The sequence below is a fragment of the Streptomyces sp. NPDC021622 genome, assembly GCF_040640795.1.
In the GTDB taxonomy this organism is placed as follows: Bacteria; Actinomycetota; Actinomycetes; order Streptomycetales; family Streptomycetaceae; genus Streptomyces.
Genome location: NZ_JBFACK010000032.1, coordinates 1 through 56,625, shown reverse-complemented (window position 1 = coordinate 56,625; position 56,625 = coordinate 1). Strand labels below are relative to the sequence as shown.

The window sequence follows — 56,625 nt, the reverse complement described above, 5'->3', positions numbered from 1 at the left end:
CTGGCGTTGACTTTTGGCACGCTGTTGAGTTCTCAAGGAACGGACGCTTCCTTTGTACTCACCCTCTCGGGCTTTCCTCCGGGCGCTTCCCTTCGTTGTGTTCCAAACTCTATCAGGTCTTTTTCGACTCCCTGACCACTCATCTGCGAGCACGCAGAAGCTGACCCAGGGATTAGGATCTGACTTGATAGGTGCTGCCGAGTCCGGGCGCTTGACCGCGTCGCTTGCCTCAGGCAGGAGTCCGACTGTACATGGGGGCGCTGGGTAGCCGCAAATCGTTTGTGCAGTGCCCCTACTCAGTCAACCGGGACCTCTCGCGCGGAACCGGGACTTTTTATGACTTACGCTTCTGAACAGTGCGCCGTCCGGGACAGGCAGTGACGGCGGCTACGAATCTCCGCCCCCTGGGAGGCATGCCATGACCAGCGTGACGTCACCGCTTGCAGGACGCGCCATCGGGCTCGCCGCGGTACCGGACCCCGTGTTCTCCGGTGCGATGGTCGGCCCCGGTACGGCCATCGACCCCGCGCGGGAGCCCTCGGCGGCTGTCGCCCCCGTCGACGGCATCGTCGTCTCGCTTCACCCCCATGCCTTTGTCGTCGTGGACGACCAGGGGCACGGCGTGCTGACGCACCTGGGCATCGACACCGTACAGCTCAATGGTGAGGGCTTCGAGCTGCTCGTCAACAAGGGTGACACCGTGCAGCGCGGCCAGGAGATCGTGCGCTGGGACCCGGCGAGCGTCGAGGCGGCCGGCAAGTCTCCTATCTGCCCGATCGTGGCACTCGAGGCCACCGCCGAGTCCCTCGGCGGGCTCGTCGAGGAGGGTGACGTCAAGGCCGGGGACGCTCTCTTCAGCTGGAAGTGACGTCACAGCCGTCCCTGACGGTAAGTAGGACATCCACCGCGGCGGCTGGGCCCGTCGCTCTATTGGAGACGGGTGAAATGGAGACAACGCTGCGAGGCGTCGGCGTGAGCCACGGTGTGGCGATCGGCGAAGTTCGGCACATGGGGACGGCGGTGCTCGAGCCGCCGGCCAAGCAGATTCCCGCGGAAGAGGCCGAGCGCGAACAGGGGCGTGCCCGGCAGGCCGTGGAGGCTGTGGCGGCCGATCTGATCGCGCGCGGCAATCTGGCCGGTGGGGAGGCGCAGCACGTACTCGAGGCGCAGGCGATGATCGCCCAGGACCCCGAGCTCATGTCCGACGTCGACCGCCGCATCACGGTCGGCAGCACGGCGGAGCGCGGCATCTACGACGCGTTCTCCCACTACCGCGAACTGCTTGCCGGTGCCGGCGAGTACATGGCTGGTCGTGTCGCTGACCTCGATGACGTACGGAATCGCATCGTCGCGCGGTTGCTCGGCGTTCCGATGCCGGGTGTGCCGGACAGCGATGAGCCCTACGTCCTGATCGCGCGCGATCTTGCGCCCGCGGACACGGCGCTCCTTGACCCCGCGCTGGTGCTCGGCTTCGTCACCGAGGAGGGCGGGCCGACCAGTCACAGCGCGATTCTCGCGCGGGCGCTCGGGGTGCCCGCCGTTGTCGCTCTGCCGGGTGCGGGTGAGCTCGCCGAGGGCACCGTTGTGGCCGTGGACGGCAGCACCGGAGAGATCTTCGTCGACCCGAGTGCGGAGAAGCGGAGCCAGATGGAGGCCGCGGCCGCCGAGCGGAAGGCCGCGCTCGCCGCGTCGACCGGTCCGGGTGCGACGTCCGACGGTCACAAGGTGCCGCTGCTCGCCAACGTCGGCGGTCCCGCCGACGTGCCGGCGGCGGTGGAGGCCGGTGCCGAGGGTGTCGGTCTCTTCCGTACCGAGTTCCTGTTCCTCGACGACAGCACCAAGGCGCCGTCGGAGGAGAAGCAGGTCGAGGCATACCGCAAGGTGCTCGAGGCGTTCCCCGAGGGCCGGGTCGTGGTGCGTGTGCTCGACGCGGGCGCCGACAAGCCGCTCGACTTCCTGACGCCCGCCGATGAGCCGAACCCGGCGCTCGGTGTGCGGGGGCTTCGGTCGCTGCTCGAGCACCCCGATGTGCTGCGTACGCAGCTGACCGCGCTGGCCAAGGCCTCTGAGGGGCTGCCTGTCTACCTCGAGGTCATGGCTCCGATGGTCGCGGACCGTGCCGACGCCAAGGCGTTCGCGGACGCGTGCCGCGAGGCGGGGCTGCAGGCCAAGTTCGGCGCCATGGTGGAGATTCCGTCGGCGGCGCTGCGGGCGCGCTCGATCCTGCAGGAGGTCGAGTTCCTCTCGCTGGGCACCAACGACCTGGCCCAGTACGCCTTCGCCGCCGACCGCCAGGTGGGCGCGGTGTCGCGGCTGCAGGACCCGTGGCAGCCCGCGCTGCTCGACCTGGTCGCGCTGTCCGCCGAGTCGGCCAAGGCTGAGGGCAAGAGCTGTGGTGTCTGTGGCGAGGCGGCGTCCGACCCGCTGCTCGCGTGTGTGCTGACCGGTCTCGGCGTCACCTCCCTTTCCATGGGTGCGGCGTCGATTCCTTATGTGCGGGCGACGCTCGGCAAGTACACGCTGGCCCAGTGCGAGCGCGCGGCGGCCGCCGCGCGTGCCGCGGACAGCGCCGAGGACGCGCGGAAGGCCGCTCAGGCGGTTCTGTCCGGCGAGTAGACAGGTGCCGTGCGGGCCGCTCGGTCCGCTGAATGACGTGCGAGGGGCGTTCCATCCGATGTGGGTGGGGCGCCCCTCGGGCGTTCAGTGGCGGTGTCCCCCTTCGGATGCGTCGTCTCCGATGGGCGGGGCCGCGCAGTAGTCGACGCCGGATTCCGGGGCGACGAGGTCGCCCGAGATGGCGTCCGTGCAGTACGCGTCGAAGACTTCGGCCGCGGTGAGGGGCAGCAGGCGCTCGCCGTGCAGGCGCCAGCCTTGGACGCGGTCCGGCCTGCCGTCGGCGGTCGTGCGCATCACCAGGCCAGCGGCGCCGTGGGTGGCGATGCCGACGGCGAGGACCGTGGTGAACTCCAGGGCTTCGGATTCGTCGAGCCGTGTGATGGCCTCGGTGTCCTGTTCGACGTGCAGCGCGGCGAGGAGCGTCTCCTGGGCGGCGGGCAGGCTGCAGACCAGGTGCCGGGTGCCGGGCCCTGTGGTTTCGAGGAGCCGGACGAGCAGGTCCGATGCCCGGTCGAAGGCGGCCCTCCCGATGTCCTCGCCACAGACCGCGCACGCGCCGAGCCCGGCCAGGAGCATCGTGGCGTACTCCCAGGTGGCCTGGCGGACCGCCTCGTCGACGAGGTCGGGCAGGAGGTCCGAGAGCGGCTGGCCGTCGTAGGGGACGGTGGGCCCGGTGGAGGCCAGCTCGGCGGTGAAGCGGGTGCGGCTGGCCGGTGCGTCCGGTTCCAGGCCGCTGTCTGCGCAGTACTCCTCGTACTCCTCTGGGTCGAAGAGCGCGATGGTGGTGTGCCGGCCGTCGGAGGCGAGGGAGCGGAGCAGGCCTTCGGCCTGGCTCAGGTAGGTGGTGTGGTCGTCGAACGTGAAGGTGCGGTAGCGGCGCATCGCCGCGAAGTCCTCCTCGTCGGCCAACAGGCCGATGGTTCCGGCGACTTCGCGGCGCAGTGCGCGTCGCATGGTGCTGTGTTGCGTGCGGCCCATGATTCCCCCTGCGATCTGCTGATCAATGCTCACTCACAGTAACGGGAGGCACTGACAACGACCGCGGGACGGGAGTTGATCATGAGCGTCGGCGGCCCAGTTCCTCGTAGAAGCGGAGCAGTTCGAGGTTGTCCACCGATCCCGCGTTGACCGCCTTGTCCAGTGCGGCGCCTTGGAGCAGGCGCTTGACCGGGACCTCGATGCGCTTGCCGGTGAGGGTGTGCGGGATGCCGGGGACCTCGATGATCTCGTCGGGCACGTGGCGCGGGGAGAGCTGTGTGCGGATCGACTGCTTGATGCGGTCACGCAGAGCGTCGTCGAGGGTGGCGCCTGCGGCTAGGTGGATGAAGAGGGGCATCCAGTAGCCGCCTTCGGGTTCTTCGACGCCGATGACGAGGGATTCGCGGATCTCCGGGAGGCGTTCGACGACCTCGTAGATGTCGGCCGAACCCATGCGTACGCCTTGGCGGTTGAGCGTGGAGTCGGAGCGGCCGTGGATCACGACCGAGCCGCGCGAGGTCAGGGTGATCCAGTCGCCGTGGCGCCAGACTCCGGGATAGGTGTCGAAGTAGCTGTCGTGGTAGCGGCTGCCGTCGGGGTCGTTCCAGAAGTGGATCGGCATGGACGGCATCGGGTTGGTGACCACGAGTTCGCCGACCTCGTCGACGAGGGGCTTGCCCTGGGGGTCCCAGGACTGGAGGTCGGTGCCGAGGCCGGGGGCCTGGAGTTCGCCGATGTGGACGGGCAGGGTCGGCACGGCGCCGGCGAAGCAGGAGCACACGTCGGTGCCGCCGCTGACGGAGGCCATCCACAGGCCGCCCGGCCTGTCCGCGAACTCGTCGTGCAGCCAGCGGAATCCGTCGGGCGGCAGCGGGGAGCCGGTGGTGGCGACGCACTGGACGCGCGAGAGATCGAAGTCGCGGGCCGGGTGCACGCCCGCTTTGCGGCAGGCCATGACGTACGCGGCGGAGGTACCGAAGAGGGTGGCTCCCGTGCGTTCGGCGATGCGCCACTGGGCGCCGGTGTCGGGATAGCCGGGGCTGCCGTCGTAGAGGACGATCGTGGTGCCCGTGAGGAGGCCGGAGACGAGGAAGTTCCACATCATCCAGCCGGTGGACGTGTACCAGAAGAAGCGGTCGTCTGGGCCCAGGTCGCAGTGCAGGCCGAGCTGCTTGAGGTGTTCGACGAGGATGCCGCCCTGGGACTGGACGATGGCCTTGGGCAGGCCCGTCGTGCCGGACGAGTAGAGCACCCACAGGGGGTGGTCGAAGGGGACCGGTTCGAAGACGGGGGCGGTGTCCGACGCGGTGAGTGCGGACCACTCCAGGGCGCCTTCGGGGGCCTCGGTGCCAAGGAGCGGGATGTGGACGACGGCGCGCAGGGTGGGCAGTTCGCGGCGCAGCTCGGCGACGGCGTCGCGGCGGTCGTGTTCCTTGCCGCCGTAGCGGTAGCCGTCGACGGTGAACAGGACGACCGGCTCGACCTGCTGGAAGCGGTCAAGGACGCTGCGGGCGCCGAAGTCCGGGGCGCAGGAGGTCCAGACGGCGCCGACGGCGGCGGTGGCCAGGAAGGCGACGACGGCCTGCGGGATGTTCGGGACGTAGCCGCTGACGCGGTCTCCGGGGCGTACGCCGAGTGCGCGTAGCTCCGCCGCCAGGGAGCCGACCTGGCGGCGCAGCTCTGCCCAGGTCACCGGGACCGGCTCGTGGGTCTCGTCAACGTGGAGGAGGGCGGGGTCGCTCGCGCGCGTGGGATCCTCCGCCGCGCGCAGGGCGTGTTCGGCGTAATTGAGGGTGGCCCCGGGGAACCATTCGGCGCCCGGCATGGAGCGGTCGCCGAGCACGCGCGCGTAGGGCGTCGAGAACCGTACGTCGAACCAGTCGGTCACGGCCTTCCAGAACGTGTCCAGTTCCGTCACCGACCAGCGGTGCAATGCCGCGTAGCCTCCGTCGGCGGGCGCTCCGTAGTGCTCGGCGGCCCACGCCTGGAAGCGTGTGATCCGCGCGCCGGCGATCCGATCCTGGTCGGGCTGCCAGAGCGCTGAAGGGTTCGCTGAGGACATGGGGCGGCTCCCGGGCTTTACGCGTCGTATGCGTGTGTGGTGCGCGCGTGCTGGTGTGCGCGCGACACGGCTGAAAAGGACGATGCCATGTGATCGATTTCGGCACCAGGGTGAGCCTCACACAGTCGGCGCGGCGACTGTGTGCCGTCACTCCAGGTGAACGGCAGTTGAACGATCCACACACGCGGCTTCTTCGGTGGCAGGGTGAGCAGCATGAACGGTCGTGACCTGGTGCGTTCGATGAAGGCGGTCGGTTTGGTCGGTACGGCGCAGGGGTTGCGTACGGTGCGGTCCTCTTGGCGGATGAAACGGGCGGACGCGGCCGGGCTCACCCCCCGGGGTGTCGAGCGCGCGCGGGTGCCCGGTCCGGTGACGGGCGTCGAGCCGGGGCCCGGGGGCGGGGTCGTGCGGTTCGCCCGTTCCGAACTGCGGGTGCGGGTCACGACGGGCGGGGCCGTCTTCTGGGGGTGGGACGGGGCGGAGCCCGATCCTTCGTACGCGTTGGTGAACGGGAGTCCCGAGGCGGATCCGCGGGCCGTCCTCGAGCCCGACAAGGAGGGCGGCTGGCGGGTGGTGTCGGAGCGGGCGACGGTTGTCATCTCGCGGCACGGTGCCGTCGAGCTGCGCACACCCGGCGGTCTGATGCTGCGCCGTGATCTGCCGCCGCGCTGGTGGGAGCCGGTCGGCGGGGGCGCGGCGCGCTGGTTCCAGCGGTCGCAAGTGGCGGCGGACGCGCGGTTCTTCGGGCTCGGGGGGCGTGCGCAGGGGCCGCGGCTGCGGGACGGGACGTACCGGCTGTGGAACTCCGACCCCGGGGGTGCGTTCGGGCCCGGTGACGGACCGCTGTACATCACCATGCCCGTGCAGCTGGTGGTGGCCGACGTCGGCTGCCATCTGGTCTTCCACGACAACACGTGGGACGGGACCGTGGCGGTGCGCGAGGGCCGGGAGGGTGCGGGATCGGGGCACGACCGGGCGGGTTCGTGCGAGGTGCGCATGGCGGGCGGGCCGCTGCGGTGCTGGGTCATGGTGGGCACTCCCGCGCGCGTGCTGCACACCTGGGCCTCCCTGACGGGGCCGCCGGCGCTGCCGCCCGCCTGGGCGCTCGGGCACCACCACGCCCGCTGGGGCTTCGGCGGTGAGCAGGAGGTGCGGCGGATCGTGGCGGGCTACCGGGACCGGGAGCTGCCGCTGGACGCCGTCCATCTGGACATCGACCACTACGAAGCGCATCAGGTGTTCACCGTCGACAAGGAGACCTATCCCCATCTGCCGCAGCTGGCCGACGAGTTGCTCGAAGGCGGTGTGCGGCTGGTGTCGATCGTCGACCCGGCGGTGAAGGCCGAACGGGGCAACGAGGTGTACGACAGCGGCACCACGTCCGACGCGTTTGTGCGGGACGCCGCGGGGCGGACGGTGCGGGGGGTCGTCTGGCCGGGTGAGGCGGTGTATCCGGACTTCACCGACGCGCGGGTGCGCGAGTGGTGGGGCGGGCTCTACAAGGAGCGTCTTGCGCAGGGTTTCGCGGGCTTCTGGCACGACATGAACGAGCCGGTGTCGTTCGCCGCCTTCGGGGAGCCGACGTTGCCGCGTTCGGCCCGGCACGCGTTGGAGGGGCGCGGCGGCGACCATCGGGAGGCGCACAACGTGTACGGCCTCGGCATGGCCCGTGCCGGGTACGAGGGGCTGCGTGAACTGCATCCCCAGGAGAGGCCGTTCGTGTTCTCGCGCTCCGGGTGGGCGGGGATGCAGCGCTACGGAGGGACCTGGTCCGGGGATGTGGCCACGGGCTGGCCGGGCTTGCGGGCCTCGCTGGCGCTGGTCCTCGGTCTGGGGCTGTGCGGTGTTCCGTATTCGGGACCTGATGTGGGCGGGTTCGACGGCAGTCCGTCGCCCGAGCTGTATCTGCGGTGGTTCCAACTGGGGGCGTATCTGCCGCTGTTCCGTACGCACGCGGCGCTGCGAGCCGGGCGCAGGGAGCCCTGGGAGTTCGGCCCCGCTGTGCTGGAGCACGCGCGCGTGGCGCTCGTCGAGCGCCGGCGGCTGCTGCCGTACTTCGTGACGCTGTCGCACCTGGCGCGGCGTACGGGGACGCCGTACGTGCGGCCCTTGTGGTGGGGCAGTCCGGAGGACCGGGGGCTGCGTGACTGCGAGGACGCGTTCCTGCTCGGGGACTGTCTCCTGGTGGCGCCGGTGCTCGAACCGGGAGCCGTCCGCCGCACGGTGCGGCTGCCTCGGGGGCGTTGGTACGACACGGCCACCGGGAAGGCGTACGAAGGACCTGCCCGGGTGCTCCTGGAGGCGCCGCTCTCCCGGGTGCCGGTGCTCGCGCGGGCCGGTGCGGTGCTGCCGGTGCGGGGCGCCGACGGAGGGCTCGAACTGGAGGTGTGGGCGCCCGCTCCGGGGCGTACCGGTGGCGGCCTGGTGATCAGGGACGCCGGTGACGGGTGGCATGAGCCGGAGATCGAGCGGTTCGCCGCGCGGTGGACCGACGGGCGTGTGGTGGTCGAACGGGACGGCAGGGACGGCGATGAGGACGCGGGCGATGTGGGGCTGCCGGTGACGGTCCGAGGTGTGGCGCAGGCTTCCCCGTAGCCATCGGCGACGGCTGGTGGCGCTCCCCCCAGGGCGTCAGTAGCGCCCGTCGAACCAGGCGCGCGCCGCCAGCGTGTGCAGAGGGAAGGCGAGTTCGGCCGGGCGGTGGAGGAGACTCCAGCCGTCCGTCTCGTCCGTCGGGGCGGAGCGGGGCAGCTCCGCCGCCGGGCGCTCCGGGAGCAGGCCGAAGAGCAGCAGGTATCCGTCGGGTGCGCTCAGCGCATCGGCGAGGCGGACGTCGTGGCTCGCCGCGCTGATGCCCGTCTCCTCCTTGAGCTCGCGGACGACGGCGTGCCGCCAGTCCTCCCGGTCGTCGATGAAGCCTCCGGGGAGGGCGACTCCCCCACGCGCGGGGGCGATGGTGCGGGTCACGACGACCAGGGCGGTGCCCTTGGTGTCGTACACGGGCTGAAGGGCCACCGCTACGGGCAGCGGATTGCGGTAGGCCACGGCGCCGCAGTCCTGGCACGTGCGGGGCCAGCCGGTCAGGTGCTCTCCGTAGGGCGCCCCGCAGCTCGAACAGTGGGAGTCCGGAACGGGGTTGGCGCGGTGCTGGGATGCGGACACGCCGCGGACTGTATCCGATCGCCCTGGTGCCGGTCTTTCGCTCCGGGACCTGGTCCTGATAGATGCAGGGTTCATGACAGGAATCGCCTCCGCCCTGCGGAATCTCGCCGTCACCGCCACCGCTCTCCTTGCCGTGGCCGCCACCTCCGCGCCCGCCCACGCGAAGCCCGAACCCAAGGCCCCTGACGGGTTCGTGGCGTTGCGCGACGTCGACCCGACGATCATCCAGGAGATGCGCTACGTCACGCCGCACAATTTCGTGGGCGAGCCCATCGACGGCTACAAGAAGCCGATGTGCATCCTCACGGAGCCGGCGGCCAAGGCACTGCACAAGGCCCAGCGCAAGCTGCTGCGCGAGGGCTACTCCCTGAAGGTGTACGACTGTTACCGGCCGCAGCGGGCCGTCGACCAGTTCGTGCACTGGGCCGAGGACCTCGACGACGAGCGCATGAAGGCGGAGTTCTATCCCCATGTCGACAAGTCGCGGCTGTTCGAGGACGGTTACATCGCCGCGAAGTCCGGGCACAGCCGCGGCTCGACGCTCGATCTGACGGTCGTGAAGCTACCCGCCCTGCCCACGCGCCCCTACGTCCCCGGAGAGGCGCTCACACCCTGCTACGGGCCCCAGGGCGAGCGCTTCCCCGACAACTCCGTGGACATGGGCACAGGGTTCGACTGCTTCGACACCCTCTCCCACACGGACGACCCGCGTATCACCGGTGAGCAGCGGGCCAACCGGGATCTGCTGGGGGGCGCGCTGACCGGGGTCGGGTTCGTGAACCTGCCCGAGGAGTGGTGGCACTTCACCTACAAGCCCGAACTCTTCCCGGACACCTATTTCGACTTCCCCGTGGCACGCCGGTCGTTGCCCGTGGCACACTTCTGACGTTCCGTCAGATCCAGTGTCGTGGAGGAGCCTTGTCGCGTACGCGTACTCCCGTGGTGGCCGACTGGTTCGCCGGGGAGGGAGACAACTTCCGTCTTCTGGGCACGCGCTGCTCGGCATGCGCCTGTGTCTTCTTCCCCCGCGAGGACGGCTTCTGCCGCAATCCCGGCTGCTCGGGCGGTGACCTCGACGAGGTGCCGCTCTCGCGGCGCGGCCGCGTCTGGTCGTACACCGACAGCCACTACCGGCCTCCCGCGCCCTATGTGTCGGATCCGGAACTCACCTGGCGCCCCTACACGTTGATCGCTGTGGAGCTGGAGGCCGAGCGCATGGTGGTGCTCGGACAGTCGGTTCCGGAGGTCACCGTCGCCGATCTGGAGGTCGGCATGGAGGTGGAGGTCGTCCCCGGCGTGCTCAACGAGGACGCGGAGACGACCTGGACGACGTGGTACTGGCGGCCGGTGGGGGTGAGCGCATGACCAGCGAGGTGGCGGTGCTCGGCGCGGGCATGCACCCGTGGGGCAAGTGGGGCCGGAGCTTCATCGAGTACGGCACGGCGGCGGCCCGCGCGGCCCTCGCCGACGCCGGGGTCGACTGGCGCGAGGTGGGTTCGATCGTCGGCGCGGACACCGTGCGCGGCGGGTATCCGGGGTACGTGGCGGGGGCCACGTTCGCGAAGGCGCTCGGCTGGCAGGGCGCGCGGGTGTCGAGCGTGTACGCGGCGTGCGCCTCCGGAGCCCAGGCGATCAACACGGCGCGTACGCAGATCCTTTCGGGCCTGGCCGATGTCGTCCTGGTGGTCGGGGCCGATGCCGCGCCCAAGGGATTCTTCCGGCCCGCGGGCGGGGACCGTCACGACGACCCCGACTGGCTCCGGTTCCGTGTCCTCGGGGCAACGAACCCCGCCTACTTCGGCCTTTACGCGCGCCGCCGGATGGCCGTGCACGGCGACACGCTGGAGGACTTCGCCCAGGTCAAGGTGAAGAACGCGGCCGCCGGATCGCTCAATCCGAACGCGCGCTACCGCAAGACCGTCACGGCGCAGGAAGTGGCCGAGTCCGCCACGGTCGCCGATCCGCTGCGGCTACTCGACATCTGCGCGACCTCCGACGGAGCGGCGGCGCTCGTGCTCTCCAGCATGGAGTTCGCACGGCGGCACGGCGCGGCGGACCCGGTGCGGCTCCGCGCGGTGTCCACGGTCACGCCGACGTACCCGAACACCGTCCTGGACCTGCCGGACATCGCGACGGACTCGGCGGCCGCCGTGCCGCCGGGCGACCTGACCTTCCGTGCCTCCATCGCGCATGCCGCGTACGAGGAAGCGGGCATCGGGCCGGACGACCTCTCCTTGGCGGAGGTGTACGACCTCTCCACCGCTCTTGAACTGCAGTGGTACGAGGACCTGGGGCTGTGCGGTGAGGGCGAGGGGGCCAAGCTGCTGCGAGAGGGGGCGACCGCTCCGGGCGGTCGCATACCGGTCAACGCCAGCGGCGGACTCGCGTCCTTCGGAGAGGCCGTCCCCGCTCAGGCCATCGCCCAAGTGTGCGAGCTGACCTGGCAGTTGCGCGGTGCGGCGGGGGCGCGGCAGGTGCCGGGGGCGCGCGTGGGGATCACCGCGAACCAAGGACTGTTCGGCCACGGATCCTCGGTCGTGGCGGTGCGCTGAGTCCTGCCACCGGTCATCGGCAGGTCTGTACGGAGGAAGGCCTCGCGCCGGTTAACCGTTGCCGTCGGCGACCTTGACGCTCCATCACCACCGGTGAACACTTCCGGTGTCAGTCGGCATCGCCGCACTTCGGCTCCGCGCCATTCAGGGCCGCTGTACGCGCGAAGGGTCTGCACGAAGGGCCTGTTCAGCGGGTCATCCCCCATGGGCGATTCGACTGCGACGGCACGCTCGCCATCGATGCCGGGCGGGGCGCGGGACACTCCTGCCCTCGGCTGAAGTCGCTGGGCGTAGCCAGGCAGTAGTCGTGGGAACGCACCCTGCACGGAGGACCGGGGACCAGCGCCCCGGGCGAGGGCCTAGGAGCCGCCATGTACTCGAATGGGGACATCTTCGTCGGTGAGATCATCGGCACCGCGATTCTGATTCTCTTCGGCGCCGGCGTATGCGCCGCCGTCACCCTGAACTATTCCAAGGCGAAAGCCTCCGGATGGATCGTCATCGCCTTCGGCTGGGGCTTCGGCGTGCTCGCGGGCGCGTACACCGCCGCGCCGCTCTCCGGCGGCCACCTCAACCCGGCCGTCACGATAGGCATCGCCGTCGACACCGAGAAGTGGGACAAGGTCTGGATCTATCTGCTCGGGCAGATGATCGGCGCCATGATCGGTGCCGTACTCGCGTACCTCGTCTACTTCGCGCAGTTCAACGCCAATGTGCCGCGCGGCGGCAAGAGCGACGGGGAGAGCGTGGACGAGCCGTTGCCGACCCTGGGCATCTTCTCCACCATCCCGGAGATCCGTAACCCGGTCGCCAACCTGCTCACCGAGATCATCGCGACCATCGGCCTGGTGCTTCCGCTGCTCGCCTTCGGCCTGACCAAGGGCCTCGGCGAGTCCGGCACGCTCGTCCTCATCGTCGCCTTCCTGGTCGTCGGCATCGGCCTCTCCCTGGGCGGGCCCACGGGCTACGCCATCAACCCGGCCCGCGACCTGGGCCCGCGCATCGTGCACACCTTCCTGCCGATCCCGAACAAGGGCACATCCGACTGGAGTTATGCCTGGATCCCCGTGGCCGGGCCCCTGATCGGCGGAGCCATCGCAGGTCTCATCTACAACGCAGCCTTCTGACTCAAGCTGACGCAAGGGGTAGCCATGCCGGACAACTCCGAGAAGTTCGTCGCCGCCATCGATCAGGGCACCACCTCAAGCCGCTGCATCATCTTCAATCACGCGGGCGAGATCGTCGCCGTCGACCAGCGGGAGCACCGCCAGATCTTCCCCAAGCCGGGCTGGGTGGAGCACGACGCCACCGAGATCTGGTCCAAGGTGCAGGCGGTGGTCGCCGGGGCGATCGCCAAGGCCGGGCTGCGTGCCGACCAGCTCAGCGCCCTCGGCATCACCAACCAGCGCGAGACGACGGTCCTGTGGGACCGCGCCACGGGCAAGCCCGTGCACAACGCGATCGTCTGGCAGGACACCCGGACGTCGGCGCTCTGCAACGAACTGGGCGGCGCGGACGGCCAGGACCGGTTCCGTGAGCAGACCGGTCTGCCGCTCGCGAGCTACTTCTCCGGGCCCAAAGCCGCCTGGCTGCTCGACAACGTGCCGGGCTTGCGGGCCCGCGCCGAGCGCGGGGAGATCGCCTTCGGCACCATCGACTCCTGGCTGATCTGGAACCTCACCGGCGGCACGGACGGCGGCGTCCACGTCACCGACGTCACCAACGCCGGGCGCACCATGCTGATGAACCTGGCCACGCTCCAGTGGGACCAGTCGATCCTGTCCGCGATGAACGTCCCCGAGGCGATCCTGCCGGAGATCAGGTCGTCGGCCGAGGTGTACGGCACGGCGGTCGGGCAGCTCTCCGGAGTGCCGGTCGCCTCCGCGCTCGGCGACCAGCAGGCGGCGATCTTCGGCCAGGCCTGCTACGACACGGGGACGGCCAAGAACACGTACGGAACGGGCAGTTTCCTGCTGCTCAACACCGGGAACAGGCCCGTCCCCTCCAAGAGCGGGCTGCTCACCACGATGGGCTACAAGATCGGCTCCGAGGCGCCCGTCTACTGCCTCGAAGGGGCCATCGCGATCACCGGCGCCCTGGTGCAGTGGTTCCGCGACCAGCTCGGCATCATCCGCAGCGCCGACGAGATCGAGCCCCTCGCCGCGAGCGTGGAGGACAACGGCGGCGCGTACATCGTGCCCGCGTTCTCCGGTCTCTTCGCCCCCTACTGGCGCTCGGACGCCCGCGGCGTCGTCACCGGCCTCACCCGGTACGTGACCAAGGCGCACCTCGCACGCGCCGTCCTGGAGGCGACCAGCTGGCAGACCCGCGAGGTCGTCGACGCCATGTACCAGGACTCCGGGGTGCAGCTGCGGAGCCTGAAGGTGGACGGCGGGATGACCAAGAACAATCTGCTGATGCAGCATCAGGCGGATGTGCTCGGCGTTCCGGTGATCCGGCCGCGGGTCTCCGAGACGACGTGTCTGGGTGCCGCGTACGCCGCCGGGCTCGCGACCGGCGTATGGAACGACCTGGACGAGCTGAAGGCCCACTGGCAGCGGGACGTGGAGTGGACGCCGGTGATGGACGCGGAGTCGCGTGAGCGCGAGTACCACAACTGGCACAAGGCGGTGGAGCGGAGCTTCGGCTGGCACGAGGACGGCGCAGGCTGAGCCGAGAATGACCGCGGCCCGTACCCCGGTCGGCGGGGGTACGGGCCGTGACGCTTCCTGCGGAGTCAGGTGGTCGCGGGCTCCCTGGCCGCGGCGGCCACCGACATCGCGTGCTCCACGACGCCGATCAGGACCTCCTTGACGGACTGCCGCTCGCGGGCGTCGCACAGCAGCACGGGCACTTCGGGGTCGAGGTCGAGCGCCTGGCGCACGGCTTCGGCGGGGTAACGGGACGCTCCGTCGAAGCAGTTGACGCCGACGACGAAGGGTATGGAGCGCCGTTCGAAGTAGTCGACGGCGGCGAAGCAGTCCTCCAGGCGGCGGGTGTCGGCGAGGACCACGGCGCCGAGCGCCCCGGTGGCCAGCTCGTCCCAGAGGAACCAGAAGCGGTCCTGTCCCGGGGTGCCGAAGACGTAGAGCACCAGGTCCTCGCGGAGCGTGATGCGGCCGAAGTCCATGGCGACCGTGGTGGTGTGCTTGCCCGAGACGCCGCTGGTGTCGTCGACGGGGCGGCCCGCCTCGCTGAGCGGCTCCTCGGTGCGCAGCGGTTTGATCTCGCTGACCGCGCCGACGAGGGTCGTCTTGCCGACGCCGAACCCGCCTGCCACCAGGATCTTCAGCGTGACCGGCTCGACGGGGGCCTTGCCGCGCTCAGAACGCTTGAAGATCATCGCTCGCTTCTCCTGCATCAGTGGTGGCACGTGCGTCGGGGGTGTCACGTGCGTCTGTGGTGTCGCGCGGGGCCGGTCCGTATCCGCCACCGCCAGGGGTTTCGATCACGAGTACGTCGTCGGCGCCCAGGTCGGCCGAGTCGCTTCCGTCGAGCGCGAGCACGCCGCCGTCGGCGCGCTCCACGCGGCCCGTGCCGAGGGCTCCCGGGCTGCCGCCTGCCATGCCGTACGGCGCCACCCTGCGGTGCTGCGACAGCGTGGAGACGGTCATCGGCTCGCGGAAGCGGATGCGCCGTACGGCCCCGTCCCCGCCGCGCCACCGCCCTTCGCCGCCGCTGCCGTGCCGCACCGCGAACTCCTCCAGGAGCACGGGCAGCCGCCACTCGAGGACTTCGGGGTCGGTGAGCCGGGAGTTGGTCATATGGGTCTGGACGACGGACGCCCCGTCGAACCCGTCGCCGGCTCCGGATCCCGACGCCACGGTCTCGTAGTACTGGTGGCGGTCGTTGCCGAAGGTGACGTTGTTCATCGTGCCGGAGCCCTCGGCCTGGACGCCCAGGGCGCCGTACAGCGCCCCGGTGATCGCCTGTGAGGTCTCGACGTTTCCGGCGACGACGGCCGCCGGCGGTTCGGGGGCGAGCAGCGAGCCCGGCGGCACGACGATGCGCAGGGGGCGCAGACAGCCGTCGTTGAGCGGGATGTCCTCGGCCACCAGGGTGCGGAAGACGTACAGGACGGCTGCGTTGACCACCGCGAAGGGCGCGTTGAAGTTCGTGGCGAGCTGGGGCGACGTACCGGTGAAGTCGACGGTCGCCGAGCGGTTCTCGCGGTCGACCGTGACGCGGACCCGGATCACGGCTCCGGAGTCGGTTGGATAAGCGAACTCGCCCTCTTCGAGGGTGTCGATGACGCGGCGTACGGCCTCTTCGGCGTTGTCCTGGACGTGCCGCATGTACGCCTGGACCACGTCGAGCCCGAAGTTCTCGATCATGCGGGCGACTTCGTCGACGCCCTTCTGGTTGGCGGCGATCTGGGCGCGCAGGTCGGCGAGGTTGGTGGCCGGGTTGCGGGAGGGGTAGGGGGCGTCGGTGAGCAGGGCCAGGGTCTCGGCCTCGCGGAAGCGGCCGCCTTCCGCCAGCAGCCAGTTGTCGAAGAGGATGCCCTCCTCCTCGATGGTGCGGCTGTCGGCGGGCATGGAGCCGGGGGCGATGCCGCCGATCTCCGCGTGGTGCCCCCGGGAGGCCACGTAGAAGAGGATCCGCTCCCCCGGGGTGCCGTGTTCCCCCGGGGCGTCGAAGACCGGGGTGATGACGGTGACGTCGGGGAGGTGGGTGCCTCCGTGGTACGGGTCGTTGACGGCGTACGTGTCTCCGGGGCGCATGGTCGTGCCGCGGCGCCGGATGACCTCCTTCACGCTCGTCCCCATGGAGCCCAGGTGCACGGGGATGTGCGGGGCGTTGGCGACGAGATTGCCGTCCGGGTCGAAGAGCGCGCAGGAGAAGTCGAGCCGCTCCTTGATGTTGACCGACTGGGCCGTGGACTCCAGGCGGGCGCCCATCTGTTCGGCGATGGACATGAAGAGGTTGTTGAAGACTTCGAGGAGGACGGGGTCGGCCTCCGTGCTCACGGTGGAACCCTCGGGCTCCGCCACGCGTTCCATGACCAGGTGTCCTTCGTCGGTCATGGCCGCCTGCCAGCCGTCGTCCACGACCGTCGTGGCACTGGCCTCGGTGATGATCGCGGGTCCGGTGACGGTCTCCCCCGGCGGCAACTGCTCGCGGCGGTGCAGGAGTACGTCGCGCCAGGCGCCTCCCGTGTGCAGGCGGACGGTCTCCGGTGTGCCACGCCGGGCCTCGCCGGCGAGCACCGAGAGATCCGGCTGCTCGGTGACTCCGGTGGCCTCCACGGAGAGGGCCTCGACGACGACGGGCCGGTCCAGGGTGAAGGAGTAGGTGGTGCGGTGGCGGTCCTCGAAGGCACGGATCATGGCGTCCGGTTCGGCGAGCTGCACGGTGAGCGTGGTGTCGGTGCCGTCGTAGCGCAGTTGGGCACGGCGCGTGACGTGCACACGGTCCACGGGCACGTCCTCGGCGAGGAGTTCGGCGCGGGCCGCCTCCTCCAGGTCGTCGGCGGTCTTCAGGACGCGCGGCATCGCGGACGGCTCGAGGCGGACCTCCACGGACTGCTCGCGCATCGCCGTGGTGTCGGCGAGGCCGATGCCGAGCGCGGAGAGCACACCCGCCATCGGCGGTACGAGGACGGTGCGGATGCCCAGCGAGTCGGCGACCATGCATGCATGCTGGCCGCCCGCTCCGCCGAACGTCGTCAGGGCGTAGCGCGTGACGTCGTGGCCCTTCTGGACCGAGATGCGCTTGACGGCGCCCGCGATGTTGGCCACCGCGATCTGCAGATAGCCCTCGGCGACCTGCTCCGGGGTGCGGTCGTCGCCGGTGCGCTCCCGGATGTCGCGGGCCAGGGCGGCGAAGCGTTCGCGGACGAGCGATTCGTCGAGCGGCTGGTCGCCGTCCGGTCCGAACACGCTTGGGAAATGGGCGGGTTGGACACGGCCGAGCGCGACGTTCGCGTCGGTGACCGTGAGCGGTCCGCCGCCCCGGTAGCTCGCCGGGCCCGGCGTCGCGCCCGCCGAGTCGGGGCCCACGCGGTAGCGGCTGCCGTCGAAGTGCAGCACGGAGCCGCCGCCCGCGGCGACGGTGTGGATGTCCAGCATCGGCGCGCGAAGCCGCACCCCCGCGATCTGTGTGGTGAAGACCCGTTCGTACTCGCCCGCGTAGTGCGACACGTCCGTGGAGGTGCCGCCCATGTCGAAGCCGATGACCCGGTCGAAGCCCGCGCGCCGCGACATGCGGGCCATCCCGACGATGCCGCCGGCGGGACCGGACAGAATGGCGTCCTTGCCGCGGAACTGGCCTGCCTCCGTGAGGCCGCCGTTGGACTGCATGAACATCAGCCGCACGCCCCGCAGTTCGTCGGCGACCTGCTGGACGTAGCGGTGCAGTACGGGCGACAGATAGGCGTCGACGACGGCGGTGTCACCGCGCGGCACGAGCTTCATCAGCGGGCTCACCTCGCTGGAGAGCGAGACCTGGGGGAAGCCGGTCCGCGCGGCGAGTTCGCCGATCGCCCGCTCGTGCGCGGGATACAGATGGCTGTGCAGGCAGACGACGGCCACGGAGCGGATCCCGTCGTCGTACGCCTTCTGGAGCGGTCCCGCGAGGGCCTCCAGGTCGGGCGCGCGCAGCACGTCGCCGTCTGCGGTGACGCGTTCGTCGACCTCGATCACCCGCTCGTGCAGCGAGGCGGGCAGGACGATCTCGCGCGCGAAGATGTGCGGACGGTTCTGGTACGCGATGCGCAGGGCGTCGCCGAAGCCGCGGGTGATGATCAGGGCGGTGGGCTCGCCCTTGCGCTCCAGGAGGGCGTTGGTGGCGACGGTGGTCCCCATGCGGACGGCCTCCACAGGCGCGCCGGGGGTGTCGGCGAGGAGTTCACGGATCCCCGCGACGGCCGCGTCTGCGTACCGCGCGGGGTTGTCCGACAGGAGCTTGTGGGTGAGCAGCCGGCCATCCGGACGCCGCGCGACGATGTCGGTGAAGGTGCCGCCCCTGTCGACCCAGAACTGCCAGCCAGTCACGTCTCACTCCCCGCTTCCGCGCTGTTCAGAGCGCCCGGAGGCCGTTGATCACGTCGCGCAGAATACTCTCGTCGGGCAGTTCCGCGGGGGGTACGGGACGTGTCACGTGCACCAGTTCGTCGTCGACGAGATCGCCGATGAGGACCCGGATCACGCCGATGGGAAGGTCGAGTTCGGCCGCCAGTTCGGCGACCGACTGAGGGCTGTCACGGCAGAGCCCGACGATGTCCACATGCTCCGGGGACAGCGTCTGGTCCGTCTCCGGGTCGTCGGCCCTGGCCTCGGCTATGACGACCGCGATCAGGTCGAGGCGGTGCTGGGCCGGACTGGTGGTGCGGCCGCGTGTCATGGCGTACGGACGCACCACGGGCCCGGCGTCGTCGTCGAACCAGCGATGCGTCCCCTGCGTCCCCTGACCGTCTTCGCTCATGCCCTCCCGCTACCCTCCCGTGGGCAGGTCGGTGCGCGGCGCCGTACCCAGATGCACACCCACCCTCTTGACCAGCAGCGTCATTTCGTACGCGACCAGACCGACGTCGGAGTCCGCGTCCGAGAGGACGGCGAGACAGCTGCCGTCGCCCGCGGCCGTGACGAAGAGGAAGGCGTCGTCGAGCTCCACCACGGTCTGGCGGACCCTGCCCGCCTCGAAGTGGCGTCCGACGCCCTTGGCGAGGCTGTGGAACCCCGAGGCGACGGCCGCGAGATGCTCGCTGTCCTCCCTGGTCAGGTCCTTCGATACGCCGGTCGGCAGGCCGTCGCCGGAGAGCACGAGCGCCTTGCGGATGCTGGCGACCCGCTGCACCAGGTCGTCGAGGAGCCAGTTCAGCTCTCCCGATCCCCCGGGCATGGCGATGCGTGCGTCGGCCTTCGGTGCGGTCATCGACCGTCCCCCTCAGATGTCGTTCCTGGTGCTGTGCCGTCGGAGGCGTCGTCGCCCGCGGCGTTCTCTTCACGGCCGCGCTGCCAGCCACGCTGGAGCGATGCCATCCGGCTGCGTACCTCGTCGGCGTCACGCTCCTGCGGCCTGGTCGCGGCCGTCGGTGCGCGCTCCGGGCGCTGGTCGGGACCGTCCTTCAGTTGAGGCGCGAGGTTGGCCTGGCGGACGCGCCGGGGCAGTCCGCCGAGGGCTTGGGGGGGCACTTGTCCGGCGTCGGGTGACGTCGCGGTGCGCTCGGGGGTCTCCGTGGACGTCGCGGTGCGCTCCGGGGTCTCCGTGCGCCGGCTGCGCCTGGGGAGCTCCGGCTGCGCTTGGTCGGACGCGGTGACGTCGCGGTGCGGGGGCGACAGGTCGGGCCAGGCGGACTGCTGTTCGGGGCGGCGAGGCAGATCCACGGCGTCCGTCGCGGTACGGGAGCGCCGCCGGCTCGGCAGCTCAGGAACGACCGCCTCGGGGCCGCCTTCGGCGTCGGAGCCGCTGTCCCGTACCGGGAGATCGGCGTTCACGGCACCGCCCTGGGGACGTCCCACGGGGGTGTTCTCCACCGCGATGCCGCCCTGGGGGCGGCCCACCGGGCTCTCGGGGGCCGCTTCGTCCTCCGCGGCCGTGCCCCGGTTCCTGGTGTGCGTCACGGGGCGGCCGTGCGAGGAGACCAGCTTCGGGGTCCTGCGGCGGGGCAGCGGCACCGGATCGGTGGGGTGGCCCTCGTCCGCGGGGTCGTCGTCCGGGGACGAGTCGTCGGGGCGTACGGATTCGCGCTGGCCGGCCTCCCGCTCGTCGCGGGCCTGCTGGTGCTGCTCGTCCCCGGGGACCCCGGCGACGCGGCGGCGCGGGCGGAAGAGGCCGCCGCGCTCGCTGTCCTCGTCCCCCAGGGCGCCGGGGAAGCCGTCGAGGTCCGCCATGCCGACGGGCGCCTCCAGCTCGACGGGACCGTCGAGGACGGACGCGGGCAACCCGGGCAGCTGGACGGGCACTTGACCGAGGGCCGCCGCCTTGTCCCCCGCCTTGTCGCGGTTCACGGCGTCCTTGGCCTGCGGCCGGTCGAGCCGGAATCCGATGCCGTTCGTGTCCGGTACGTCGTCCGTGAGCAGCGTCTCGGGGATGAACACGACGGCGGTGGTCCCGCCGTACGGAGAGGGCTGCAGGGAGACGCGTACGCGCTGTCGCTGCGCGAGGCGGCTCACTACGAAGAGGCCGAGCCTGTCGGTGTCGGAGAGTTCGAACTCCGGGGTCTCGGCGAGGCGGAGGTTGGCGTCCAGGAGTGCGTCGGCGGCCATGCCGAGCCCCCGGTCGTGGATCTCCAGGGTGAAGCCGTTGGCGACGTGCTCCCCGAGGACCTGCACCGCGGTGTGCGGGGGCGAGAACACCGTGGCGTTCTCCAGGAGTTCGGCCATCAGGTGGGTGAGGTCGGCGACCGCGGGGCCGGTGACGGCGATGCGCGGCAGGCGGCGCACCTCGATGCGTTCGTAGTCCTCGACCTCGGCGACGGCCGCGCGGACGACGTCCATGAGCTGGACGGGCTTGCGCCACTGCCGCGAGGGGGCGGCGCCGGAGAGGATCACGAGACCCTCGGCGTGCCGCCGCATACGGGTCGTCAGGTGGTCGAGGCGGAAGAGGTCCGCGAGTTCGTCCGTGTCCTCGGTCCTGCGCTCCATCGTGTCGAGCAGGGTGAGCTGCTTGTGCAGGAGCACCTGGCTGCGCCGTGCGAGGTTGACGAACACCTCGGAGACGCCGCGGCGCAGGTCGGCCTGTTTCACGGTGGCCTCGACCGCGGCGCGCTGCAGGGTGTTGAGCGCCTGGCCGACCTGGCCGATCTCGTCCTTCTCGTACGTCAGACGGGGCGCCTCGGTCTCCACGTCGACCTGTTCGCCGGCCGCGAGGCGGCGCAGCACGCCGGGCAGCCGGACGCCGGACGCCTCGTGGGCCTCCAGGCGCAGTCGGCGCAGGTCACGGATGAGGCTGCGGCCGATGCGCAGGGACATGAAGACCGAGAACAGCAGCGCGAGCAGACCGAACACGCCGGCCACGGCGACCCGGATGATCACGCCGACGGCCACCGGCTCGACGCGGTCCTGAAGGCGGTCGCTCGCCGCGTCGCCGCGTTCGGCGAGGTCCTTGAGCGCCTTGCCCGCCGCGGCGTCCCAGCGCGCCGAAGTGACCACGCGCGGCGTGCCGGCCGCGGACTCGGCCACGGCCTTCTCGGCGGCCCGCAGCTGGGTCGTCTCGGCGCCGTTCCAGTAGCGCTCGTAGTGGCCGCGCTCGTCCTCGGGCAGCTGGCCGAGGCTGACCTCGTACAGCAGCGTGCGCTGGGCCCGCAGGTCGGCGATCTCCCGGATCTCGGACTTGGTGATGCGGCGGGCCACGAGCGCGGAGCCGAGCAACGCGTCCTCGCGGGAGAGCAGTTCACGCGCGCGTGCCACTCCGACGAGAGCGCGGCCCTGCCGGTCGAGCTTCGCGTCGTCGAGGCCCTGGAGGGTCATCAGGAAGCCGTAGCAGGGGTCGATCAGCTTCGTGTACATCTTGAGCGCGCCGGCGCGGGTGATGGTGCCCTCTTCGACCGTGCGGCGCAGCGACTCGATGCCGTCGAAGGCGTCGAGGATCGAGGCGAGCCGGTCGGCGGACTGTCCGGACACCGCGTCGCGCACGTCCGGGTCCTTGGCCCGCTGCTTCACCTGGGCGACCATGTCGTCGGTGGCGGCGCGGCTGCGGCGCAGCGCGGCGAGCGCGTCGGAGGCCCGGGGGTCGGCGAGATAGACGAGGGTCTGGCGGCGCTCCTGCTGGACGACCTGGGCGGTGTCGTCGACCGGGTAGCCGATCGTGTCGACGAGGTTCGCGACGTCGATCAGGTTCTTGGCCGACTGACCGGTGACGTAGGTGGCGAAGCCCCACAACGCGGTCAGCGAAATGAGCGGCACCAGCAGCAATGCCACGATCTTCCGGCGGATGGACTTCCCGCGAAAGCGCATGGCCTCCCCCAGATCGGCCCCCTGCGGCCGCGCTATGGCCAGGGGCACACATGTGCGTCAACAAACGGCGTGAGCCTACTACCGACCCAGGGGCAACTCGAAGGCACGTCCGGACGGATTTCAGCCGTGACGCGAAAGAGGCGTCCGAAGTTGTCCCTCCATTACGGGAGATTGCATCCCGCGTGTGGCACATGCCGCTGGGCACAATCCCCGTGCGGATGTGCCCAGTTGGCCGGATCTCTTCGCTTTGCCGAAGCCGTTCGGGAATCTTCCGGGGCGCTCGTTCGTCTGTCAGTAAGGGAGTTGGGGACAGCGTGCGCCGAGACCGCATGCCGTGCCGAGGTGGCGTAAAGCCGAGTATTTCGGGCAGCCACCGAGGGGCCGGGTCCGATGACATCTCAGCGAGTGGGCCACGGGGCACAGGCGGGGCGGCGGGGGGAGTGACGAGTTGATGGGCACGGCGGAGCGCCAGCGGGCGCCTGAGCAGCAGCACGGCGGGCGTCGGGACGACGCGACTTCGGAGCGGTCGTACGGCGAGGCTTCGGAGGAGTCGTACGTCGAGACATCCGGGGAGTCGTACGGCGCGGCTGCGGAGGAGTCATACGACGCGGTCGGTGATGACGGCGAGCGTCGCAGGGGGTTGTGGATCGAGGAGCCGGCACGCAGGCGGCGGCTGCCGGATCCGGTGCGTACGGCCGCCGTGCGCGCCGTCATCATCGTGTCGCTGACGTTGATACAGGCGATGATCGCGTTCCTGAGCGCGGTGGCGGGATCCTGGCTGTCCTTCCCGATGGTGCTCAGCAGCGTGGCCAGCACCGTGGTCGCCACCTGGGGCGTGCTCGACGTATGGGTGACACGGCAGGTGTACAACCAGCGGCACGGAGTGGTGTCGGTGCCGAGCAGCACGGCACGCAGGCTGCGGCGTGAGCGGCGCCGTGCCCGGAGGCAGGCGCGGGCCGCCGAGCGCGGCAAGGAGCGCATACGGAGTCGGGGCGGGGCGGGGCAGCTGTCCCATTCCTGAGCTGTCCCATTCCTGTGGGGGCGAAGGGGCGAGGGCCGCCCCTCAGCCGCTCACACCCCGGCAGGCACCCCCGCCGGCTCCGCGGCGGCCGCCGCCAGTGCGCGTCGCATCCGCATGAACGGGCGTGGCCGGTCGACGGCGAGGACCGCCGTGGTCCGCCCCTCCCGCTCGTACGCGACGAGGAAGCCACCCTCGTCCGGCGAGCCCTCGACCAGGCGCACGGTGTCGTCGGCCTGCCGCAGGCCCGCGAACTGGATGCGGGAGCCGTACTGGTCGGACCAGAAGTACGGCAGCGGGCGGACCGTTTCGACGGTGCTCGCGGCCAGCAGATTGCGTACGGCGACGCGGGGTTGCTCGGTGGCGCTCGTCCAGTGCTCGGCGCGCTTGCCGCCGACGCGGGCCACGTCACCCACGGCGACCACGTGCGGCAGCCCGGTGACACAGCCGTCGTCGCAGAGGACCCCGTCGTCCAGGGCGAGGGTCGAGCCCGCGAGCCAGCCGGTGTTGGGGGTGGCCCCGATGCCGACGACGACCACGTCGGCGGGGAGCAGCCTGCCGTCGGACAGCTCCACCGCGCGGACGGCGGTGTCGCCGCGCAATGCCGCCACGCCCGTGCCGGTCAGCAGCGTCGCGCCGCCGCGTGCGTGCAGTCCCGCGCACACAGCGGCCAGCTCCGGGCCCAGTTGCGGGAGCAGCGGCAGCGGAGCGGCCTCGACGACCGTCACGTCGTGCCCGAGCGCCACGCACGAGGACGCGGTCTCGGCGCCGATGAATCCGCCGCCGATCACGACGACCCGCTGCGGTCCTGTCGCCAGTTCGGCGCGCAGGGCGCGGGCGTCGTCCAGCGTGCGCAGGGTGTGCACGCCCGCGAGGCCGGGCCCCGGCAGGCGGCGGGCGGACGCCCCGGTGGCGATGACCACGCCGTCGCTCGGGATGGTCCTGCCGTCGTCGAGGAGGACGGTGCGGCCGCGCGGGTCGAGGCCGCGGGCGCGCGTCCCGAGCAGCCACTCGGCGGCGAGCTCGGCCGTCTCCTCGCCGTCGGTGAGGGCCAGTTGGGCCTCGCCCGACCTGCCGGTGAGGAAGTCCTTGGAGAGCGGGGGCCTGTCGTACGGCTGGTGCGGCTCGTCGCCGACGATCACGAGCCGGCCGTCGAATCCCTGGGCGCGCAGCTCACGCGCCGCGTAGAGCCCGGCGAGCGAGGCGCCCACCACGGTGATGGTCCTCATGCGGCGGAGCCCTCCTCGGCTGCCAGATGGACATGGATCGTTCCGTCGTCGACGCTCACCCGGTGGGTGCGCACGGCGCGGCGTGCGGGCAGGCAGGTCGGCCGCCCGGTACGGAGATCGAATGAGGCGGCGTGCAGTGGGCATTCGACCAGACAGCCTTCGAGCCACCCCTCGGAGAGAGAGGCGTCCTGGTGGCTGCAGGTGTCGTCGATGGCGTAGATCTCGCCCTCGGCGTTGAACACCGCGATGGGCGGTGTGGTGTCGACACGGACGGATTCGCCCACGGGGAGGTCTTCAAGGCGGCAGACGGGAATCATGGGCCCCCCTCTCTTGATCTCTCTCGTAGATCTCGCTGGCCCGGTCCTGAGACCTTCTCGGTACAGGACCCTTCGGTAACATGATGTTTCACATGGCGCACGAGGGAGCGCTATGCGCAACAGAATCCGGGCGGGACGCCCACCGCGTCAAGGGCTTCCCGCAGATGCGGCTTCAAGAGGCCGCAAGGTGGTGAGAGTTGAGATATGACCCGCACGCGGAAACAGCCTGATCAGAACGAGGAGCCGCCCGAGAACGAGCCCGGGGAGTCACGCGAGAAGCAGCAGAAGGCGGCGCCCGGGTCCGTCCAGTCCGTGGACCGCGCCGTGAGCGTCCTGGAGATACTCGCCCGGCTCGGCGAGGCCGGGGTCACCGAGATCGCCGACGAGCTGGGGGTGCACAAGTCGACGGCGTTCCGGCTGCTCGGCGTCCTGGAGAACCGCGGTCTGGTCGGCCAGGCGAAGGACCGCGGGAAGTACTTCCTGGGCGCCGGCGTACTGCGCCTCGCGGGGGCGGCGGCAGTGCGCCTGGACATCTCCCAGGAGGGCGGCCCGGTCTGCCGTGAACTCGCCGACGAGCTGGGCGAAACGGTCAACATCGCGATCCTCGACGACGACGCCGCGGTCAACATCATGCAGGCCCGCGGCCCGGCCTCCGTGACCGCGCAGAACTGGCTGGGCAGACGCACTCCGCTGCACGCCACGTCCAGCGGCAAGATCCTCCTGGCCCACCTGCCGACGACGCTGCGCGAGGGGCTTGTCGCCCGTACGCTGCCACGCCTGACCGAGCACACGGTCACCGGCACGGTGGCGCTGCGCGGCGAGCTGGAGACCGTCGTCGAGCAGGGGTACGCGATCGCCGTGGAGGAGCTGGAGGTGGGCCTGGCCGCCGTCGCCGCCCCGGTGCGCGCGCACGACGGCAAGGTCATCGGGGCGCTCAGCGCGTCGGGGCCGGTGTACCGCCTGACCGACGAACGGCTGACCGAGCTCGCCAAGCGCACGGTCGTCGCGGCGGTGGAGCTCTCGCGGCGGATGGGCTACGGCTTCTGAGGGACCCGCACTGGACACGGAGGACGAGGGCGGAACCGGGGATTCCTGGTTCCGCCCTCGTCGCGTTTCCGCACGTGTCCTCGCTGCATTCCCACATGTGCCCTCGCCGCGTTTCCGCACGCGCCCTCCCCGCATCTCCGCACGCGCCCTCGCCGCGTTTTCGCACGCGCCCTCCCCGCGTTTCGGCACAAGCACCGTCGCGTTCCCGCACGCGCCCCCGTCGCGAATCCGCATCCGCCCCGGTCGCGTGTCGATCGTGTTTCGCCGTGCCCAGCCGATTTGCCAAGGCTTAACTCCCACCCCTTGACGGCCTCTTGATGGCGTTCCCACTATGTCTCTCATAGCGCAACCCGTCGTGCAGTGCGCAACAGCAGAGGAGCCTGGCCGTGCCACACGAGGTCCGTGCCGTCGTCGCCGTGAAGAAGGGCGCACCCGTCGAGGTGCAGACGATCGTCGTGCCAGATCCCGGACCGGGAGAGGTACTCGTCTCCGTGCAGGCCTGCGGGGTCTGCCACACGGATCTGCACTACCGGGAGGGCGCGATCAACGACGACTTCCCGTTCCTGCTCGGCCATGAGGCAGCCGGCACCATCGAGGCGGTCGGCGACGACGTCACCGATCTCCGCCCCGGCGACTACGTGGTCATCGCCTGGCGCGCCCCCTGCGGAGCCTGCCGCTCCTGTCTGCGCGGCCGCCCCTGGTACTGCTTCGACTCGCGCAACGCCGCCCAGCCGATGACCCTCCTGGACGGCACCCCCCTCAGCCCCGCCCTCGGCATCGGCGCCTTCGCCGAGAAGACCCTGGTCGCCGCCGGGCAGGCGGTGAAGGTCGACCCGGCGGCCCGCCCCGAGGCCGCCGGGCTCATCGGCTGCGGCGTGATGGCCGGGTACGGGGCCGCCGTGAACACCGGCCGGGTCGGCCGCGGCGACACCGTGGCCGTCATCGGCTGCGGCGGGGTCGGCAACGCCGCGATCGCCGGCGCCTCGCTGGCCGGGGCGCGCCGCGTCATCGCCGTGGACATCGACGAGGGCAAGCTCGACGGCGCGACCCGGTTCGGCGCCACGCACACCGTCAACTCCCGCGGCACGGATCCGGTCGACGCGGTGCGCGAGCTGACCGGCGGCTTCGGCGTCGACGTCGCGATCGACGCGGTCGGCCGCCCGGAGACGTACAAACAGGCCTTCTACATGCGCGATCACGCGGGTGTGCTCGTCCAGGTCGGCGTGCCCGACCCGGAGATGTCGATCGACCTGCCGCTGATCGACCTGTTCTCGCGCGGCGGCGCCCTCAAGTCCTCCTGGTACGGCGACTGTCTGCCGAGCCGTGACTTCCCGATCCTCATCGACCAGTACCTCAGCCGCAGGCTCGACCTCGGCGGATTCGTCTCCGAGACCATCGCTCTCGACCAGGTCGAGGAGGCGTTCGGCAGGATGCGGCGCGGCGAGGTCCTGCGTTCGGTGGTGGTCCTGTGACCACGCAGACCACAGCTCCCCGCGTAGTCGTCATCGGCGCCGGCATCGTCGGCTGCTCCCTCGCCGACGAGCTGACCGCCCGCGGCTGGACCGATGTCACCGTCCTCGAACAGGGGCCGCTGCCCGCCCCCGGCGGCTCCACGTCGCACGCCCCCGGGCTCGTCTTCCAGACGGGGCCGTCCAAGACGCTGACCGCCTTCGCGACGTACACGGTCCAGAAGTTCGGGTCCCTCGAAGTGGACGGCCTCTCCTGCTTCAACCCGGTCGGCGGCCTCGAACTCGCCACCACCGACGCACGCTGGGCCGACCTGCACCGCAAGGCCGGATACGCCGCGTCCTGGGGGATCCGAGCGGAACTGGTCTCGCCCGCGCGGTGCAAGGAGATGTGGCCGCTCATCGACGAGAGCCGGGTCATCGGCGGTCTGCACACCCCCGACGACGGGCTCGCCCGCGCCGTGCTCGCCTGCCGCGCGCAGATCGAGCGGGCACGCGCGCGTGGAGCCCGTTTTCTCGACCGGCACACCGTCACGGGCATCGAGCGGGAGGACGGCCCCAACGGCCCCACAGGTGGCCGCGTCACCGCCGTCGTCACCGACCGGGGCACCTTTCCCGCCGACCACGTGGTGTCGGCCGCCGGCTTCTGGGGCCCGGTGATCGGGCGGATGGCCGGGATCGACATACCGCTGCTCCCCCTCGCGCACCAGTACGCGAAGACGGAGCCGCTGCCCGCGCTCGCGGGCGTCAACGACCCCCGCACGGAGGCGTCGAGGCCGATCCTGCGCTTCCAGGACCGCGATCTGTACTTCCGTGAGCACACCGACCGCATCGGCATCGGCTCCTATGCCCACCGGCCGCTGCCCGTCGACGCGTTCACCGTCCCGGCGTACGACGACGCCGATGAGATGCCGTCCTCGTATCCCTTCACCGAGGAGGACTTCGCGCCGAGCTGGGAGGACTGCCGTTGGCTGCTGCCGGCGCTGCGCGACACCGACGTCGCCGAGGGCTTCAACGGCGTCTTCTCCTTCACGCCGGACGGCATGCCGGTGCTCGGCGAATCCCGTGCGCTGCGCGGATTCTGGCTGGCCGAGGCGGTGTGGGTGACGCACTCCGCGGGGGTCGCGAAGGCCGTCGCGGAGTGGATGGTCGACGGACGGCCCTCCATCGACGTACACGACTGTGATCTCACCCGCTTCGAGGACGCCCAGCGCTCGCCCGCGTACGTCGCCGACCGGGGCGCACAGCAGTTCGTCGAGGTGTACGACGTCATCCATCCGCTGCAGCCGATGGAGCAGCCCCGGCCGCTGCGGGTCAGTCCCTTCTACGCCCGTCAGCAGGAGCTCGGCGCGGTCTTCCTGGAGGGCGGCGGCTGGGAGCGTCCGCACTGGTACGAGGCGAACGCCCCGCTCGCCGCGGGCGTCGAGGTGCCCGAGCGCGACGCCTGGTCGGCCCGCCACTGGTCGCCGATCGCGGCCGCCGAAGCGAAGGCCACGCGCGAGAAGGTCGCCCTCTACGACATGACGCCGCTGCGCCGCCTTGAGGTGTCAGGGCCCGGCGCGCTCGACTTCCTGCAGCGCATGACCTCCAACAACCTGGCCAAGAAGCCCGGTTCGGTGACGTACACGCTGCTCCTGGACGAGGCGGGCGGCATCCGGTCCGACCTCACCGTGGCCCGCCTCGCGCCCGACCGCTTCCAGGTGGGCGCCAACTCCCCCGCCGACCTGGACTGGCTGCTTCGCCACGCCCCGGACGGCGTCCACCTGCGGGACATCACTTCGGGCACCTGTTGCATCGGCGTCTGGGGGCCGCTCGCCCGCGAGCTCGTCCAGCCGCTCACCCGCGACGACTTCTCACACGAGGGGTTCGGCTACTTCAAGGCCAAGGAGACCTACATCGGGCATGTCCCGGTGACGGCGATGCGCCTGTCGTACGTCGGCGAGCTGGGCTGGGAGCTGTACACCGGCGCCGACACCGGGCTCCGGCTCTGGGACACGCTCTGGGAGGCAGGGCAGCGGCACGGCGTGATCGCCGCGGGACGGTCCGCGTTCAACAGCCTGCGCCTGGAGAAGGGTTACCGCGCCTGGGGCCATGACATGACCACCGAGCACGACCCGTTCGAGGCGGGCGTCGGCTTCGCCGTCCGGATGAACAAGGGCGATTTCGTGGGGCGTGCGGCCCTGGAGGCGAAGGGGACCCCGGAGCGCAGGCTCACCGCGCTGCTGCTCGACGACCCGGCCGCCGTCGTCCTCGGCAAGGAGCCCGTGTCCATCGACGGGGCCGGTGTCCCCGCCGGGTATGTCACCAGTGCCTCGTACGGCTACACGCTGGGCCGTTGCGTCGCGTACGCCTGGCTGCCGCCCCTGGAGGCGGGAACGGCGACGCACATCGAGTACTTCGGCGAGAAGGTTCCCGCGACCGTCGCCGAGGAGCCGCTGTTCGACCCGAAGATGACCCGCATCCGCCGCTGATCGCCTGTCCGCCGTTGGAGGAGTACGCCACCGTGACGACGACCCCCATCTCCGACAGCCTCGTCTCGACGCTGCCGGGCCACTTCTACACGGATCCGGAGATCTTCCGGCAGGAACAGGAACGCGTCTTCGAGTCCCTCTGGTTCTGCGCGGTGCGCTCCGCCGACCTCGACAAGCCCGGCGCCTTCCGCACCGTCCAGATCGGCCGCGAGAGCGTCCTGGTCACCCGGTCCCGCTCCGGGGAGCTGCGGGCCTTCCTGAACATCTGCCGGCACCGCGGCGCGCGGCTCTGCACCCAGGAGTCGGGCGAGGTGCGCCGCAACCTGCAATGCCCGTACCACGCATGGACGTACGACCTCGACGGCAGGCTGATCGCCGCGCCCAACCTGGTGAAGATGCCCGACGTCGACCGCACCGCGTACGGCCTGGTCAAGGTCGCGCTACGGGAATGGCTCGGCTACGCCTGGGTGTGCCTGGCCGATGAGCCGCCCTCCTTCGAGGAGAGCGTCGTCGGGGCGGCGGTGGAGCGGCTCGGCGACGCGGCGTCCATCGAGCGGTACGGGACCGAAGGGCTCGCCCTCGGCAAGCGCATCACCTACGACGTGCGCGCCAACTGGAAGCTCATCGTCGAGAACTTCATGGAGTGCTATCACTGCGCGACCATCCACCCCGAACTGACCGAGGTCCTGCCGGAGTTCGCCGACGGGTTCGCCGCCCAGTACTACGTCGGGCACGGCGCCTCGTTCGGCGACGAGGTCAGCGGCTTCACCGTCGACGGCAGCGCGGGCTTCGGCCGACTGCCCGCGGTCGCCGACGACCAGGACCGCCGCTACTACGCGATCACCATCAAGCCGACCGTCTTCGTCAACCTCGTCCCCGACCATGTGATCCTGCACCGGATGTTCCCCCTCGCCGAGGACCGCACGGTCGTCGAGTGCGACTGGCTGTACGCACCCGACGTCGTCGCCTCGGGCGCCGACCTCGGCAAGTCCGTAGAGCTCTTCCACCGGGTCAACGAACAGGACTTCGCGGCCTGCGAGCGCACCCAGCCCGCGATGGCGTCACGCGCCTATCGCGGGGGCGGGGTGCTGGTGCCGACCGAGCATCACATCGGGATCTTCCATCAGTGGCTGGCCGAGCGGCTGTCCCAGGAAGTCGTCCTGCCCTAGGAAGTCGTCCTGTCCTAAGAAGTCGTGGCGGGCCTCTTGTACATCCGCGTCGCCGTGATCTCCCCGTGCACCGTCTCCTCGGCCGGGTCCTGCTGCGGCAGGCCCGGCCGCAGGTGCTCCTCGACGCTGATGTACTTCAGGCCCGCCCGCAGGTCCGCGTCATTGCGCAAGCGGATGACCAGCGGGAACTCGGCGAGCGCGGTCGTGTCGAACAGGCCCGTGGTGTAGAGCAGCTGCACGCCGAGCGCGTCCGACACGGCCCTCTGGAGCTCCAGGAGATACGTCGCGTTGGCGCGGCCGATGGGGTTGTCGAGGAACAGCGTGCCGGCGTGCCGGTGCTTGTCGCGGCCCCGGTCGTTGCTGCGCAGCGCGGCCATCGTGCAATACAGGGCGATGGCCGCGGTGAGCAGCTGACCACCGGAGAACACGTCGCCCATCTGCCCGACGGGCACCCGCTCGGCACGGAGCACCGCGTCCGGCTTGAGGATCTCCACGGCGATGCCGCGCGGCTCCAGGGCGGCCTGAACTCCGCGAAGGAGCAAGGACATGCCGTCCCGCCGCAGATCGGAGTTCTTCTTCACGGCCGCCCGGGTGGCCTCGTCGATGACCTCGCCGAGGCGCTCGGTCAGCGTCGCCTGGTCGGGTTCCTCGAAGCGGACCCGCAGGAACTCCTGGCCCGACCACTCCCCCAGGCCCTCGGGCAGCTGGGAGAGGCGCTGCGCGGAACGGAGCGTGGCGAGCGAGGACTCGACCAAGCCGCGCAGCCGGTCGACGATGCTGTCGCGGTTGCGCTCCAGCTGCTCCAACTCGTCGGTGAGGACGCGCAGTCGGGGTGCGAAGGCGTCCGCCCACTTCTTGGCGTGCTCCGGCAGCGCGGAGGCGGGCAGCTCGCGGATCTGCTGGCGGGCGGGGGTGCGTACCTGCTCGTAGCGGGTGGAGTTCGCATGGCGTACGAGGATGTCGCTCGCCTCGCGGACGGCGGCCTCGGCGGCGGAGAGGTCGGCGGCGCAGCCGCGCAGCGAGCGGCGGGTCTCGGCCGCCGACTGGCGGGCCTCTTCGAGGGAGCCGGGGAACGGCTCGGGCTCTTCGGCCCCTTCCTCGTCCTGGTGCTCACGCAGCAGGTCGCGCAGGAGCGCGGCCGTCTCGTCGAAGCCGCCTGCGGCGTCCTCGGTGGCGCGGTGGGAGTGCAGCAGGGCGGCGTGCGCGTCCTTGGCCTGGGTCAGCGCATCGGTGTGGGCGGCCAGTTCGCCGGTGGCGGTGCGCAGGAGGGTCTGCGCCTGCTCGGCGTCGGCGGGCACGAGGTCTTCGGGGAGCTCGGTGTGCGCGTCGCCGTCCTCGGGGGCGAGCCGCTCGGCCTCGCCACGGAGCCTGCCGAGCTGCTCGCTCGCGGTGGACGCGCGGGTCTCGATGAGCTGGACCTGGGCTTCCGCGCGGGCGGCCGCGGCCTGCCGGGACGGTCCGTCGGAGCCGTCCGTGCCTTCGAGGAGCAGGGCGGCGCGGGTGCGGACCTTGTTGCTGAGCCGGTCGAGTTCGGCGAGGGCGCCGCTCTCGTCGCTCTCCGCGCGGGCCTGCTCGGCGCGCAGGTCGGCGCCGACGCCGACCTTTTCGTAGAGCTGGGACGCGGCGCGGTAGGCCTCGCGCAGGGCGGGCAACGAGGCCTTGGGGGCGTCGGTGCCCTCCGGCACGTCCTCGGGGGCACCCGCGATCTCGGCACGTTCGGCACGCAGGGCGCGGGCGGTACGGCGGGCGTCGTCGGCGGCGCGCTGGGCGGCGCGGCGGTCCTCGTCGGCGGCGCGGGCACGGTCCAGACAGGTCTGGGCGCGGGACTCCGACTCGATGGCGTCGTCGGCGAGTTCGCGCAGCTTGGTCTGCCAGCCGGCCCGCTCGCGGAGCCGGAAGGCGAGCCCCGCCAGGGCGTCGGCGACGCGGCGGGCGCGCTGGGCGGCCTCCTGCCGCTCGTCACGCACGCGTGCCGCTTCGGCGGCCGCCTCGTCGGCCTCGGCGCGGATGGTCCGGGCCTCGGCGAGCTCGGCCTCGGCCTCCTCGGCGAAGGCGCGGGCGCCGCGTGCGGCGGCGGCCAGCTCCTCGAGGCGTCCCGCCGGGCAGCCGGTGCGCCAGGAGGCGAGCCGCGCGGCGAGCTCACGGTCCTTGGCGAGGCGGACGGCGAGCGCCCTGATCTCCTCGTCGCGCCGCGCGGCCCGTGCGCGCAGCGTCTGCCGCTCCTCGTCGGCGGCGTGCTCGTCGTGCATGGCGGGGTTCGGGGGTACGAGGAAGACTCCCGCATCGCCTGCTTCATCGGCCGGTGTCGGGGCGAGGAGGGCCGCGGCGGTGCCGACGGCGACCGCCGAGCGGGGCAGCAGTGCGGCGCCGTCGAGGGCTTCGCGGGCGCGTGCGTGGGTGGCCGGGTCGGTGATGACGACGCCGTCGACCAGCTCGGGCCGGGCGGCGAGCACGCGCGCGTGGTCGACCGGGTCGACAGCCTGGGCCAGATAGCGCCAGCCGGGCAGCGCGGGGATGCCGTGCTCGCCGAGGAACTCGACGGTGGCCAGGACGTCGGGGCCCGGCGGCAGCAGCCCGCCGTCACCGAGGGCGCCCAGGATGCGGGAGTCGTCGGCGGCGGCGGTCCGCAGCTCGAAGAGCTGCCGCTCGGCGGACCCGACGCCGTCCTCCAGGAGCGTGCGCAGGTCGTCGGCGCTGCGGTCCAACTCCGCTACGGAGAGAGGGCCTTCGGCCGGGGGATGGGTGAGGGTGCCTGCGCTCGCCGCCGCGGCCGAACCGGTCTGAGCGGCGGAGCCCGCGGTGGCGCTGGAGCCGCCGCGCGTGCCGGACCCCGCGGCGGAGCCGGGGACCTCGTCCGCCGGGGAGCCTTCGCCGGTGGCGTCGCCGGAGTGCGCGGTCCCGTTGCCGTCCGTACCCGCGCCGCCCCTCACCCCCTGCCGGGGCTGCGGCACCCCGCCCGGGGAGCCCACCCCGGGCAGCCCGAGCAGCTCGGCGAGGCGCTCGTCGTCGGCGATCGATTCGGCGGCCCCGCGCTCGGCGTCGTACGCGTGCTCGGCGGCGTCCGCGGCGTCCGACGCGCGGGCCGCGGTGAGTTCCGCGCGGGCCTCGGCGGCGCCCGCCTCCTTGGCGTGCTCGGCGGAGCGCAGCGCGGCCTCGCGGGTGGTCTCCCAGGCGGCGACCGCGGTCTTCTCGGCGTCGCTTGCGGCCAGTGCCGCGCGCGCCGGGTCGGCGTCCGGGGCGGTGTCGTCGAGCCAGCCCGCGCGGACGGCCTCGGCGGTCTCCTGCTCGACCTCGGCCAGACGCTGGCGCAGGTGGCCTGCCTCGCTGCGGGCGCGCTGGGCCTCGGTCGCGGCGGCGGTGGCGTCGCGGTGGGCGGCCTCGCCGGTCTCCTGGAGTGCGGCCGAGCGCTCCTCCTCCTCGTTGGCGAGCGACTCGGCGCCCTCGGCCGCGGTGTGCAGGACCCGTACGAGATCGGCCGCCGCCTTGGCGCGGGCGGCGAGCGCGGGCGCGGCGTCCCGCTCGGCCTCCAGGATCGCGGCGGCCACGCGCGCGGAGCGGTCGGCGGCCGCGCGGTGGCGCAGTACGGCCTCGGCGGCCTGCCAGGCGGAGTGCAGCTGGCGCGCGTCGGCCAGCTCGCGGCGCTGGGCCGCGGCGGCCTTCTCGGCGACGGTGAGCGCCAACGAGGCGTGCCGGAAGGCGAGTTCGGCGGAGATCAGCGCGGACCTGCCGCGTGCCTGCTCGGCCGTCGTGACGGTGTGCGCGGCTGCGGTGACCCGTTCGGCGAGCTCGGCGGCGCGGCCCCGCTCGGCGACGGCCCGCGCGGAGAGCCGGCGGGCGAGCGTCCGGGTGCGCCGCTCGGCGCCCGCGTGCACGTCACGCGCGCGTGCCCGCGTTTCGGCGGCGTCGACGATCCGCCCGAGCAGATCGACGGACCCGGCGGTGAAGTCCCGCTCGGCGATGAGCTCGGAGCGGCGCCCCAGCTTGTTGCCGAAGCCATGGACCAGGTCGGCGAGCCCGTCCGTGTCGCGGGTGTCCGTGACGGCACGCAGCAGCAGGTCGGTGAAGTCGGAGTCCTTCTTGACCGCGAAGAGACCCGCAGCCTCTCCTTCGTCGGCGTTCATCTCCCGCTGGTAGCGGAAGAGTTCGGGGTCAAGGCCCAGGTCGCCGAGGTGTTCGTTCCAGCGGTCGTGGATTTCTTCCCAGTGCACTTCGAGGTGGGGGTACGCCTTGACCGCCTCGGTCAGCGCGTCGCGGAAGCCCTTCATCGTGCGCCGCCGCCCCTGGGCGCCCGACGCGCCCTCCACGGGCGGCCGCACCGCGGTGGACTCGGCGACGGGCAGCGAGTCCAGGCTCATACCGGGTCCGGGCCGGAAGGAGTACCAGGCCTCGGCGAACTTGCGCGGGTCGTTGGAGACCTGCCGCCCGCGCCACTCGCTGACCTTGCCGACCACGACGCACTCGCCGGTCAGGGTGTGCTGCCACTCCAGGGCGACGTGCCCGCAGTCGTCGGCGAGGAGGAACTTGCGCAGCACTCCGGAGCTGGCGCCGCCGAGCGTATTGCGGTGGCCCGGCAGCATCACCGAGAAGATCAGCTTGAGCAGGACGGACTTGCCGCCGCCGTTCTCCAGGAAGAGCACGCCCGCGGGCGCCGGGCGGCGCGGCGGGCCGACCGGCTCCTCCTCGAAGAACTCCGCCTGGGCGGGCGCGGGGTCGGGCACCTCCGCGCCCACGCCGCGCAGGTCAAGCACGGTGTCGGCGTAGCGCGCACCGGCGGGGCCGATGGAGTAGAGGCGGACCCGGGACAGCTCGTACATGGCGGCGGACTCTCGTCGTAAGTCGTGAGGAACAGCAGGAAGTTAAGGGCGGCGGTGACGTCAGGAGTGGAAGGGCAGGCCCGCGTCGGCGGCCAGCTCCAGGTCGTCGGTCTCGTCGGGGGGCAGCAGGGTCGCCGACCCGTCCGTGACGGGCACGATGCCGAGTTCGATGAGCTCGGCCATGGCCGCGCCGCCCGCCATGTCGCGGACCTGCAGCTGATAGCGCGCGGTGGTGCGGTACGTCCCGCCGGAGTCGTCGCCCGTGCGCTGCAGGAACCCGGAGTCGGTGAGGAACGCGACGGCCTTGCCGATGATCCCGGTGGTCGAACCGGCGAGCCGCCGGGCGTCCTTGGTGGCGCCGGTGGAGCTGCGCCGCGCCCAGATCCGCCAGGCGGCTTCGAGGCCGGGGGCGTCGGTCGCCGGGTCGGTGTTCTCGCCCTGCTCCTCGGCGCGCTCCTCCAGGCGGTGGCAGGCCTGGCGTACGAAGGCGTCCACGCCGTTGACCGTGACCCGGCCGATGTATCCGTCGTCGGCGAGGTCCTCGGGGCGCGGGAACGCCATGGCGGCGACGGCAAGATGGGCGAGGCCGTGCAGAAAGCGGTCGGTGGAGTCGGCGGCGGTCCTGCGCGCGTAGTCGCCCATGCGGACGGCGAACACGGAGTCCTCGGCGGCCGTCACTGCCATGCCCGCGCGCGGGGACACCTCAAGGACGACCAGGCCGAGCCCGGTGGCGACGGCGTCGGCGAGCCGCGCGAAGGGCGGGTCCTCGCGGTATCGGCGGAGAAGTTCGGCGTACTCCTGGTCGCGGGCGGGCTGCAGCTTGGGCTGCAGCCCGAAGGCGACGAGGCGCGCGGCGTCGGCGGCGTCGGCCGGGGTGACGGCCGCGGTCGCGGCGGGCGCCACAGGTGCCGTCGGGGGACCCGGCTCGCCCCACGCGGCGTGCTCTGCGGGGTGGTCGGTCACGGCTTGTGCTCCTTGCGGCGGTCGTACGGGAAAGTCCTGGGAGGGGCGGGAGTGCTCACGCGGCCTCCGTCCGGTCGGCGGCCATGCCCGCGGCGTCGAGCAGGGCCGTGCCCACGATGAGGTCCGCGCCGCCGAACTCCGGGTCGTCGAGCTCCGTGCCGTCGTCCACGGCGAACAGGAGCTTCTCCTCGCCCTGGCGGTAGGCCGTGCCGACCGGCGGGCTCGCCGCGTGGACGGCCAGGAGGGCGACCAGATAGGGCAGTTCGGCGTCGCGGCAGCGGGCGTCGGCGAGCAGTCCGGAGAGGCGGCGGGGCGCGTCGGCGGGCAGGTCGAGCAGCTCCATGGCGCTCGCGAGCTGCTCCTCGCTGAAGCGGCTGTCGTCGGGCGTCGCGATGAGGTCGGGCTCGGGCATCTCCACGCCCAGGTGCTCGCGCTCCTGCGGCGGCGTGAGCAGTATGTCGACCAGGTCCCCGACCCGTACGGAGACGGGTGTGCGCAGCCCCGTCCCACGCGCGAAGAAGGCACCCGTGACGCGGCTCGCCTGCTCGACCGGGAGCGGCAGGAGCGGCGCGACGAGCTGGCCGTACAGGTCGAGGCCGGTGCGGGCGGTGGGCGCCGCGAAGGCCTGGCGGTCCTGCTCGGCGCGGAACAGCGGACCCGCTTCGAGGAGCCGGGACTGCAGCTGCGTATGGCGGCGGATGCAGTCCTTGACGATGTCGACCAGCTCGGCGGCGCGGCGCTTGTGCTCGGGGTCCTCGGTCTCGTCGCGGGCCTTGCGGATGTTCGTCAGGATCGCGTTCTCGTGGCGGTAGCGGTCGGCGACGTGGTCGAGCGCCTCGGCGATCATGTCGGGGACGGCCTGCAGCCAGTCCACCGCGCGGACATTGCGCCGGGTCGCGTCGAGGGCCTTGCGGAGGGTCTCCGAATACTGCACGGTCCGATAGCGCGCCTGCTCGGCGGCGAGCTGGGCGTCGGCGAGACGGCCGCGGCTGATCAGGACCTCCAGCTTCACCTCGGCGGCGATCTGGGCGCTGGTGACGTCCGTGTCGAGGGCGCCCACCAGGACGTTGACCGCCTCGTCGGTCGTGCGGAGGTAGACGCCGCCCCCGTAACCGGGGACCTCTTCGATCAGCTTGAAGTCGTAGTCCCTGCGCACATACGTGCCGTCGGGCGCGAAGGTGCCGTACACCGCTCGGAAGCCGCGGTCGACGCTGCCGACGTTGATCAGGTTCTCCAGGACCCAGCGGGCCACCCGCTCGTGCTCGGCGGCGGGGCGGCGCGGGGCCTGCGCGGCGACGCGCGGGAGCAGCCTGGCCACTATCTGCTCATGGTCGGCGCCGGTGTCGAAGTCCATGTTGAGCGTGACGAGGTCGATGGCGGAGAGGGCCACCTCCGCCATCGCGTACACGGTGTACTCGCCCGCCAGGTTGGCCTTGCGCGTGTCCAGGTCGTGCAGCGGCGCCGTGCAGGCGAGCGCGCGGAGCCGCCGCGCCAGGCCCTCGTCGGCGGCCGGGCCCAGAGCGGGCCTCGGCCCCGCGCTGAGCTGGGGCGGAGCGGTGTCCGTAACGGCAGGCGAAGTCACGGTGCACAGACTAGGTCCTCGGTCTGACAACGGTCGAAACAGCGCAGAAGCGACCGGCTCAGGCCTCGGTCGGCACCAGGCGTCCGTACACCTCGACGAGCCCGTTGCGGGAGTCGTCCAGATACTCCGCGAGCAGCCGTTCGGCCTCGGCGGCGTCCCCGGCCCGGAGGGTGTCGAGGATCTGCCGGTTGCGTACGAGATACGGCTCGTGGAGGCGTCGCGGATCGTCCACCACGTGGAAGGCCAGGCGCAGTTCGGCGAAGACGCTGCGCATGACCTCGTCGGTGCGGGCGCTGCCGGCGAGCGCGACCAGCTCGCGGTGGAAGTGGATGTTGGCGGTGGAGACGCCCTTCCACTCGCGTTCGCGGGCCGCCTTGGTGCCGTCCGCGACGGCGCCCGCGAGCCCGTCGAGCGCGAAGGGCGGGTCGCCGAGTCCGCGGACGACCGCGCACTCCACGAGGCGCCGGGTGCGGTAGATGTCCTCCACGTCCTCAATGGTGAGAACTCGGACAAATACCCCGCGGTTGAGTTGATGGACGAGGAGTCGCTCGTGCGTGAGCAGCCGGAAGGCCTCGCGCAGCGTGTTCCGCGAGACGCCGAGGGCGCCGCCGATGCTGTCCTCCGACAGCCGCACCCCGGGCGGGAAGTAGCCCTCCGCGATCCGGCCGCGAAGGATGTCCGAGACCCGCTCCGCCGTGCTCGTACGCCCCAGGAGCGCCCGGTCGTCGGCCAGTCCGCTCGCGCCAGCGATTCCCTCGGTCATGCCCGGATTCAATCGCAGACAGAAGAACGAAACAACATGGGTATTGAGGGATCGTTCAACGATCCTCTACCTTGGCGGGCACGGCACGGTCCCCACCCGCTCCGTAAGCCCGCGATGCCCGACCCACGCGACACGCTCGGCCCACTCCGCACCCTCCGTCCCCCTCCTGCGAGGTGCCCATGAGCACACCCCCTCCACCACAGGCCGTCTCCACCGAGGCACGCCCCGCCGCAGCCGAACTCCCCGAAAGCGGCGGCGCGTTCGGCTGGCTGCGCGACCTCGGTCCGCGCGGCCGCCGCGCCTTCGCCGGCGCCTTCGGGGGCTACGCCCTCGACTCCTACGACTACTTCACGCTGCCGCTGAGCATGGTCGCGCTCGCCGCGTACTTCGGCCTGGACAGCGGCCAGACCGGCCTGCTCACCACGGTCACCCTCGTCGTCTCCGCGATCGGCGGCGCCGTCGCGGGCGTCATCGCCGACCGGATCGGCCGGGTCAAGGCGCTGATGATCACGGTCATCACGTACGCCGTCTTCACCGTCGCCTGCGGTTTCGCGCCCAACTACGAGACGCTGCTGGTGTTCCGCGCCCTCCAGGGCCTCGGTTTCGGCGGCGAGTGGGCGGTCGGCGCGATCCTGGTCGCCGAGTACGCCACCGCCAAGAACCGCGGCCGCACGCTCGGCGCGATCCAGAGCGCCTGGGCGGTCGGCTGGGCGCTCGCGGTGATCGTCTACACCCTGGTGTTCCAGTTCCTGGACGAGGACATCGCCTGGCGGGTGATGTTCTGGACCGGCGCGCTGCCCGCCCTCCTGGTGGTCTACGTACGCCGCAACGTCCACGACGCCCCCGAAGCGGCCGCGGAACGCCAGAAGAGCGCCGACAAGGGCTCGTTCACCGCCATCTTCAAGCCCGGCCTGCTGCGGATCACCCTCTTCGCCGTGCTGCTCTCGACCGGCGTACAGGGCGGCTACTACACGCTCGCCACCTGGGTGCCCACCTACCTGAAGACCGAGCGCGGGCTCACCGTCGTCGGCACCGGCGGGTATCTCACCTTCCTCATCTCCGGTGCCTTCATCGGCTATCTGGCAGGCGGCTATCTCACCGATGTGCTGGGCCGCAAACGGAACATCACGCTCTTCGCGTTCCTCTCCGCGGCCAGCATCCTGGCGTACACGAACATCCCCGACGGCGCCAACGGCCTTCTCCTGGTGCTCGGTTTCCCGCTCGGCTTCTGTATGTCGGCGATCTTCAGCGGGTTCGGTTCGTTCCTCAGCGAGCTGTATCCGGCCGCCGTGCGCGGCACGGGCCAGGGCTTCACGTACAACACCGGGCGCGCCGTGGGCGCCGTCTTCCCCACCATGGTCGGCTTCCTGGCCGACAGCTGGGGCGTCGGCGGTGCGCTGGTCTTCGGCGCCGTGGGCTACGCGATCGCCGTCCTCGCCCTCCTCGGGCTCCCCGAGACGCGGGGCAAGGAGCTGCTGTGACCGGGGCCTCCATCCCGATGCGCCATCAGGTCTTCCACGATCAACACCAGCCGGGTTGAAACCAGCCCGGTCTGTCACACAGCGAAACAGGAGACCTACGTAGATGACCGACGCCGCTGCAGGACCGCAGGCCGACGCCGTGATCGACCTCAACGCCGACCTCGGTGAGGGCTTCGGCCGCTGGCGCCTGACCGACGACGAGGAGCTCCTCTCCGTGGTCACCAGCGCCAATGTGGCCTGCGGGTTCCACGCGGGGGACGCGGCCACCATGCGCCGGGTCTGCGCACAGGCGGCCGAGCGCGGGGTACGGATCGGTGCGCAGGTCTCCTACCGCGACCTGGCGGGCTTCGGGCGGCGCGCGATGGACGTGCCGCCCGACGAGCTGGCGGCCGAAGTGGCGTACCAGATAGGCGCCTTGGAGGTCTTCGCACGGGCGGCGGGCACGCGCGTGTCGTATGTGAAGCCGCACGGCGCGCTCTACAACCGCGTCGTCCACGACGAGGACCAGGCGCGTGCCGTCGTGGACGGAGTGCTGCTCGCGGACGCCACCCTCCCGGTGCTCGGACTGCCCGGTTCACGCTTCCTGGAGGTGGCCGGCAAGGCCGGCCTTCCCGTCGTCACCGAGGCTTTCGCGGACCGCGCGTACACCCCGCAGGGCACGCTCGTGCCGCGCGGCCGGGACGGCGCCGTCATCACGGACGAGGCCGCCGTGGTCGAACGCTCCGTCTCCATGGCCCGGTCCGGGACCGTCGCCGCCCAGGACGGGCGGCGGATCGACGTCCGCGCGCGTTCGCTGTGCCTGCACGGCGACACTCCGGGGGCGGTGGGCCTGGCCCGCGAGATCCGGGCACGGCTCGAAGCAGCGGGCGTCGGCGTCGAGGCGTTCGCGTGAGGGTGCTTCCGGTCGGCGGCCGGGCGCTGCTCGTCGAACTCGCCGACGGGGCCGAGGCGCAGGCGCTCCACGCCGAGCTGCTGCGCCGCAGGGCCGCGGGACTCATCCGGGTGCGCGAACTCGTGCCCGCGGCCCGCACGGTGCTCCTTGACGGCCTTGACGACCCCGGCCGCGTCGGGGCGGAGCTCGCCGGTCTGGAGATCCCGCCGCTCTCGGCGCGCGACGAGGCGGTCCTGGAGATCCCGGTCCGCTACGACGGCCCCGACCTGGCGGAGGTGGCGACGCACTGGGGTGTGCCGCCCGAGGAGGTCGCACGGATCCACTCGGCGGCCGAATTCCGGGTCGCCTTCTGCGGATTCGCGCCCGGCTTCGGCTATCTGACCGGGCTGCCGGGCCACTACGAAGTACCGCGCCGGGCCACTCCACGCACGACCGTCCCGGCGGGCAGCGTCGCCCTCGCCGGGCCCTACACCGGGGTGTACCCGCGCCCGTCGCCCGGTGGCTGGCAGCTGATCGGTTCGACCGATGCCGTGCTGTGGGACCACGCGCGCGTGCCCGCCGCGCTGCTCGCTCCCGGCGTACGGGTGCGCTTCGTCCCGGAGGCACGATGACCGACCGTGCCTTCGCCGTCGTACGGGCCGGTGCGCTGACCACGGTGCAGGACCAGGGCCGCCCCGGGCACGCGCACCTGGGGGTGCCGCGCTCCGGAGCGCTCGATCCGGCTGCCGCGCGCCTGGCCAACCGCCTGGTCGGCAACCCGCCCGACGCCGCCGTCCTGGAGACCACCCTCAACGGCTGTTCCGTACGTCCTCGTTGCGAGGTGACGGTGGCGGTGGCCGGCGCGCCGTGCCCGGTGCGCGTCGACGGCCGTCCCGCAGCGTGGGGTGCGCCCGTGCGGGTCCCGGCCGGGGCACTGCTCGACATCGGGGCGGCCGTCTCCGGAGTACGGTCCTACGTCGCGTTCGGCGGCGGCGTCGCCGTCGAACCCGTGCTCGCCAGCCGCTCCACGGACCTGCTCTCCGGCCTAGGCCCACCGCTCCTGGCGGACGGAACCGTCCTTCCTCTGGGGAGCGTTGTCGCGCCCCACGCGCGCGTGGACACCGTCCCGCACCCGGCACCACCGCACGAACTGGTCCTGCGGGTGACGCCCGGACCACGCGCCGACTGGTTCACGTCCGGCGCCCTGCGCACGCTGACCACGCGCGCGTACCGGGTGTCGTCGGCGAGCAACCGCATCGGCCTGCGCACCGAAGGCCCTTCCCTGGAGCGGGCGTTCACCGGCGAGCTGCCGAGCGAAGGCATGGTCCTCGGCGCCGTCCAGGTGCCGCCGGACGGCCGGCCCGTGGTGTTCCTCGCCGACCACCCGACGACCGGCGGGTACCCGGTGATCGCGGTGGTCAGAGAGGCCGACCTCGGCGCGGCCGCCCAGGCGGTGCCGGGCACGCCGCTGCGCTTCGTCACGGGGGCGCCGCGTACCTGAGCGCCGCGTACGTGAGAGCCGCTATGCCGCGTCCGGCTGCTCGGCGGCCGAGAGCGCGGCGAGGGCCGTGGCCACTGCGTGGCTGGCGATCAGGTCGAGGCGGGCGCTGCTGCCCCGCACCTGGTGGCGTACCTCGTCGGCGGCGAGCGTGAGCAGCTGGGGCAGCAGATCGGTGCACCTGCGCGCCACCCACCCGGTGCCGGCGGTGGCCAGCCACCAGATGCTCGCCGACCGGGTGGGCTGCGGGAGTTGAGGCTCGCGGGACGGTGGGCTGCCGGCCGCGGTGCCGCGTGCCGCGAGCAGTGCGTGGAAGCGGGCGGCGAGCAGCCGGTGCCCGCGCTCGCCAGGGTGCAGCCGGTCCGCGCTCCACAGGCCGCGGTCGGCCACCCAGTCGCCCTCCGCCGCGTGCAGGTGCACCGCGCCGTACCGCTCGGACAGCGCGTGTACGACCGCGTTGACGCCGCGCTGGCGCCTTGCCAGCGGGCGGGCCAGGGCGCCCGGCAGGCCGAGCATGGCCCCGGGGTCGGGCAGGCAGGCGGTGAGCAGCAGGGCGCCCTGCTGTGTGCAGGAGGCGTAGATCTGATCGAGGCGGGCGGCGACGGCGTGGATGTCGAAGGTGCAGCGGAGGGTGTCGTTGACGCCGACGACTACGGAGACGACGGCTGGCCGCAGGCCCAGTGCCGCGGGCAGCTGGCGGTGCAGGACATCCGAGGTCTGGGCGCCGCTGACGGCCAGGTTGTGGAACTCCACGCCCGCTTCGTCCCCCGTGAGCCCGGCGGCCAGCAGCGCCGCCCAGCCGCGCCATCCTTCCGCTACGGGGTCCCCGATCCCCTCGGTGAGGGAGTCACCCATGGCCACGAAACGCAGGGGGCTCATGATGCGTACCCTGTGTTGTTCGTTGCCGTCCTTGCCCCGCCGCCTGGTGCATCCGTGCCCGGCAGGGGGGTTGTGCCCACCCTTCCCCAAGCTCTCGGCTCCGCTCGAGCAGGGGAGACCCCACTCGCCCTGCGGGACGCCTGCCCACAACCACTAGGCACTTCATGTGCGGCCAAGAACGCGGCTACCGCCGCTTCCCAGCCGAAACACTCCGCACGCGCGCGTGCGGCCTCCCGGCGTTGGCCTTCGAGTCGCGCAAGAAGTGTCTGGACGGCGGTTGCGAACGCCTTGCCGCCATCCTTCGCGACGGCGCCCGCCCCGCCCACGATCTCCGGCAGCGCCGACGACGCGCTGGCCACCACCGGCGTGCCGCAGGCAAGGGACTCCAGGGCCGCCAGGCCGAACGTCTCGCAGGGGCCCGGCGCCAGGCAGACGTCGGCCGCCGACTGCAGCGCCCCCAGCGCCGCGCGGTCCGCGACATGGCCGAGGAAGGTCACCGGCAACCGCCGATCGCGTGCCCGCTGTTCGAGGCGGCCGCGCAAAGGGCCGTCCCCCGCCACGACGAGCACCGCCCGTACACCCCGCCCGCGCAGCGCCTCCAGGGCGTCCAGCGCCGTGCCAGGGCGCTTCTCCACGGACAGCCGTGAGCACAGCACGAGAAGCACCTCGTCCACGCGCGCGTGGCGGGCCCGCACGCGGGCGTCGTACAGCCCCGGGTGACGTCCTTCCAGGTCGACGCCGAGTGAAGCACGTACGACATTGCGTGCCCCGATGCGGACGAACTCGCGCTCCGCCCACTCCGTGGTGCACACGACACGCGCGTACGCGTGCGCGGTACGGGAGTTGAGCGCGTCGGCTGCACGGAGCGCGGCCCCGGGAGGCAGGCCCCAGGTCCTGAGGACGGCGTCGGTCGCCTCGTGGGAGACCATCACGGCCGGGATGCGGCGGTGGCGGGCCCACGCGCCGGTCCAGCGCAGTGTCGTGCGGTCGGAGACTTCGAGCCGGTCGGGGGCGAGGCGCTCCAGGAGCCGGGCCACCCGCACGCGGTCCTTGAGGACGCGGTAGCCGCCGGTGCCTGGCAGCACGGGGCCTGGCAGGGTCAGCACGCGTCCCTGCTCGGTGTCGCGCACCGAGGCCCGCTCGCCGGGAACGATGAGGACGGGTTCGTGCCCGGCCGCCAGGTAGCCGCGGCCCAACTCGCGCAGTGCCGTGCGCAGTCCGCCCGACGAGGGCGCGACGAAGTTGGCGAGCCGCACGATCCGCAGCCCCTCCGCGGGCCGTGCGCCGGACCGCGCCGCCTCGCGGGAAGCCGCCGCCTCCCGGTATGCCGCCGCCCTCATGCCGCCACCGCCGTCCGCGTCGCGAGCACCTCGGCGTAGTGGCCGACGAGCTGCTCGCCCACCGCACCCCAGGTACGCCCTTCGACGGCGGCGCGTCCTGCCGCTCCGTAGGCGGCGCGCAGCCCTGGATCGGCGGCGAGCGCCCACACCGCGTCCCGCACCGCGAGGGCGTCCCGCGGCGGCACGAGGACGCCGGTGCGTCCCGGCATGACGAGGTCGAGCGGTCCGCCGGCAGCGGGCGCGACCACCGGCACTCCGCTGGCCATCGCCTCCTGCACGGTCTGGCAGAACGTCTCGTACGGCCCGGTGTGCACGAACAGGTCCAACGAGGCGAAGATCCTGGCGAGTTCGTCGCCGGTGCGGCGCCCCAGGAGGAGCGCGCCCGGCAGCGCCGCCCGCACGGAGTCCTCGCTGGGCCCGTCGCCCACGACGACGACGCGCACGCCTTCGAGGCCGCAGGCCCCGGCAAGGAGTTCGACCTGCTTCTCGGGGGCGAGGCGGCCCACGTAGCCGACGATCAGCTCACCGTTCGGAGCGAGTTCACGACGTATCGCGGCGTCCCGGAGGGAGGGCCTGAAGCGCGCGGTGTCCACGCCGCGCGGCCACAGCCGCACCCGTGGCACGCCGTGCGCCACGAGGTCGCGCAGGGCGGCCGACGACGGGGCGAGCGTGCGGTCGGCCGCCGTGTGCACGGCGCGGATGCGCCGCCAGGCGGTGGACTCCCCCATGCCCATGTACGTACGGGCGTAGCCGCCCAGGTCCGTCTGGTAGACGGCGACGGCCGGAACGCCCTGCCGGGCCGCGGCCGCCATGCCGCGCGCGCCGAGGACGAACGGGCTGGCGAGATGGACGAGTTCGGCCCGGTGCGCGCTCAGCGCCGCGGAAAGGCGACGGCTCGGCAGCGCCACCCTGACCTGCGGATAGCCGGGGAGCGGCAGGGAGGGCACGCGGACGACGGGGCAGGGCGCGCTTTCATCGGCGTCCGCCCCGGCCGCGGGGGCCGGGGCGATGACGAGGGGGTCGTGACCGCGGGCAACGAGCTGCCGGGCGGTCTGCAGCGCACAGTGCGCCACACCGTTGACGTCGGGAGGGAAGGATTCGGTGACGATGACGACACGCATACCCGTGTTGTCGTCGTGCGGGGCGTGGGCACGTCAACGTGGATCTTTCCTGGCGGGGAACGTCCCATGAGCGTTCCCCTCCACGCCCGGCCCCGGCGTCACCGCCGGGTCACACCTCGGCCGCGTCGGGGTCGATTCTGCTGCGCACCGCGCTCTGTACGTCGTCCTCTTCGGCGGGGTCCGCGGCGAGCCTTCTGAGCTGGGTGACCACGCGGGCGTCACCGGTCTCGGCATGCCGTGCGGCGACCTCGCGCGTGGACTCCTCGCAGTCCCACAGGCACTCGACGGCGAATCCGGCGGCGAAGGACGGGTCGGTGGCGGCGAGCGCGCGGGCGGCGCGGCCGCGCAGATGGGACGAGGCGGTCTCGCGGTAGACGTGGCGAAGGACGGGGGCCGCGCAGGCGATACCGAGCCGTCCTGCTCCGTCCACGAGGGTCCACAGGGTGGGTGCGTCCGGGCCTTCGCCGCGGACCGCTTCCCGCAGCGCGGCGAGCACCAGCTTGCTGTCGTGGGCCCCGCCTCTGCAGGCGAGCACCCGTCCGGCGGCGGCGCCAAGGGCGTCGGGCCGGTACGCCCAGCGGCGGGCCCACTCCACGGCGGCGACACTGCGCATCCGTTCGAAAGCCTCGGCCGCCGCGTCCACGACGACCTGGGAGGGGCTCTGGACGGCGTACTCGATCAGCTCGAAGACGTCAGGGTCATGGGCGTCGGCCAAGTAGCGCAAGGCGGTGCCGCGCGCCCCGTCGGAGCCGTTACGGGCGGCTTCGAGGATCTCGGCGCGGTCGTCGGGTCCGGCGACCGCGGTCAGGCAGCGGGCGGCCGGCACGTGAAGGACGGCGCCGCGCTCAAGTCCCTCCTGCGCCCAGTCGAAGACGGCCTGGACGCTCCAGCCGGGGCGTGGCCCCGAGGGCCGCATCTGGCGCTGCCAGCGGTCGAAGGAGCCCTGTTCCCGTGCGGCACGCACACGGGCACCGATATCGGCGCGGGGGTCCTCCTCCCACAGCCGCCAGGGCCGCGGTTCGTAGGCGTCGCGCACGGCGGCGGCCAGTTCGGCCTCGCCCTCCGCGTCGGCGGGGAATCTGGCGAGCACGGGGGCGGCAAGGGCGCGCAGGCCCGCGTCGTCGTCCCGCAGCGCCAGCTCGTCGAGGGCCCACGCCCAGTTGGCACCGAACGCCGCGTACCTGCGCAGCAGCTCCAGGGCGTCACGCCTGCCGTACGAGGCCAGGTGGCCAAGGACCGAGAGCGCGAGGCCGGTGCGTGAGTCGTCCGTGTCCAGGACGTCCTCGGGGTCGAACAGGTGCCGCTCGATGCCCTTGATCTCGCCGCGCAGATCGAGGTAGAGGCGGGCGAAGTACAGGGAGCGGTTCTCCACCTGCCAGTCGTGGCGGGGGTCGTGGAGCACACAGTGGTCGAGGGCGGCGAGCGCCTCGGATCGGGGTGCCGTGAGTGCGTGCAGCGTGCCGTCGCCGCGGCCCCGCTGCAGCAGGCCGAGCAGCGTACCGCTGGGCGCTATGACCGGATCGAACATGGGAAACAGCCTCACATCAAGCGTCGACGCAACCGGGAATCGTGAATTACCTGGCCGTGCGCCAACAGGTCGGGCCGCCCGCCGTCTCTTGCTTGTTGTAGACCATCTTCCTCTGCCTCTCGTCGGTGGCCCGAAGGGATCCCGGACGGAAGGTCCGGGGGCGGGCCGCTCACGGTCCGCGCGGTGCGGCAACACCTGCCCCGCCGTCGCGTCCGTAAATCACGTCGTCATGATGACCCAGCGGTTCAGCCCGCCGCGACCACATTTCCAGCGCCCCCGTTGTTGCTGGTCAGCTACCCCGTTCAGGCCGCCCCGAACAGCTCGAGCAGCTCCGTCTTGGCAAACATCCGGGCGGTGTCAACCGCCGAAGGAGTTCCCGCGGCCGGATCGGCACCACCGTCGAGCAGCACCCTGATCACCGCGTCCTCACCCTTGAAGACGGCACCCGCGAGCGGCGTCTGCCCCCGGTCGTTGGCGCGGTTGGCCTCGGCGCCCCGCTCCAGGAGGGCACGGACCGCGTCGGCGTGCCCGTGGTAGGCGGCCAGCATCACGAGCGAGTCGCCGCTGTCGTTGGTGAGGTTGGCCGGAACGCCCGCGTCCACGTACGCCGCGAGCGCCGCGGTGTCGCCCTGCCGCGCCAGATCGAAGATCTTGGTCGCCAGCTCCACGACTTCCGGGTCGGGTGCTTCGCTCATGGACCGGACCGCCTTTCGAGTGCGGGGTGATTCGGGGGGCGTACGGCGCTCGGTGCGGCCGTACGAGTGAATCGACAGGGTACTGCCCGTCCGGGCACATGACCGGGCCCGCCCACGGCAAAGATCACAAGGGGCACATACACCTCACGACCTGCGCACGGGTGGCCCTGCAACCCTCGGCCATTCGAGGGAAATTACGCTGAATTCCCCCATTTGCACCTTTTATCGTATGGATACATGCTGTGAGCCTGGAAGTACTGATGGTGACTGTCCCCACCAACCAGGAGAACCCCCATGGTCCTTTCCATCTCGAGCGTCGTGCTGCTCGGAGTCATCGTCTTCCTGTTCTTCCGCAAGGACGGCCTCAAGGCGTCCCATGCGGTGGTCTGCGCGCTCTTCGGCTTCTTCATGGCGGGGACCGCCATCGCCCCGAGCATCAAGGCCGGCAGTGCGAGCCTGGCGAGCCTTCTCGGCGGGATCAAGTTCTGACGTCCCCTGCCCCCCGTAGTACTTCGTTCGCACCAACAGGAGACTGAAGTGGCCCGGCGCCCCCTCCCCCGCATTCTGAGCAACGGCACTGCCCCGATCGCCCGGAGCCGGGAGCTCGCACGGTCGGCCGCCGACAGCGCCACCGACGTCCTCCATCCGCTGATCACGATCACCCGTGGACTGCGCCGGCTGGCTTCAGCCGGGCGGCGCAAGTGGGCCGACACACCCAAGGACCGGCGCGGACCTCTGCTGTTCCTCGTGGCCTCCGTGGTTCTGGTCGTGGCGCTCATTCCGTACGGTCCGCTGCTCGCCGCCATCTGCCTGATGGCGGCCGCCGGGTGGACAGGACGGGAGCGCACGGCGCCCGCGCCGACCGGCCCCGACGAGGCGCAGATCCAGCGGCTGCAGTCCCTCTACGAAGCACTCGTCCCGTACTTCTCCGTCCCCGAGGACCCCGCCCCGCTCTTCGCGCACGGCGGCGAGTGGGACAAGGCCTTCACTTCGTACGAGTTCGACGACTCCGGGCGCGTCTCCCGTCTGGTGGTGAGCTACCCGGCGTACTTCACGGACGGCGAGGCCGAGTCCCGCGCACGGATCGAGCAGCTCCTGCACGCCAAGTCGGGACGCGGCCGCGAATACCACTTCGCATGGGACGAGGAGGGCAACCAGCTCACGGTGAACGTGCTGCCCCCGCTGCCCACCGACATCGCCGCCCAGCGATTCGTCACCGCCCCCGGCGAGACCGTGCTCGGCTTCACCGACCCCACCGGAGTCCAGCGCACCCTGCCCGTGGCCGACGGCGGCGACCAGCGCGACGTACCCCCCGTCGTCTGGCGCACAGGGCCCCGTTCCACCGAGCCGCACCTCCTGGCGGTCGGCCAGCCCGGCAGCGGCACCACAAGCCTGCTGCGGTCCATCGCCCTGCAGGCGCTCCAGCACGGCGACGTCCTGATCGTCGAGGGCAGCGGCACGGGCGACTACGCCTGCCTGACCGGCCGTGACGGCGTCCTTGCCGTCGAGTGCGGGCTCGCCGGGTCCCTGGCCAGCCTGGAGTGGGCGGCACACGAGACGGAGCGGCGCCTCATCTCCGCCAACCGCGCCCGGCAGGCCGGCCACCCGGCACCGGAGGACACCAAGCGCCCCCTATGGATCCTCCTGGACCGCCCGAGCGTCCTCGGCCACCTGGCGGCGGCCGACGGACACCAGGACCCGCAGTCACTACTGCAGGTACCGCTGCGGCACGGCAGGGCGGCCGCGGTCACGGTCGTCGTGGCCGACCAGTTCGACAGCCTGGACTCGCTGAGCGACTCCGTACGGCAGCACACCCGCGCGCGCGTGGTGCTCGGCCCCGCGACGCCCGACCAGCTCGAGGACGTCCTCGGCGTACCGCCGCACACGACCCCCACGGTCCACGTCCCGCCGGGCCGCGGCTATGCCCGGCTCGGCACGGCCGCGGTGCACCGCCTCCAGGTGCCGGCGACACCCGACCCGTACGACGACGCGACCAGCGAGTCGCACCGACAGGCGGTCCTGGAGCTGCTGCCGGGGCGGAGCACACCGGCGGACGCTGTTGAGCCGGTGGCGAGGGCAGGGGCGGGGGCGGAGCCTGAGCCGGTGCCCGCCGAGGGCTGAAGAACGGATGACGGGTGACAGATGACGGGTGACAGATTTCAGCGTCTGTCACCCGTCATCCGACCCGTCTTCTCTCATCCGCTACATGTCAGCAGACGTCACGCCACAAACGCCCGAGGCGTCTCCACCCCGGCCCCCGCCCCCGTCTCCACCAACCGGGCCGCCGCCGCCAGTCGCGCCGCCGCCTCGTCCGCCACCGCGCCTCCCACGGTGAACGGCAGCCGCACATACCCCTCGAACGCGCCGTCCACTCCGAAGCGCGGCCCTGACGGGACCCTGACCCCCACGCGTTCGCCGACCTCGGCGAGGCGGGAGCCGGAGATGCCGCCGGTGCGCACCCAGAGGGTGAGGCCGCCGGCCGGGACCTCGAACTCCCAGCCGGGCAGTTCGCGGCGGACGGCGGCGACCAGGGCGTCGCGGTTCTCGCGCGCCTGGGCCCTGCGCACCTCCACGGCCGACTCCCAACCGCCGGTGTTCAGGAGCCAGTTCACGGCGAGCTGTTCCAGGACGGGGGTGCCCATGTCGGCGTACGCGCGGGCCGAGATCAGGCTGCGGATCACATCGGGGGCGGCCCGTACCCAGCCGATGCGCATGCCCGCCCAGAAGGCCTTGCTCGCCGAGCCGACGGTGATGACGGTCGAGCCCGCCGGGTCGAATCCGCAGACGGGGCGCGGCATCGGCAGGTCCGTGTCGAGCTGCAGTTCGCTCATCGTCTCGTCGACGACGAGGACGGTGCCGGAGGAGCGGGCCGCGTCGACGAGTTGGCGCCGCTGGTCCTCGTCGGCGAGGGCGCCGGTGGGGTTGTGGAAGTCGGCGACCACATAGGCGAGCCGGGGCGCCGCGTCGCGCAGCACCTGGCGCCAGCGGTCCATGTCCCAGCCGCCGAGTCCATCGGCCATGGCGACGGGGACGAGGCGGGCGCCCGTCTCGCGCATGAGCTGGAGGATGTTGGCGTACGACGGGGATTCGACGGCGATGCGTTCGCCGCGCGGGGCGAAGAGGTGGCAGATCGCGTCGATGGCGCCCATCGCGCCGGTCGTGACCATGATCTGTTCGGGCATGGTCGGGATGCCGCGTGCGGTGTAGCGCTCGGCGAGCATCTGGCGCAGTTCGGGCAGTCCTGCCGGGTAGTCGCCGTGGGTGTGGGCGTAGGGAGGCAGTTCCTCCAGGGCGCCCTGGACGGAGCGGGTGAGCCAGGGCTCGGGTGCGGGCAGGGCCGCGCAGCCCAGGTCGATCATCGAGCCGAGTGCCTCGGGCGGCAGTGGTTCGAGCCCGCGCGCGGGCAGCGGGTTGCCGGCGGGGACGGCGGTCCAACTGCCCGCTCCCCTGCGGGATTCCAGGAATCCTTCGGTGCGCAGCGCCTCGTACGCGGCGGCGACGGTGGTCCGGCTGACGGAGAGCGACACGGCCAGTTCGCGCTCGGCAGGCAGCCGGGCGGCGACGGGGACCCGGCCCTCGAGGACGAGCATGCGGATGCCGTCGGCGAGGGCGCGGTAGGCGGGCGGCCTGCGGCTGCCCGGGCCCGCGGGGCGGGTCTGCTGAGAGGTGAGCAGCCGGGCGAGTTGTGTGGCGCCCACCGCCGAAGTCCACTGAGCCATGATTCCCAGTCCACCTTCCCGGAATTGGCCATGGTTGGCATCCCTTTGCAAGCCACAGAGTGTCATGCATCAGGCCACTACCACTAGCGGGGGGCATTCCTTGTCCACGACGAAGCCCACGACGAAGCCGACGACGAAGCCCACGGCGCATCTGGCGCGCCGGTTGATCCAGTTGTACGTGGGCCTTGCGCTGTACGGGGCGAGCTCCGCGCTCCTCGTGGAGTCCGGGCTCGGCCTCGAGCCGTGGAACGTGCTGCACCAGGGTCTGGCCGAGCTGACCGGGATGTCCATCGGCGTCGTCTCGATCTTCGTGGGCGCGGCCGTGCTGCTGCTGTGGATACCGCTGAGGCAGCGTCCCGGTCTGGGCACGGTGTCCAATGTCTTCGTCGTGGGCCTGGCGATGGACGGCACCCTCGCGCTGCTTCCGGACGCGCACGCGCTCGCCGCCCGTGTCCCGCTCCTGGTGGCGGGCATCGTCCTGAACGGTGTGGCGACCGGGCTCTACATCTCGGCCAGGTTCGGGCCGGGGCCGCGGGACGGTCTGATGACGGGCCTGCATCAGCGCACGGGCCGCTCGATCCGGCTGATGCGGACGCTGATCGAGGTGGCGGTGGTGGCCACCGGCTTCGCGCTGGGCGGCACGGTGGGCGTGGGGACGATCCTGTACGCGCTGGCGATCGGACCGCTCGCCCAGTTCTTCCTGCGCTTCTTCGCCGTCCCTGCTCCATCCGGGGGTGATGTGGTGGCTGCCGGCGGTCAACCGGAGCAGGCGATACTGCAGCGGTGACCCAGCGCGTACGCCATCCCTATCTCGACCATCCGGGCCCGCTCGCCTTCGCCCACCGCGGCGGGGCGGCCGACGGCCTGGAGAACACCGCGGCCGCCTTCCGGCGCGCCGTCGGCCTGGGCTACCGCTATATCGAGACGGACGTGCACGCCACGTCGGACGGCAGGCTCGTCGCCTTCCACGACGCGACGCTGGACCGGGTGACGGACGGGGCAGGCCGGATCGCCGACCTTCCCTGGGAGGACGTGCGCCACGCGCGCGTGGCGGGCCGTGAGCCGGTGCCCCTCTTCGAAGAGCTCCTGGAGTCGTTCCCGGACGTCCGCTGGAACGTGGACGTCAAGGCCGAGACCGCCCTGCTCCCGCTGCTTGATCTGCTGCGCCGTACGAACGCCTGGGACCGTGTGTGCGTGGGCTCGTTCCTGGAGGCCCGGGTGGCCAGGGCACAGCTCCTTGCGGGGCCGCGCCTGGCCACCTCGTACGGGACCCGGGGTGTGGCGGCGCTCCGGCTGCGCTCCTACGGGGTGCCGGCCATGGTGCGCGCGTCCGCGGTGTGCGCGCAGGTGCCCGAGACGCACGGCGGGATCCGGGTGGTCGACCACCGCTTCGTGCGCGCGGCCCACGCGCGCGGGCTGCAGGTCCATGTCTGGACGGTCAATGACGCGGACCGTATGACGGCCCTTCTCGACCTCGGAGTGGATGGCATCATTTCCGATCACATCGAGACGCTGCGCGAGGTGCTGAAGGACCGGGGCACCTGGGCCTGACCGCCTTGGCGGGGGCAGCGGACCACGGGGAACAGCGAGGGGGCACGGGTGGGCAGCGACACCGTGCGGGCAGAGCGGACGGCCGACGAGGAGGCCGCAGGGCGGCGGCGCGAACAGCGCGGCTGGTACGCCTACGACTGGGCCTGTTCCGTCTACTCGACGAGCGTCCTGACGGTGTTCCTCGGCCCCTATCTGACGGAGATCGCCAAGGCGGCCGCGGACGCGGACGGGTACGTCCATCCGCTGGGCGTCCCGGTCAGCGCCGGGTCGTTCTTCGCGTACACGGTCTCGGCGTCGGTGCTCGTCTCGATCTTCGTGATGCCGCTGGCGGGCGCCGCGGCCGACCGTTCGGGCCGCAAGAAGCCGCTCCTTGCGGCAGCGGCCTATCTGGGGGCCGGGGCGACGGCGGGGATGTTCTTCCTGGACGGCGACCGCTATCTGCTCGGCGGGTTCCTGCTGATCGTCGCCAATGCCTCGCTCGCCGTGTCGATGGTGCTCTACAACTCCTATCTGCCCCAGATCGCGACCCCCGAGGAGCGCGACGCTGTCTCTTCGCGCGGCTGGGCGTTCGGCTACGCGTCGGGCGCGCTCGTCCTGGTGGCGAATCTGGTCCTGTTCCTGGCGCATGACACCTTCGGTGTCTCCGAGGCGACGGCCGTGCGCATCTGTCTGGCGTCGGCGGGTGTGTGGTGGGGCGCGTTCACGCTCGTACCACTTCGAAGGCTGCGCGACCGCAAGGCGCCGCCTTCGGAGACGGCGGGACGCGGCTTGCGGCAGCTGGCGTCGACCGTGCGCGACATGCGCCGGCACCCGCACACCCTCGCCTTCCTCCTGGCGTACCTCGTCTACAACGACGGCGTGCAGACCGTGATCTCCCAGGCGTCCGTGTACGGCTCGGAGGAGCTGGGCCTCGGCCAGTCGACGCTGATCGTGGCGGTCCTGCTGGTGCAGCTGCTCGCGGTGGCGGGCGCGCTCGGCATGGGGCGGCTCGCCCGTACGTACGGGGCCAAGCGCACGATCCTGGGCTCGCTGGTCGCCTGGACGGTGACGATCGGCGCCGGGTATTTCCTGCCCTCGGGGGCGCCGGTGTGGTTCTTCGTGCTCGCCGCGGGGATCGGTCTGGTGCTCGGCGGCACCCAGGCCCTCTCGCGGTCCCTGTTCTCGCATCTGGTTCCTGCGGGGAAGGAGGCGGAGTACTTCTCCGCGTACGAGATCAGCGATCGCGGCATGGCCTGGCTGGGGCCCCTGGTGTTCGGCCTGACGTTCCAGCTCACGGGGAGCTATCGGGACGCGATCATCTCGCTGGTGGCCTTCTTCGTGATCGGTTTCGTGCTGCTCGCGAGGGTGCCCGTACGGCGTGCGGTGCGCGACGCGGGGAATCTCGTACCGGACAGGATTTAGCAACTGAAGCCAAAGGCCGGTAGTGTACGCGTTTGGCCTACCAGGCGGACCGTTACTGCGCGATGAGCATTCAGAAACGCTGGGTGACATCTGTGACTAGATGTGACAAACCGGGCGCTGGTGGGTACAACAAGGGGCGGCATACGACGGCGACGCATGACCCTGAACGGGAATCTTTACCGCCGACCGGACGTTGACCGGATGACGACGACAGCGACACCTGTCCTGTGGGCGACAAGCCCGGGAGGCACGATTCATGAGTGAGCGAGCTCTTCGCGGCACGCGCCTCGTGGTGACCAGCTACGAGACCGACCGCGGCATCGACTTGGCTCCGCGCCAGGCCGTGGAGTACGCATGCCAGAACGGGCATCGATTTGAGATGCCCTTCTCGGTAGAGGCGGAAATCCCGCCGGAGTGGGAGTGCAAGGTCTGCGGGGCCCAGGCACTCCTTGTTGACGGCGATGGACCTGAGGAGAAGAAGGGGAAGCCTGCGCGTACGCACTGGGACATGCTCATGGAGCGCCGTACTCGAGAGGAACTCGAGGAGGTCCTGGAGGAGCGCCTCGCGGTGCTCCGGTCGGGAGCCATGAACATCGCGGTGCACCCGCGGGACAGCCGCAAGTCCGCCTGACGGCGAACTGAACAACACCGCACACACGAAGGCCGGGGCCCTGCTGAGCAGGGCCCCGGCCTTCGTGTGCGTGCCCGTCTGCTGCGGGCTCAGTGCGGGAGCTGCGGGTCGTCCGGGCGCGGCCCCCGGGCCGGCGGCTCGTCGTCCCTGATGACCTCGCCCTGGACGACCTTGCCGTCCGGGCGGTGCATGCGCGCCTGCTGGAAAGCGTCGCCGAGGCCGCCGGGGGTGGCCTCGCGGACCTTGCGCTCGATGGTCCGCTCCGCGAAACGGCTGACGGCCTTCTGGACGGGCGGCACCAGGAGAACCAGTCCCAGGGCGTCGGAGATCAGCCCCGGCAGGATGAGCAGCAGCCCGCCAAGCATCGTCAGGGCGTTGCCGCCGCCCCGCTCGGGGGTGGGGGCCGTCAGGCCGCTCTGCTGCTGTTGCAGGGTCTCGCTGAGCTCCCGGAAGGCCCGGCGTCCGGCGCGCTTGATGACCACGCCGCCGAGCACCACACCGGCCACGAGCAGCAGGAAGACCGTGAGCCCGCCGGCGGCGCCCGCCACGACGGTCAGCAGCCAGATCTCCAGGACCAGCCACGCGGCGATGCCGAGCGGCAGGAACCTCAGGACGCGGGAGCGCCGGGGCCGGGCGGGTCGGGTGGGCGGTACGCCAGTCGTCATGGCTCCAGTGTGCCTGGGCCCGGTTCAGTCCGGCATAAGGGGATGATCAATAAGCCCCGCTGAGGCCCGCACCGGCCCCCTGCAGGGGGCCGGTGCGGGCCTCAGCGGGGCTTGCGGCCCGTGACGCGGCCGACGCGC

The 56,625-nt window shown here is 71.8% G+C and carries 44 protein-coding genes; 23 read left to right on the top strand and 21 right to left on the bottom strand.

The window, feature by feature from the left end:
• Positions 1–418 precede the first annotated feature (418 nt).
• Both AB0G47_RS40185 and ptsP read left to right on the top strand, forming a co-directional pair.
• A complete protein-coding gene (locus tag AB0G47_RS40185) occupies positions 419–868 on the top strand; it encodes a PTS glucose transporter subunit IIA (RefSeq protein WP_360780857.1) in 450 nt (149 codons plus the stop codon).
• Positions 869–945: 77 nt separating this feature from the next.
• Entirely contained in the window at positions 946–2,616 is a 1,671-nt protein-coding gene (gene ptsP, locus AB0G47_RS40180; protein WP_266869130.1) for a phosphoenolpyruvate--protein phosphotransferase, read from the top strand.
• A gap of 84 nt (positions 2,617–2,700) precedes the next feature.
• On the opposite strand, the gene AB0G47_RS40175 is transcribed toward ptsP, so the two are convergent.
• Both AB0G47_RS40175 and AB0G47_RS40170 read right to left on the bottom strand, forming a co-directional pair.
• Positions 2,701–3,594: a hypothetical protein gene (locus AB0G47_RS40175; RefSeq protein ID WP_360780853.1), complete on the bottom strand. Its 894-nt coding sequence runs from the start codon at positions 3,592–3,594 to the stop codon at positions 2,701–2,703.
• Between the two features lie 79 nt (positions 3,595–3,673).
• Entirely contained in the window at positions 3,674–5,656 is a 1,983-nt protein-coding gene (locus AB0G47_RS40170) for an acetoacetate--CoA ligase (RefSeq protein WP_360780850.1), read from the bottom strand.
• Positions 5,657–5,869: 213 nt separating this feature from the next.
• Here AB0G47_RS40170 and AB0G47_RS40165 point away from each other — a divergent pair, with 213 nt between their 5' ends.
• Positions 5,870–8,251, top strand: coding sequence for a glycoside hydrolase family 31 protein (locus tag AB0G47_RS40165; RefSeq protein WP_360780847.1), 2,382 nt, complete (start codon positions 5,870–5,872; stop codon positions 8,249–8,251).
• A 36-nt stretch (positions 8,252–8,287) separates the two neighbouring features.
• On the opposite strand, the gene AB0G47_RS40160 is transcribed toward AB0G47_RS40165, so the two are convergent.
• Positions 8,288–8,818, bottom strand: coding sequence for an NUDIX domain-containing protein (locus AB0G47_RS40160; protein WP_360780844.1), 531 nt, complete (start codon positions 8,816–8,818; stop codon positions 8,288–8,290).
• 73 nt (positions 8,819–8,891) lie between these two features.
• Between AB0G47_RS40160 and AB0G47_RS40155 the strand changes: the two genes are divergently transcribed.
• The 5 genes from AB0G47_RS40155 to glpK all read left to right on the top strand — a co-directional run bounded on the left by AB0G47_RS40155 (position 8,892) and on the right by glpK (position 14,042).
• The gene (locus AB0G47_RS40155) at positions 8,892–9,704 is read left to right on the top strand and encodes a M15 family metallopeptidase (protein WP_360780841.1); all 813 of its coding nucleotides are present in this window, start codon (positions 8,892–8,894) and stop codon (positions 9,702–9,704) included.
• Positions 9,705–9,757: 53 nt separating this feature from the next.
• Positions 9,758–10,183, top strand: a complete 426-nt coding sequence (locus tag AB0G47_RS40150) for a zinc ribbon domain-containing protein (protein WP_360780862.1) — start codon at positions 9,758–9,760, stop codon at positions 10,181–10,183.
• Positions 10,180–11,370, top strand: a complete 1,191-nt coding sequence (locus tag AB0G47_RS40145; RefSeq protein ID WP_360780838.1) for a lipid-transfer protein — start codon at positions 10,180–10,182, stop codon at positions 11,368–11,370. Before AB0G47_RS40150 ends, AB0G47_RS40145 begins: the two co-directional genes overlap by 4 nt.
• A 371-nt stretch (positions 11,371–11,741) precedes the next feature.
• A complete protein-coding gene (locus AB0G47_RS40140; RefSeq protein ID WP_360780834.1) occupies positions 11,742–12,497 on the top strand; it encodes an MIP/aquaporin family protein in 756 nt (251 codons plus the stop codon).
• Positions 12,498–12,521: 24 nt separating this feature from the next.
• Positions 12,522–14,042, top strand: coding sequence for a glycerol kinase GlpK (glpK, locus tag AB0G47_RS40135; protein WP_360780831.1), 1,521 nt, complete (start codon positions 12,522–12,524; stop codon positions 14,040–14,042).
• A gap of 65 nt (positions 14,043–14,107) precedes the next feature.
• Here the strand turns inward: glpK and AB0G47_RS40130 are convergent, their stop codons facing one another.
• From AB0G47_RS40130 to AB0G47_RS40110, 5 genes are read right to left on the bottom strand one after another with little or no spacing between them, the layout of a single operon-like run.
• Positions 14,108–14,713, bottom strand: coding sequence for an ATP/GTP-binding protein (locus AB0G47_RS40130; RefSeq protein ID WP_360780828.1), 606 nt, complete (start codon positions 14,711–14,713; stop codon positions 14,108–14,110).
• Positions 14,694–18,365: a hydantoinase B/oxoprolinase family protein gene (locus tag AB0G47_RS40125; RefSeq protein ID WP_360780825.1), complete on the bottom strand. Its 3,672-nt coding sequence runs from the start codon at positions 18,363–18,365 to the stop codon at positions 14,694–14,696. Before AB0G47_RS40125 ends, AB0G47_RS40130 begins: the two co-directional genes overlap by 20 nt.
• 25 nt (positions 18,366–18,390) lie before the next feature.
• The gene (locus tag AB0G47_RS40120) at positions 18,391–18,795 is read right to left on the bottom strand and encodes a DUF742 domain-containing protein (RefSeq protein ID WP_360780822.1); all 405 of its coding nucleotides are present in this window, start codon (positions 18,793–18,795) and stop codon (positions 18,391–18,393) included.
• Between the two features lie 9 nt (positions 18,796–18,804).
• Positions 18,805–19,245 (bottom strand): roadblock/LC7 domain-containing protein, encoded by a 441-nt coding sequence (locus AB0G47_RS40115; protein WP_360780819.1) that lies wholly within the window; start codon positions 19,243–19,245, stop codon positions 18,805–18,807.
• Positions 19,242–22,268, bottom strand: a complete 3,027-nt coding sequence (locus AB0G47_RS40110; protein ID WP_360780816.1) for a nitrate- and nitrite sensing domain-containing protein — start codon at positions 22,266–22,268, stop codon at positions 19,242–19,244. Before AB0G47_RS40110 ends, AB0G47_RS40115 begins: the two co-directional genes overlap by 4 nt.
• 451 nt (positions 22,269–22,719) lie before the next feature.
• Between AB0G47_RS40110 and AB0G47_RS40105 the strand changes: the two genes are divergently transcribed.
• Positions 22,720–23,289 carry a hypothetical protein gene (locus AB0G47_RS40105; protein ID WP_360780813.1) on the top strand — a complete coding sequence of 190 codons (570 nt, stop codon included), beginning with the start codon at positions 22,720–22,722 and terminating at the stop codon, positions 23,287–23,289.
• A gap of 50 nt (positions 23,290–23,339) precedes the next feature.
• Here the strand turns inward: AB0G47_RS40105 and AB0G47_RS40100 are convergent, their stop codons facing one another.
• Both AB0G47_RS40100 and AB0G47_RS40095 read right to left on the bottom strand, forming a co-directional pair.
• Positions 23,340–24,515 (bottom strand): FAD-dependent oxidoreductase, encoded by a 1,176-nt coding sequence (locus tag AB0G47_RS40100; protein ID WP_360780810.1) that lies wholly within the window; start codon positions 24,513–24,515, stop codon positions 23,340–23,342.
• Positions 24,512–24,832, bottom strand: coding sequence for a bifunctional 3-phenylpropionate/cinnamic acid dioxygenase ferredoxin subunit (locus AB0G47_RS40095; RefSeq protein WP_360780807.1), 321 nt, complete (start codon positions 24,830–24,832; stop codon positions 24,512–24,514). Before AB0G47_RS40095 ends, AB0G47_RS40100 begins: the two co-directional genes overlap by 4 nt.
• A 204-nt stretch (positions 24,833–25,036) precedes the next feature.
• Here AB0G47_RS40095 and AB0G47_RS40090 point away from each other — a divergent pair, with 204 nt between their 5' ends.
• From AB0G47_RS40090 to AB0G47_RS40075, 4 genes are all read left to right on the top strand, one after another.
• Entirely contained in the window at positions 25,037–25,879 is an 843-nt protein-coding gene (locus tag AB0G47_RS40090; protein WP_360780804.1) for an IclR family transcriptional regulator, read from the top strand.
• A 386-nt stretch (positions 25,880–26,265) separates the two neighbouring features.
• Entirely contained in the window at positions 26,266–27,351 is a 1,086-nt protein-coding gene (locus AB0G47_RS40085; RefSeq protein WP_360780800.1) for an S-(hydroxymethyl)mycothiol dehydrogenase, read from the top strand.
• A complete protein-coding gene (locus AB0G47_RS40080) occupies positions 27,348–29,816 on the top strand; it encodes an FAD-dependent oxidoreductase (RefSeq protein WP_360780797.1) in 2,469 nt (822 codons plus the stop codon). The genes AB0G47_RS40085 and AB0G47_RS40080 overlap by 4 nt, the downstream gene beginning before the upstream one ends.
• 32 nt (positions 29,817–29,848) lie before the next feature.
• Entirely contained in the window at positions 29,849–30,985 is a 1,137-nt protein-coding gene (locus AB0G47_RS40075; protein WP_360780794.1) for an aromatic ring-hydroxylating dioxygenase subunit alpha, read from the top strand.
• A gap of 14 nt (positions 30,986–30,999) precedes the next feature.
• On the opposite strand, the gene AB0G47_RS40070 is transcribed toward AB0G47_RS40075, so the two are convergent.
• The 4 genes from AB0G47_RS40070 to AB0G47_RS40055 all read right to left on the bottom strand — a co-directional run bounded on the left by AB0G47_RS40070 (position 31,000) and on the right by AB0G47_RS40055 (position 39,107).
• The gene (locus AB0G47_RS40070) at positions 31,000–35,799 is read right to left on the bottom strand and encodes a hypothetical protein (protein ID WP_360780791.1); all 4,800 of its coding nucleotides are present in this window, start codon (positions 35,797–35,799) and stop codon (positions 31,000–31,002) included.
• Between the two features lie 60 nt (positions 35,800–35,859).
• On the bottom strand, positions 35,860–36,702 hold the full coding sequence (locus tag AB0G47_RS40065) for a hypothetical protein (RefSeq protein WP_360780860.1): 843 nt from the start codon (positions 36,700–36,702) through the stop codon (positions 35,860–35,862).
• 115 nt (positions 36,703–36,817) lie between these two features.
• Positions 36,818–38,344, bottom strand: a complete 1,527-nt coding sequence (locus AB0G47_RS40060) for a hypothetical protein (protein WP_360780788.1) — start codon at positions 38,342–38,344, stop codon at positions 36,818–36,820.
• Positions 38,345–38,402: 58 nt separating this feature from the next.
• Positions 38,403–39,107 (bottom strand): GntR family transcriptional regulator, encoded by a 705-nt coding sequence (locus tag AB0G47_RS40055; protein ID WP_360780785.1) that lies wholly within the window; start codon positions 39,105–39,107, stop codon positions 38,403–38,405.
• A 179-nt stretch (positions 39,108–39,286) separates the two neighbouring features.
• Between AB0G47_RS40055 and AB0G47_RS40050 the strand changes: the two genes are divergently transcribed.
• The 4 genes from AB0G47_RS40050 to AB0G47_RS40035 all read left to right on the top strand — a co-directional run bounded on the left by AB0G47_RS40050 (position 39,287) and on the right by AB0G47_RS40035 (position 42,960).
• Positions 39,287–40,588 (top strand): MFS transporter, encoded by a 1,302-nt coding sequence (locus tag AB0G47_RS40050; protein WP_360780782.1) that lies wholly within the window; start codon positions 39,287–39,289, stop codon positions 40,586–40,588.
• 103 nt (positions 40,589–40,691) lie between these two features.
• Positions 40,692–41,480, top strand: a complete 789-nt coding sequence (locus tag AB0G47_RS40045; protein WP_360780779.1) for a 5-oxoprolinase subunit PxpA — start codon at positions 40,692–40,694, stop codon at positions 41,478–41,480.
• Entirely contained in the window at positions 41,477–42,091 is a 615-nt protein-coding gene (locus AB0G47_RS40040) for an allophanate hydrolase subunit 1 (RefSeq protein WP_266869098.1), read from the top strand. The genes AB0G47_RS40045 and AB0G47_RS40040 overlap by 4 nt, the downstream gene beginning before the upstream one ends.
• Positions 42,088–42,960, top strand: coding sequence for a biotin-dependent carboxyltransferase family protein (locus AB0G47_RS40035; RefSeq protein WP_360780774.1), 873 nt, complete (start codon positions 42,088–42,090; stop codon positions 42,958–42,960). Before AB0G47_RS40040 ends, AB0G47_RS40035 begins: the two co-directional genes overlap by 4 nt.
• Positions 42,961–42,981: 21 nt before the next feature.
• On the opposite strand, the gene AB0G47_RS40030 is transcribed toward AB0G47_RS40035, so the two are convergent.
• From AB0G47_RS40030 to AB0G47_RS40010, 5 genes are all read right to left on the bottom strand, one after another.
• Entirely contained in the window at positions 42,982–43,836 is an 855-nt protein-coding gene (locus tag AB0G47_RS40030; protein WP_360780770.1) for an SGNH/GDSL hydrolase family protein, read from the bottom strand.
• Complete coding sequence (locus AB0G47_RS40025) at positions 43,833–45,176, bottom strand: glycosyltransferase (protein WP_360780767.1); 1,344 nt, start codon at positions 45,174–45,176, stop codon at positions 43,833–43,835. The genes AB0G47_RS40030 and AB0G47_RS40025 overlap by 4 nt, the downstream gene beginning before the upstream one ends.
• On the bottom strand, positions 45,173–46,297 hold the full coding sequence (locus AB0G47_RS40020) for a glycosyltransferase family 1 protein (protein ID WP_360780764.1): 1,125 nt from the start codon (positions 46,295–46,297) through the stop codon (positions 45,173–45,175). Before AB0G47_RS40020 ends, AB0G47_RS40025 begins: the two co-directional genes overlap by 4 nt.
• Positions 46,298–46,406: 109 nt before the next feature.
• Positions 46,407–47,825 carry a HEAT repeat domain-containing protein gene (locus AB0G47_RS40015; RefSeq protein WP_360780761.1) on the bottom strand — a complete coding sequence of 473 codons (1,419 nt, stop codon included), beginning with the start codon at positions 47,823–47,825 and terminating at the stop codon, positions 46,407–46,409.
• Between the two features lie 302 nt (positions 47,826–48,127).
• Positions 48,128–48,520, bottom strand: coding sequence for an ankyrin repeat domain-containing protein (locus AB0G47_RS40010; RefSeq protein ID WP_360780758.1), 393 nt, complete (start codon positions 48,518–48,520; stop codon positions 48,128–48,130).
• Positions 48,521–48,814: 294 nt separating this feature from the next.
• On the opposite strand from AB0G47_RS40010, the gene AB0G47_RS40005 reads away from it, so the two are divergent.
• Both AB0G47_RS40005 and AB0G47_RS40000 read left to right on the top strand, forming a co-directional pair.
• Positions 48,815–49,009, top strand: a complete 195-nt coding sequence (locus tag AB0G47_RS40005; RefSeq protein ID WP_360780755.1) for a hypothetical protein — start codon at positions 48,815–48,817, stop codon at positions 49,007–49,009.
• A 48-nt stretch (positions 49,010–49,057) separates the two neighbouring features.
• Positions 49,058–50,641, top strand: a complete 1,584-nt coding sequence (locus tag AB0G47_RS40000) for a hypothetical protein (RefSeq protein WP_360780752.1) — start codon at positions 49,058–49,060, stop codon at positions 50,639–50,641.
• 98 nt (positions 50,642–50,739) lie between these two features.
• On the opposite strand, the gene AB0G47_RS39995 is transcribed toward AB0G47_RS40000, so the two are convergent.
• Positions 50,740–52,239 carry a PLP-dependent aminotransferase family protein gene (locus AB0G47_RS39995; protein WP_360780750.1) on the bottom strand — a complete coding sequence of 500 codons (1,500 nt, stop codon included), beginning with the start codon at positions 52,237–52,239 and terminating at the stop codon, positions 50,740–50,742.
• Between the two features lie 64 nt (positions 52,240–52,303).
• Between AB0G47_RS39995 and AB0G47_RS39990 the strand changes: the two genes are divergently transcribed.
• The 4 genes from AB0G47_RS39990 (at position 52,304) to AB0G47_RS39975 (ending at position 55,822) form a co-directional block, all read left to right on the top strand.
• Positions 52,304–53,026 (top strand): hypothetical protein, encoded by a 723-nt coding sequence (locus tag AB0G47_RS39990; RefSeq protein WP_360780747.1) that lies wholly within the window; start codon positions 52,304–52,306, stop codon positions 53,024–53,026.
• On the top strand, positions 53,023–53,790 hold the full coding sequence (locus tag AB0G47_RS39985; protein WP_360780744.1) for a glycerophosphodiester phosphodiesterase: 768 nt from the start codon (positions 53,023–53,025) through the stop codon (positions 53,788–53,790). Before AB0G47_RS39990 ends, AB0G47_RS39985 begins: the two co-directional genes overlap by 4 nt.
• A 48-nt stretch (positions 53,791–53,838) precedes the next feature.
• Positions 53,839–55,191, top strand: a complete 1,353-nt coding sequence (locus AB0G47_RS39980; protein WP_360780741.1) for an MFS transporter — start codon at positions 53,839–53,841, stop codon at positions 55,189–55,191.
• Between the two features lie 256 nt (positions 55,192–55,447).
• On the top strand, positions 55,448–55,822 hold the full coding sequence (locus tag AB0G47_RS39975; protein WP_030360404.1) for an RNA polymerase-binding protein RbpA: 375 nt from the start codon (positions 55,448–55,450) through the stop codon (positions 55,820–55,822).
• Between the two features lie 89 nt (positions 55,823–55,911).
• Here the strand turns inward: AB0G47_RS39975 and fxsA are convergent, their stop codons facing one another.
• Positions 55,912–56,487, bottom strand: a complete 576-nt coding sequence (gene fxsA / locus AB0G47_RS39970) for an FxsA family membrane protein (protein ID WP_360780738.1) — start codon at positions 56,485–56,487, stop codon at positions 55,912–55,914.
• Positions 56,488–56,625: the final 138 nt, after the last annotated feature.

What these genes read in the sequence shown, in the direction of transcription:
- AB0G47_RS40185 (WP_360780857.1), top strand. Translation starts at nt 419, where the DNA reads ATGACCAGCGTGACGTCACCGCTTGCAGGACGCGCCATCGGGCTCGCC.
- ptsP (WP_266869130.1), top strand. Translation starts at nt 946, where the DNA reads ATGGAGACAACGCTGCGAGGCGTCGGCGTGAGCCACGGTGTGGCGATC.
- AB0G47_RS40175 (WP_360780853.1), bottom strand. Translation starts at nt 3,594, where the DNA reads ATGGGCCGCACGCAACACAGCACCATGCGACGCGCACTGCGCCGCGAA.
- AB0G47_RS40170 (WP_360780850.1), bottom strand. Translation starts at nt 5,656, where the DNA reads ATGTCCTCAGCGAACCCTTCAGCGCTCTGGCAGCCCGACCAGGATCGG.
- AB0G47_RS40165 (WP_360780847.1), top strand. Translation starts at nt 5,870, where the DNA reads ATGAACGGTCGTGACCTGGTGCGTTCGATGAAGGCGGTCGGTTTGGTC.
- AB0G47_RS40155 (WP_360780841.1), top strand. Translation starts at nt 8,892, where the DNA reads ATGACAGGAATCGCCTCCGCCCTGCGGAATCTCGCCGTCACCGCCACC.
- AB0G47_RS40145 (WP_360780838.1), top strand. Translation starts at nt 10,180, where the DNA reads ATGACCAGCGAGGTGGCGGTGCTCGGCGCGGGCATGCACCCGTGGGGC.
- AB0G47_RS40140 (WP_360780834.1), top strand. Translation starts at nt 11,742, where the DNA reads ATGTACTCGAATGGGGACATCTTCGTCGGTGAGATCATCGGCACCGCG.
- glpK (WP_360780831.1), top strand. Translation starts at nt 12,522, where the DNA reads ATGCCGGACAACTCCGAGAAGTTCGTCGCCGCCATCGATCAGGGCACC.
- AB0G47_RS40130 (WP_360780828.1), bottom strand. Translation starts at nt 14,713, where the DNA reads ATGATCTTCAAGCGTTCTGAGCGCGGCAAGGCCCCCGTCGAGCCGGTC.
- AB0G47_RS40120 (WP_360780822.1), bottom strand. Translation starts at nt 18,795, where the DNA reads ATGAGCGAAGACGGTCAGGGGACGCAGGGGACGCATCGCTGGTTCGAC.
- AB0G47_RS40115 (WP_360780819.1), bottom strand. Translation starts at nt 19,245, where the DNA reads ATGACCGCACCGAAGGCCGACGCACGCATCGCCATGCCCGGGGGATCG.
- AB0G47_RS40110 (WP_360780816.1), bottom strand. Translation starts at nt 22,268, where the DNA reads ATGCGCTTTCGCGGGAAGTCCATCCGCCGGAAGATCGTGGCATTGCTG.
- AB0G47_RS40105 (WP_360780813.1), top strand. Translation starts at nt 22,720, where the DNA reads ATGGGCACGGCGGAGCGCCAGCGGGCGCCTGAGCAGCAGCACGGCGGG.
- AB0G47_RS40100 (WP_360780810.1), bottom strand. Translation starts at nt 24,515, where the DNA reads ATGAGGACCATCACCGTGGTGGGCGCCTCGCTCGCCGGGCTCTACGCG.
- AB0G47_RS40095 (WP_360780807.1), bottom strand. Translation starts at nt 24,832, where the DNA reads ATGATTCCCGTCTGCCGCCTTGAAGACCTCCCCGTGGGCGAATCCGTC.
- AB0G47_RS40090 (WP_360780804.1), top strand. Translation starts at nt 25,037, where the DNA reads ATGACCCGCACGCGGAAACAGCCTGATCAGAACGAGGAGCCGCCCGAG.
- AB0G47_RS40070 (WP_360780791.1), bottom strand. Translation starts at nt 35,799, where the DNA reads ATGTACGAGCTGTCCCGGGTCCGCCTCTACTCCATCGGCCCCGCCGGT.
- AB0G47_RS40055 (WP_360780785.1), bottom strand. Translation starts at nt 39,107, where the DNA reads ATGACCGAGGGAATCGCTGGCGCGAGCGGACTGGCCGACGACCGGGCG.
- AB0G47_RS40050 (WP_360780782.1), top strand. Translation starts at nt 39,287, where the DNA reads ATGAGCACACCCCCTCCACCACAGGCCGTCTCCACCGAGGCACGCCCC.
- AB0G47_RS40045 (WP_360780779.1), top strand. Translation starts at nt 40,692, where the DNA reads ATGACCGACGCCGCTGCAGGACCGCAGGCCGACGCCGTGATCGACCTC.
- AB0G47_RS40035 (WP_360780774.1), top strand. Translation starts at nt 42,088, where the DNA reads ATGACCGACCGTGCCTTCGCCGTCGTACGGGCCGGTGCGCTGACCACG.
- AB0G47_RS40030 (WP_360780770.1), bottom strand. Translation starts at nt 43,836, where the DNA reads ATGAGCCCCCTGCGTTTCGTGGCCATGGGTGACTCCCTCACCGAGGGG.
- AB0G47_RS40025 (WP_360780767.1), bottom strand. Translation starts at nt 45,176, where the DNA reads ATGAGGGCGGCGGCATACCGGGAGGCGGCGGCTTCCCGCGAGGCGGCG.
- AB0G47_RS40020 (WP_360780764.1), bottom strand. Translation starts at nt 46,297, where the DNA reads ATGCGTGTCGTCATCGTCACCGAATCCTTCCCTCCCGACGTCAACGGT.
- AB0G47_RS40015 (WP_360780761.1), bottom strand. Translation starts at nt 47,825, where the DNA reads ATGTTCGATCCGGTCATAGCGCCCAGCGGTACGCTGCTCGGCCTGCTG.
- AB0G47_RS40010 (WP_360780758.1), bottom strand. Translation starts at nt 48,520, where the DNA reads ATGAGCGAAGCACCCGACCCGGAAGTCGTGGAGCTGGCGACCAAGATC.
- AB0G47_RS40005 (WP_360780755.1), top strand. Translation starts at nt 48,815, where the DNA reads ATGGTCCTTTCCATCTCGAGCGTCGTGCTGCTCGGAGTCATCGTCTTC.
- AB0G47_RS39995 (WP_360780750.1), bottom strand. Translation starts at nt 52,239, where the DNA reads ATGGCTCAGTGGACTTCGGCGGTGGGCGCCACACAACTCGCCCGGCTG.
- AB0G47_RS39990 (WP_360780747.1), top strand. Translation starts at nt 52,304, where the DNA reads ATGCATCAGGCCACTACCACTAGCGGGGGGCATTCCTTGTCCACGACG.
- AB0G47_RS39975 (WP_030360404.1), top strand. Translation starts at nt 55,448, where the DNA reads ATGAGTGAGCGAGCTCTTCGCGGCACGCGCCTCGTGGTGACCAGCTAC.
- fxsA (WP_360780738.1), bottom strand. Translation starts at nt 56,487, where the DNA reads ATGACGACTGGCGTACCGCCCACCCGACCCGCCCGGCCCCGGCGCTCC.